Here is a 50,286-nt window from a genome sequence, read left to right on the forward strand (position 1 = left end):
TCAACTTTTACCGATCACCACCACGCCGGACATCCATCACAACCGGGCACCTTCAGCCCATACGAAACACGGCCTAGGCCATGGGTGCCTCGACCCGCAGGGCTGCGCGTTCGGGCTGGGATTTCGCCCGTTGGCCAGTCGAACAATCACCACCGCCGTCCGGGCGGTACAGGAGGCGCACGATCTGCTCCGTCGGTTCGCGACCCGTTCCGACGGCGTCCGGTGGTGTGACGGCTGGCCGCACGGGTAGGCCCGGTGGGATGAGCGACTGGCGGAAGCTCTTGGTCCCCGACACGCCGCTGTGGGAGATCGCGCTGCGGGGAAGCGTGATCTACCTGGCGATCTTCTTCCTCCTGCGCGTGCTGCTCAAGCGGGAGAGCGGCAGCACCGGCGTCACGGATCTCCTGGTGATCGTGCTGGTCACCGAGGAGGAGCTTACGGCCAACTCCGCCAGCAGGGCGTCGAGCGTCTGGACGACGTCAAGGAGGTTCGGGTTTGCACCCCCACCACCGGGGAAGGCGACGGGCGACAGTGGCGCGCGGAGCCGGCCGCGCCACCGCACCACGGGGAGGCCGACACGGGTGACCGGGAACGGCTGCACGATCTTCGCCAGCAGGCCCACGACGCGGGCATCGAGGGCAACTCCAAGATGACCGAGGAGCAGCTGCGCGAGGCGCTGCGCAAGGTCGGCAAGGGCGAGCGGCCCCAGCTGGCCAAGCGCGAGGCCAAGCGGTGATGAGCGCGAGCGGTGCCGGCATCCGCTGGGGCGCCGGCACCGCTCGCGGTTTTCAACTGATGGTGGCCAGCAGGTCCCGGCAGGCCCGCTCGCACGCGCGGCACGCGTCGGCGCAGATTCTGCGGTGCTCGTGTTTGTCGGCGTGACTGGCACACTCGTCCCCGCACGACTTGCACGCCGTGGCGCACGCCTCCAGCAGGCTACGGCTGATGTTGGCGCGTAGCCGGTGTGCCGGGACAGCACCCGTGCCGTGGTCGCGCAGATGTCGGCGCAGTCCAGGTTCGTCCGGACACACTTGGTCAGCTCGGCGACGATGTCCTCACCGAGGCAGGCGTCCGCGCACGCGGTGCAGGCCTGGGCGCAGTCGTTGCGGGCGTCGATCGCCGCCGCCAGGCAACACGCCACAACGACCTAGCAACGCCCTATCAGGGGGTTGACAGTGCGTCGTCGATGCCGGTCTGGCGCGGGCCAAGGAAGCGCGGATCGCGCCCGGTGATGATGTCGGTGACGGCCTTCATGTTTGCCGCCCGCTCTCGGATCGCGCCGCGCTGCCAGGCGAGCGCTTGCCGGCGGACGGTGTCGTCGCCGACCCCGGTCGTGTCGATCCCCGCCTCGCGGCACAGGGCGACCGCCCGTTCGATGTGGAACGACTGAGTGACCACGATCATTTGCTCGACGCCGAAGACTTTGCGCGCCCGTACGCACGAGTCGTAGGTGTCGAATCCGGCGTGGTCCTGAACAACCCTGTGGTTCGGCACGCCTCGCTCCACCAGCCAGCGGCTCATCGCGCCCGGCTCATCGTAGGCTGGCCTGGAGCCTCGGTCCCCGGAGACGAGGATCGCCCGTACGGTGCCGGTCTCGTAGAGCTGCCGCGCGAGTTCGAGGCGGGCGGCGAGGAAGCTGGACGGGGTGCCGTCCGGGCCGACCCGCGCGCCGAGGACGAGCACGACCGGCGCGTCCGGTACGTCGTCGACTCCGTAGATGTGGCCGTCGGCGCGGGCGCCCAGCCATGCCCCGCTGCCGAGGACCGCGACCGGGGCGGCCACGGCGATCGCGAGCACGGACCGCAGGAGGATTCGTCGCAACCGCTTTCGCGTTGGTCTGGGTTTCCTTGGACGCCTGGCGGTCTCGTTCCTGATCACGCCGCTTCTCCTGGTCTATCTGGCTACGGGTTCGAGGAGTTGCTGGGTTTCGTACCAGAGTTGGGCCTGCGCGTTCGGGTCGTTTCCTGGCGGCGGGGGCTGGATCTGGCGGGTTCCGCGGGCCGTGTAGTAGCCGCCAGTATGTCCGGTGAACTCGGGGTCGGTGGCGAGGGCGACGATCAGGCCGGCGCCGCGCGCGGGGTCGCCGATCCTGAGCCGGGTGAGGGCTTTTTCGAGTACGCCGGCGAAGGGGAGCTCGCGGCCGAGGCCGGTGGCGTTGAAGCCGGGGCAGAGGCAGTTCGCGGTGGTGGTGGTGTCGGCCAGACGTCGGGCGAGTTCCATCGTGAACATGATGTCGAGCAGTTTGGTCCTGCCGTAGTGCTCGGATGATCCGCGTGCGCTGAACAGGCTTGTCTCGGTGAGATCCTGGGGGATCCGGAGGGTTCCGTGCCGGCGGGAGGCTTCGGAGGCGACGTTGACGATCCTGGCGGCGGAGGCTCGCTGAAGCGCGGGCAGCAGTGTGTGGGTCAGTAGCCAGGGGGCGAGGTAGTTGACGGCGACCATTTCGGGGTAGCCGTCGGGGTAGCCGTCGGGGGTGGTGCGTGGCTGGAAGGCGTGGATGCCGGCGTTGTTGACGAGTACGTCGATGTGGTCGTAGCGGTCGGCGATCTCGTGGCCGATGCGCCGGACGTCGTCGAGCCGGGTGAAGTCGCCGAGGAATGCGTCCACGCGGTCGGTGCCGATCTCCTGGCAGGTCTGATCCGCCTTCTGCTGGCTGCGGGCGGTGATGATGATGCGGGCGCCCTGTTGGGCGAGTTTGATGGCGGCCAGGCGGCCGAGTCCGTTGGTGGCGCCGGTGATGACGATCGTGGGTTCCATGATGGTCCTGTTCAAGGGCTGTGAGGACAGGGGTTACTCGGTGACGAAGGGGTGGTCGGCTTCGCCGACGGCCTTCTGCTGGCGGGGGTGGCGGCGGACGGCCAGGGCCATCAGCGCGCCGACGGCGGCGATGACGGCGCCGACGAGCATGGTCGTGTGCATGCCGGCGAGGAACGACATGTTCGTGTAGTCGGTGAGGGTGGCGGCGAGGTGGGGTGTGGCTCCGTCGGGGATCGGCGCGACGCCGCCGGCGACGGTGGTGCTACCGAACTGCGTGAGCGGCCCGGTCAGCGCGGCGGGCAGGCCCGAGCGGTCGAGTAGATCGGTGAAGTGTGCGCTGGTGGCGGCGGCCATGACCCCGCCGAGCACGGCGACGCCGAGGGTCGCGCCGAGACGGCCGGCGGTCTGCTGGGCGCCGGCCGCAGGACCGGCGAGCTCGGCGGGTGCGTTGCCGACGGTCGCGTTGACGGTCGCGGTGACCAGGAGGCCGAGCCCGATGCCGATCATCGTGAGTCCGGCCGCGAGTTGCGGGTAGCCCCCGTCGAGCCGGGCGAACGAGCTGCTCACCAGGCCGGCCGCGACGAGTAGGCAGCCGATGACGAGTGCCCACCGGTCGCCGATGCGGGTGATGACGCGGCCGGAGAGGATCGCCCCGACGAGCATGGCCAGGCCGAGCGGGAGCAGCCGGATGCCGACCGTGGTTGCTGACAGGTGCTGGATCTGCAGCCAGAACAGGGAGACGACGAAGAGTCCGCCGTTGAGTGCGAAGAACGCGAGGACGCTCAACACCGCGCCAGCGGCGAAGGACCGGTTCCGGAACAACGAAAGCGGCACGAGAGGGTCCGCGGCGCGCCGCTCGATCAGGAGGAACGCGACGAAGGCCACTGCGGCGACCACGAACAGTGCGATCGTGGAGGTGGCCGCCCAGCCGGTGCTCGGTGCGTCGATCAGTGCGTAGACCAGCGCGGTAAGTGCGACGACCAGCGAGACGGTGCCGGTGAGGTCGAACCGTTCCGCCGTACGGAGGCGAACCTCGCCGAGCGCGGCGGCGCCGAGGATCAGGCAAAGAACCGCGACCGGGACGTTGATGAACATTGTCCAGCGCCAGCCGAGCGCCTGAACGATTACTCCTCCCAGGACCGGACCAGCGGCGATGGACAGGCCCTGCACGGAGTTGAAGATTCCGATCGCCGAGGGCAGTCGTTCTTCGGTGACGCTGACGCGGAGCAACGACAGCGCGTTGGTGGTGAGCAAGCCGCCGGACACGCCCTGCGCGACGCGGAGTGCGACGATCAGGGCGACCGGTGTCGACAGGCCGATGAGCAGGGAGGTCAGGCCGAAGCCGCCGATACCGAGAAGGAAGATCCGGCGGCGCCCGAACCGGTCGCCGAGCTTGCCGGCCAGCACCAGCGAACCGGTCAGGCCGAGCAGGTAGGCGCTGGTGATCCACTGCAGGTCGCCCAGTCCCACACCGAGGTCCGTCGCGATGGCGCCGTTCGCGACCGCCAGGATCGTCGTCGCCAGTCCTGGCATCAAGGCTCCCAGCGTCACCGCCAGCAACGGAAGACCGCTGGCTTCACGTGTCCGGGCAAGGTCCGTGGTCACGGGTATCTCCACACCAAAGTAGTTTGCATATACCCACGACCGTAGCTGCTATGGTGGGTATATGCAAACCAACTCGTCGCCTGGGGACGAGAGTCGGCACAAGATCGAGCTGGCCCTCGGCGCGCGGATCAACGCCCTCATCAGCGCAACCCGGGCGCTGAGCGAACGCAGCGCCGCGCACTTCCACCCGCAGTTGCAACCGGCCGCGTTCCACATCGCGCGCTGGCTCTACGCCTTCGGGCCAGCCCGGCCCAGCGAGGTCGCCGAGGCCGTCGGGATGGACCGCAGTTCCACCAGCACCCTGATCGGCAAGATGCGAGCACTCGGACTGCTGGACAGCTCACCGGCCCCGGACGACCGGCGCAGCATCATCATCCAGCTCAGCTCCGAAGGTCAGGAGCGGGTCGCGGCGACGCTCGAGGAGCGCGGCAAGGAGTTCTACGCCCGTACCCAGGACTGGTCGACCGAGGACCTCGCCCGGCTCGTCGAACTCCTCGGACGACTCACCTCCGATCGATCATCCGAGACGGGGGGTCAGGTCCTGAGCCCCTAGGCAGACCCAGCGGAAGGTCTCCGCATCCAGCGAGGATCCGCGGGAGTGTCGTTGGCGGGCTGTCGAGTCGGTCGGGACTGGGTCAACGGCCCGGCAATGTGACGGCGAAAGCGATCCGACGCACCGAGGTAGATCAGCTCCCAGCATCCGGCTGTGGTGATAACAGCGACGCCTCGATCACGTCCGACGACGACCTTCCAGGTCGCAGACAGGAAATGGGTGCAGCTCATGTTGGATGGCGGACGGACCCGCTGATGATCGAGGCGAGAACACTCACGAAGTGGTACGGGTCGGTAACGGCCGTCGACGGAGCGACCTTCACCGCGGCGGCTGGCCGGGTCACCGGTTTCCTTGGGCTCAACGGCTCAGGCAAGACGACGTGCCTGCGGATGCTGCTCGGCCTGATCCGCCCGACATCGGGCACGGCACTGATCAACGGCAGGCGATACCGGGACCTTCAGGACCCGCTCCGGCAGGTCGGAGCGGTCCTTGAGCAGGGCATCAGCCATCCGGGCCAGACCGGCCGGGCCCATCTGACCGGCCACGCGATCCTCGCCGGCGCGAGCCACGCCAGGGTCGAGGAGCTGATCGCGTACGTCGGCCTCGCGCGCGCCGCCGACAAGCGCACCGGTGCCTACTCGCTTGGCATGCGGCAACGGCTCGCCGTGGCGACCGCACTGCTCGGCGACCCGCAGGTACTCATCCTCGACGAGCCGGCCAACGGCCTCGACCCGGAAGGCATGGCCTGGCTGCGGGAACTCCTGCGTGAGCACGCCCGCAAGGGCGGGACCGTTCTCATCTCCAGCCACCTGCTCGCCGAGCTCGCCCAGCTCATCGACGACGTCGTCATCATCGCGAACGGCCAGATCAGGTGTGTCGCACCACTGACTGACCTGTACGGCTATGCGACCACCCGGCTACGAATCCGTGGCCGGGACCCGGGGCGTCTCTGGCAGGCGTACGAGCGGGCCGGCGGCCACGTCAGCATGGACGGGTACACCCTGGAGGTGGCCGGACTCTCCGCTGAGGACGCCGGCGAGATCGCGCTCGGCGTGCAGGTGCCCATCTACGAGCTGACCGCCGACACCCCCAACCTCGAGCAGGTCTTTCTCAGCCTGGCGGCGACCCGATGACCGCGCTCGTCCGTGGCGAGCTCTACCGGGTGGCGACGATCCGGTCCAGTTGGATCTCCACCGCCGTTCTCGGCGCTCTCACGATGATGCTCGGGTGGCTGAGCGTCGACATGTGGAAACTCCTCGTCGGAGTTGGCGCGATCGGCCTCGCCACCATGCAGACAGCCCAGCACTACCAGCACCAGACCGCCGTACTGCTCCACCTGGGCCGTCCGCACCGGGTGCTGGTACTCGTCGCTCAGCTCATCGCCAGCGTGATCGTGACCGTGGCCTTCGCCGCCCTGAGCGGTGTGACCGTGCTCGGCAAGGGCCACGTCGAGCAGTATCGGGACGTGCTGGTCGTCGTGCCGCTGATGGCCGTCTTCGCCGCTGCCGCCGCAGCGATCCTCCGCCGCCCGATGTGGCTGTTCCTCGCGTCCGGTGCCTGGTTCATCATCATCGAAGGGCTGATCAGTAGCTTGGAGAAGCCGTTGCCGTTCACCGCTTTCCTCCAGGCCAGCGCCGGCGACCGCCTCCACCTGCTGATCTTCGCTGGCTGGGCGACCCTGGCAGTCGTCGGCGCCGCCGTCGCGATCCACCGCGACCTCGTCGGCGAATAACTCCACCGTCATGCGTGGCTGACCGGGCAGATCCGTGCGGTACATCGCGCGTTCCGCAGCACGTACGGCACCCTGCCGGGTGCACGCCGAGCTTCGATTGGGCCCCGGCCTGGTCGTCTGGACCGACGGGACCGGTTCGACCGAGAACGCGCTGTTCGTCAACGGTGTTGATCGGCATGGTTGACAGCCACGGGATCATGCAGCGGTGAGCGGACACCTTGATGACAATCAGCTGCGGGCCCTCGGCGAACCTGCCCGTGTGACGGTATGGCCGGCACAGAATGCGCTCCTGTGCATGGGCGATACGGAGACCCTGCTGCAGATCGTCGAACAGGACGGCGGCTATGCCGTGCAGAAGAAGGACCGTGGCGGCGCCTGGCATCCACAGGCGGTCACCGGCACCCTCGACACGGCACGCCGCTACCTGATCTGGGAGATCAGTAACTGGGTGGCGTCCGCCCGACGACCGCCCGGGCAGGCGCTCGCCGCGGAGCCGGCGCTAGCGGGATTCACCCTCGTCGACCTCGGCAGCGGAGGTCTCGAACTGCGGTGGACCGAACCGGGCGGTCAACGATGGATCCGATTTCCGGGCAGTCGATGGCGCGGAACGGCGATCCGTTTCGCCCGCTACGCCGACGCCACCGAGGAGGCGATTGCCGGTCGCTCGGGTACTTCGCTGGAGAGCGGCCCGACAGCACAGCAGCGGCACCTCATTGCCTGGGGCACCGAGCTGTTCCGTCGGATCTCACCCGACCCGGACCTGACCCTCACCTTCCGGTTGCTGCCGGACGACGACGCAGTGCTCATCGTGCACCCGGTACGCGGCGGAGGCTCGATCTATGTGGCCGCCGACGAGACGGTGCTGTTCGCGGCCTCGGCCATCGCCCCGCACAAGGCTCTGGAGGCGTTCCGTTCCGGTACGCGCACCCCCGTCGACAGGTTCGTCGCTCGTGCGGCATCCTCGTCAGGGGCGTGATCCTCAAGGACGCCACGGTCGGGGGGAGACGGCGATGGGGCACTTTCGGAGGGGCCACCGCGTGGCCGGGAGCATCTCGCCCGAGATCATCGCGCAGTACGAGCAGCTCGTGCCGATCTCCATGGAGCAGGCCTGGCGCGACGAGGGCGCCCTGATGACGGCGGACGGCTTCGTCCGGCTCATCGATCCGGCGCTGCTGCTGCCGGTGATGGACCTGATCCTGCCGTCGCACCCGGGCGCGTTGCCGGTCTTCGCCACCGCCTGGGGCGACCTGATAGTGCAACACCAGGACCGCTTCCTGATCGTGTGGTACCGGTTCGGCTTCTACCACGAATACGCCAGCGATGTCTCGGACCTCGTCTTCGACTATCTGGAGCATCCCGGGGCCCGGACCAACGCGCTCAACCGACTGTTCTACGACGACGCGGCGGCCAACCTGGGCGTGCCGGAGATCAATGAGTGCTTCGGGTTCAAGCTGCCGCTGGCGATGGGTGGCACCGAGGATGTCGACAACGTGACCCGCCGAAAGCTCAAGGAGCACCTCGTGTTCCTGGTGCAGGCCAGCGGGCCGCCGTACGAGCTGCCGAAGCTGGCTCCGCTGCCCAGCCCCGAGTTGAGCGAACCGGTCCTGACCGAACGCGAGCAGCAGCTCGCCGAGCGGGGCAAGCAACAGCTGGCGATGATCCAGCCGGGCGACGTGTACGGGGTCAAGACGTTTCCGGAGGATCAGGCCGTCTACGTCTGGCAGATGCAAACCGGCGGCCAGATCTTCGTAGGCCACGACGATACGCTGCTGTTCGGCACCCCGACCTTCAGCACCGAACCCCTGCTCGTCACGTGGCGGTCCGGCAAGCGCTCCTCGGCGGCCGACCTTGAGGCGGAGGCCGCCCGCCGTCGACGGCGGTAGCAGCGGGCAGCGGCAGGTCCGGTGGGAACCGTCGCAGCATCGCCCGTTGGTCCAGTGACCACGCAGCGGACCGCACGGCGTGCGACCCGGCTCAGTCCCGGGTGAGTCCTGGTGGCAACGCATCCTGGTCGGGTTCGACCCGACGGGCGTTGGCCAGGGGATTGTGCTGGAGGGCGTCGATCAGCGGGTCCGGGCCGCCGATGCAGCCTTGTTGACCCACATGCTGCTATTCAACCCGCTGCGGTGATGGTGCGGGGCTGGTCGGGCTCTCGGTCGCGGCGGGACACCGGCGAGCTGTTGCGCGTGCGCTGGATCAGCACGACGCAGGCCAGAACCACCAGAGCCGCCCCGATCGAGGCAGGGGTGACGGTCTCGCCGAGCAGCAGCGCCGACCAGACCAGGGTGAGGACCGGCTGTGCGAGCTGGATCTGGCCGACCTGCGCGATGCCGCCCCGGGCCAGGCCCGCGTACCAGGCGAAGAAGCCGAGGAACATGGAGACCGCGGTGAGATAACTGAACGCCGACCAGGCGGCGGCGTCGACGTGCGGGGGATTGGCTACGGCGGCAACGACCGTGATGGGCACGGTGACGGGCAGCGAGAGCAGCAACGCCCAGCAGATCGTCCGGGCGCCGCCCAACTCGCGGGCAAGCGCGCCGCCCTCGGCGTACCCCAGGCCGCAGAGCACCACCGCCGCCAGCAGGAACAGGTCGGCGGTGGACAGCGCCCCGCGCACCGCACCGTTGGAGACCAGGAAGGCGAGCACCGCCAGCAGCCCGCCGGCGCTCGCGACCCAGAACAGTGGCGGCGGGCGCTCGCCGGCCCGCCCCACCGCGAACACGGCGGTCATGGCGGGCAGCACGGTGATGACGACCGCGCCGTGCGCGGAGGTCTGGGTGACCAGCGCCAGCGAGGTGAACAGCGGGAAGCCGACGACGACGCCGAGGGCGACGATCGACAGCCGCCGCCACTGACCGCGGGTGGGTCGCGGCGCGCCGGTGAACCGCAGGTACGCCCATGCCAGCAGCGCCGCGCCGACGGCCCGACCGAAGGCGACGAACCACGGGTCGAGCTGCTGCACGGCGACGCGGGTGGCAGGCAGCGACATGCTGAAGGCGAGCACGCCCAGCGCGCCGAGCGCGAGGCCGGCGACCCGATCCGCTGTTACCGTGATCGCGACAGTAGCGCTACTCTTGTCCTTCATGAATAACGGTAACGCAGTGACCCGCGTTATCCAAGATCTGCGCGGGCTCGCCGCCGCCGCGGACCCTGGCACGCGGCTACCCTCGGTGCGCGAGCTGACCGCCCGGCACCAGGCCTCACCGGTCACCGTCGCCGAGGCGATCCGGCAACTGGTGGCGCAGGGGCTGATCGAGACACGGCCCGGCAAGGGCACCTTCGTGGCCACCCCGCCCGACGAACGGCGCGCCCCCGACCTGTCGTGGCAGACCGTGGCGCTCGGCCCCCGCCGGCCGGGCGAGGATGAGATGCAGGCGCTACTGGCGTTACCGCCCGCAGGAGCGATCCCGCTGTCCGGCGGCTACCTCGACGCGGATCTGCAGCCGGCCGCCGCGCTCGGCGCCGCGCTCACCCGCGCCGCCCGGCAGCCCGCGTCCTGGCAGCGCGGCCCGGCCGAGGGGCGCGAGGACCTACGCGCCTGGTTCGCCCGCGAGGCCGGATCCGGGCTGCGCGCCGAGGACATGGTGATCTGCCCGGGCGGACAGGCCGCGCTGTCGTCCGCGCTGCGGGCGCTCACCGCGCCCGGCGACACCCTGCTCGTCGAGTCGCCGACCTACCTGGGCGCACTGGCCGCCGCCCGGGCAGCCGGTCTGCGGGTGGTGCCCGTGCCCGCCGACGCCGACGGTGTACGGCCCGACCAACTCGCCGCTGCGTTCGCTCGTACCGGCGCCCGACTGTTCTACTGCCAGCCGCTCTACGCCAACCCGCACGGCGCGACACTGGCAGGTCACCGCCGGACCGAGGTCGCCGAGGCCGTACGCGACGCCGGGGCGTTCCTGATCGAGGACGACTACGCCCGCGACCTCACCATCGACGGGGAGGCCCCGCCGCCACTGGCGGCTGACGACCCCGACGGGCACGTCATCTACCTGCGCTCACTGACCAAATCCGCCGCACCGGGGCTGCGCGTCGCCGCGATCGGTGCCCGCGGCCCGGCCGGTGCCCGACTACGCGCGGCCCGACTGCTCGACGACTTCTTCGTAGCCGGCCCACTGCAGCAGGCCACGCTGGAGTTCGTCACCGCCCCGGCCTGGGCGCGTCACCGTCGTGCCCTGCGCACCGCACTGCGGGCACGGCGCGAGGCACTGCTGACCGCGCTGCGCCGGCACCTGCCAGAACTCGCCCAGCAGGCAGTCCCGCGCGGCGGTCTGCATCTCTGGGCCCGCCTACCCGACGGCACCGACGATGTCGCGCTGGCCGCCGCCGCAGCCGCCGAAGGTGTCATCGTCTTCCCCGGCCGCCCCTGGTACGCCGCCGAACCCCCGGCTCCGCACCTGCGCCTCACCTACGCCGCCGCCCCACCCGACCTCATGGACGAGGCCGTCCACCGCCTCGCCCGAGCCCTCCATCACAGCCGTTGAACACGGTGATCGGCGCGGCGGCGAGCTGACGGCGAGTGTGCCCGACGACGTCACGCGGCCGAACCGCGTCGAGTGCCACACGGACCGGCAGGACCTCGGGAGCGAGCGGTCGTCTCCGGGCCGCACCGGAGCGCACCTCGTACCGGGTGCGGGTCCGTGCGTGTCCAACGCGCCGACCAGGACGTGCAGGCCCCACATCACCGCCCTCCGGTACTGCGGCACCAGCACCGGCGCCGAAGAACTCGCGGCGGCGATTGGGCCAGCCGAACCCGTCCCCACCCCGGCATGGCCGGTGGGTACTCACGGCGACTACAGCCGGTGCCGGACCCAGACGTTGGGTTCGACGTAGACAGCGTGGTCGTGCGTCACATCGCAGTGCACCGGCACCAGTGCTTCCGGCACGTGCACCGGCCCGCTGGTATCGAAAGGCAGACCCGTCCAGCGACGCCAGTCCGCCAGTGTGCCCGCGATGGTCATCGACCGCGTCGCCACCCGCTCGATACGCCCACCGGCCCGCACATGTACCCGCAGCCACGGGTCGACCGGCAGGCCGTCGGCGCGGATCTGCGCTGCGTACTGCGTCATGGGCAGGTCAGGATGACGGTGCTTGCCGCTCGGGCGCACCGGCGCGACCAGGGTGTCGAAGCCCCGCTTCGCGACGGCCTCGCGCATCGCGGCGAGCATCAGTGCGGACACCCCGCTGCCGCGCCGGTCCGGCCGGACGCAGATCTCCACCGCCGACACCAGGTTCGGGGTGGTGCCGGTGAGCCGGCCGATGGTGGCCCGCTGGATCATCCGGTCCCAGCCGCCGTCGGGAAGCTCCGCCTCCGTCCAGCGCAACGGCACGGCGTACGCCCGGGCGACGGCGTGGGTCGGCTGGGCAGGATCGACGGCGGCGAACACGAACTCGGGGTAGAGGTCGTGGGCGACGTTGTAGTAGACCGCACCCATGGGATCCCACAGCATGAACGGCGGCCACGCCCCGTCGAAGTCGTCGTCGAGCAGTGGGGCGAGGTCGGGTCGGTCCGCGAGGCTGGCGATGTCCAAGGTCACGGCAGGGAAGGTAGAGGGTCGCACCACGGACCGCACGCCAATTCTCTTAGTTGACGCGTCCCGCCGTGCAGGCGTCCCGGCTACGCGGGACGGGATGCGTGCCCTCTGTCGGCACGTACCTGCCGGAGCCCGACGGCCCCTACCGTGGTCCGGCGGCCGCCATCTCGCCTGATGTCTCCGACGGATAATGTCCTCATGCTGCAGGCGTTCTCAGCCGACCCTCCCTGCGCGATGTGTGGTCAGACCGCATCGCACGTGGAACTCGTCCCACCGCACGCGAAACCCGTCACCTGGCAGCACTGGTCGCCCCAGGAACGGCGGACCTTCGAGGCTGCACGGCAGCGGCGTGGGCCACAGCAGTGGTGGCTGCTGTACTCCGGGATCGAGCGGGGAAACGGATCGGGCGACCCGGTGGATGAGGCGCGGGCGCTGAGGATCGTCGCCGCCTTCACCGAGCCGTACTGCTACTCCGCCGTGACCACCGCAGGTTTCTACGACGACGCCGGATTCTGCGGCCAGTGTGATGCGCCGTACTGCCACAGGCACTGGAACGTTTCCAGCAGTGGCTACGGAACCTGCCCGCGCGGTCACGGCAAGAGCCTCGATCCGCACTGGTGGCCTGAGGACCTGTAGGCGGTGGTGCTCTGTCTGGTGCGGCAGAATGCTGGTGTGAGCGCGGAGGAAGACGATGAGTTCGAGGAGGTGGCGAATGTCCTGCGAGGACGGACGGTCGTTGACGCGGAACTTCGCCCGGCGCTCGATGCGCTGGAGGCTCGACTCGGTCAGCCCGTTGTTGCCCTTACCTGCGGGTCCATGAACTACGTGGCCGGCCACGGAGTCCCGGGCGTGGAGGTACCGACCATGACCGCCTGGGTGCGTGGCGCGGCGTTCGACCGTGAACGCCGGCTGCAGGCGGACGCGGTCTTTGATCAGATCGTTGCCGAGTGTGGTCCGTGGCGGTGGCGGCAGTTCACGGCACGGGCGTTGCGGGTTGGGAACCTTCCACGTTCGCGGGCCCGGCGCATCGCCGCGCTTGCCGGCATCGAGTACGTCACTGATCCGATTCTGGGCGGGCTGGGGTGCTTCGATGAGGAGGCCACGACACGCGTCATGGCAGCGGTACCGCAGGAGCGGTGGGATCAGTTCCGCGATGACTGGGGAGCCAGCGTCTGGACCGTCGCGGTGAACGCGGATCTTCACAGTGTCTCCGTGTTCGTCCACACCGCGGCTCAGGTCGCGCAACTGCGGCAGACACCGCGATGGTATGAGTGGGAACGACAACTCCGCGCCCTCATCGCCGAAGAGGACGAGTTCGGGTCAACCAGCATCATCCCGGTCAAAATCGCTCTCGAAAGCCGGGAGTCATTTGAGTCCGACTGCCAAGGAAACTGGAGCTACTACTGGTACTGAGGTTTCGCTCCGCGCTTGCGCTCGCGCCGAGAACCTGTCGGTTAACCGGCCCGCCGGGGTGACGGTCGAACGGTGGGCGGTCTCGCAGGCCGCGCCGTACCGCCGGATGCGCCTGCGCGGCGGGTAGAACCAGATCCAGCTCTGGAACGGCGGGGACGGCCGGTCCAGCGGCGCCGCTCGTCGCCGCGGTACCCGAAAGTGATCATCAGGCATTTGCCGCGGCACGGCAATCCACGGTTCAGTTCTTGCAGGAAATCATCGTAGGATTGCGGTCGTGACGAAGCGGTTGACAGAGGTGGCCCGCAAGGCGGGCGTCAGTGAGGCGACCGTGAGCCGGGTGCTCAACGGCCGTGGCGGTGTGTCTGAGGCCACCCGGGCCGCAGTGCTGACCGCGCTCGACGTCCTCGGCTACGAGCGTCCCACCAAACTGCGGGGCGAGCGGGCGCGGCTGGTCGGTCTGGTGCTGCCGGAGTTGCAGAACCCGATCTTCCCGGCGCTCGCCGAGGTGGTGACCGGGTCGCTGGCCCAGCGAGGGTTCACCCCCGCGCTGTGCGCCCGCACGATCGGGGGTGTGCCCGAGTCGGACTACGTCGAGATGCTGCTGGACCACCAGGTGTCCGGGGTCATCTTCGCCGGCGGGTCGTACGCCCTGGCGGACGCCTCGCACGAGCACTACCGGCGACTCACCGACCGGGGACTGCCGGTGGTGCTGGTCAACGCGGGCGTCGACGAACTCGGGTTCCCCCGGGTGTCCACCGACGACGCGGTCGCCGTGGAGCAGGCGTACGGGCATCTCCGCTCGCTCGGCCACGAGCGGATCGGCATGGTGCTCGGTCCGGAGGACCACGTGCCGTCACGGCGCAAGCTGGCCGCGTTGGCCCGGGTCGCCGGTCGTGCGGACCTGGGGGAGCGGGTGGAGCGGTCCAGCTTCTCCATGGAGGGTGCCCGGGTCGCCGCCACCAAGCTGGTCGATCGGGGGATCACCGGCATCATCTGCGCCAGTGACGTCCTGGCTCTGGGGGCGATCCGCGCGGTGCGGCGGCTGGGCCGCGCGGTGCCGGAGGACGTCTCGGTGATCGGCTTCGACGACTCGGTGTTCATGACCTGCACCGATCCGCCGTTGACCACGGTGCGCCAGCCCATCGAGACGATGGGTCAGGCGGCCGTCGACCTGCTGGTCACCCAGATCGACGGGGCCGGCGTGCTTGCCGACGAGCTGCTTTTCGAACCCGAACTGGTGGTGCGCGGCTCCACCGGGCCGGTCCGCAGCGCCGGCTGATCCGACCCGGTGCAGTAGCGCCGGACAAAAAGGGCGGACCCCCTGTGGGTCCGCCCTTTTTGGTGTGCGGGGCGGGTGTGATCGCTGTCTTTCATGATTGAGTTCAGTTCTTGCATAGCTGAGTGCGGCTTTGTATCGTCATCGCCACGAAACATGGCAGTGATGAGAGTGAGATCACATCACCCAGAAAGGGTGTCCGTCCATGAACAGATCCAGCCTGCGCAGCGCCCTCGGCCTGCTCCTCGTCACCGGGGTGGCGCTGTCCGGGGCCGCCTGCGGCGCCGACGACGACAAACCGGCCGACGGCAAGGTCATCATTACGGTCAACGGTCTCCCCCCGGCCACCGAGGCAGCGAACCACCAGCGGTTCCTCGACAACGTCGCCGAGTTCGAGCGCCTCAACCCGGACATCGACATCGACGCCCGCGAGGGCAAGATGGACCCGCAGACCTTCTCCGCGAAGCTGGCCGGCGGCCAGCTCGAGGACGTCTTCTACGTCTACTTCACCGACCCGGCCAACCTCATCGCCAAGCGCCAGGTCGCCGACATCTCGACGTACGCCAAGGACTTCCCGGTCGTCGACCAGCTCAAGCCCGAGGTCAAGCGGGTCTTCTCCGACGCCGACGGCAAGCTCTACGGCCTGCCCTACAAGAACTACTCGATGGGCCTGCTCTACAGTCGCCCCCTGTTCACCCAGGCCGGGCTGGATCCGAACAACCCGCCGAAGACCTGGGCCGACGTCCGCACCGCCGCCAAGAAGATCGCTGCGCTCGGCAACGGCACGGTCGGCTACGGCGAGTACAGCAAGTCCAACACCGGCGGTTGGCACTTCACCGCCGAGCTGTACTCCGTCGGCGGCGAAGTGGCCCGTAACGAGGGCGGCACCTGGAAGGCCGCGTTCAACAACGACCAGGGCCGGCAGGTGCTCCACCAGCTCAAGGAGATGCGCTGGACCGACAACAGCATGGGCAGCCGGCAGTCCCTGGAGTGGGCAGACCTGTTGCAGATGATGGGCTCCGGAAAGCTCGGCATGTACGTCGCCACCGCCGACAACATCCCCACCATCGTCAACCAGTACAAGGGGAAGTTCGAGGACTACGGCCTCGGCCCGATCCCGGACGGCAAAGGCACCCTCGGCGGTGGTGAGGGCTACATGTTCAACGCCAAGGCCACCCCGGAGAAGATCCGGGCCGGCCTGAAATGGCTGACGTTCTGGTTCACCAGCGCCGACCGGATCGAGGCGGAGAACAAGTGGTCCGCCGAGAACAAGCTGCCCGTCGGCCTCCCCGAGCCGCAGATCTTCACCGGCGACGCTGCCGCGAAGCAGGCCGCAGCGGACAAGACGTACGCCAACGTGCCGCAGGAGAACTACGCCCCGTTCGTCGCGGCCATGGGCAGCGTCCCGGTGAAGCTCGAACCACCCCACGCGCAGCAGATCTACGCCGTACTCGACGTGGCGATGCTCAAGGTCCTCACCGACCGCGACGCCAACGTCGACCAGCTACTGGCCGACGCCGAGAAGCAGGTCAACACGATCCTCGGCACGGTCCGCTGACCGTCCGGGCCCCAGCCCCGGGGAGGGGCTCCGCGGCACACCGGCACCGGAGCCCCTCCCGCTCACGAAAGGGTCACCCGATGGCGGTCGTCACGGCCGGCACACCCCACGCCTCCCGGCTGCGCCGGCGGATCAGCGACAACCTCCTGTCGTACGCGTTCCTGTCGGCCGGGCTGCTCTGCTTCGCCTTCTTCTCCTGGTACCCGTTGGTCCGGGGCGTACTGCTCAGCTTCCAGCAGGTCAACTTCGTCACCGACCCGTACTGGGTGGGCCTGGACAACTTCCGGGCGCTGTTCGCCGACCCGCTGTTCTGGACCGCCTGGAAGAACACCCTGGTCTTCACCGGACTGGCCCTGCTGCTGGGCTACCTGGTTCCGCTGGCGCTGGCCATCCTGCTCAACGAACTGCGGCACTTCTCGGCGTTCCTCCGGATCGCGGTCTACCTGCCGGTCATGCTGCCGCCCATCGTGGTGGTGCTGCTCTGGAAGTACTTCTACGACCCGGGCAGCGGCCTGTTCAACACCCTGCTCCGCGGAGCCCACCTGCCCGAGTCGCAGTGGACCCAGTCGTCGTCGACCGCGCTGCTGTCCCTGGTGCTCGTCTCGACGTGGGCGAACCTCGGCGGCGCCACCCTGATGTACCTCGCGGCGTTGCAGAGCGTCCCCGGCGAGCTGTACGAGGCGGCCGAGCTGGACGGCGCCACCCTGTGGCAACGGCTGCGCCACGTCACCCTGCCGCACCTGCGGTTCATCATGCTGGTCCTGCTGCTGCTCCAGGTCATCGCCACCATGCAGGTCTTCATCGAGCCGTACCAGCTCACCGGGACCACCAACCCGGACACCGTCACGGTGATGGTGCTGATCTACCGGTACGCGTTCACCGTCAACAACGACTTCGGCCTGGCGGCGGCGGCCAGCGTGCTGCTCTTCGTGGTCCTCGGCACATTCTCCGCCGTCTATCTCCGGCTCACCCGCCGCGCCGACTGAGGGAGCCCCGATGACACTCACCGCTCCGCCGGCCGTGCCGGCAGCCGCCGCCCCGGCGGCCCGGCCCACGTCCCGGCGTACGCCCGGCGGCCGGGACCGGGAACCGACCGTGCGGACCCTGGTCTCCGACGCCCAACTCGCCCGGGGGCGCGGCCGGGCGCTCTACCTGACGGTCCTGGGCCTCGTCACCGTCCTGTTCCTGCTGGTCTTCCTCTTCCCCGTCTACTGGATGGTCACCTCGGCGGTGAAGTCGCCGGCCGAGTACGCCCTCATCCCACCGACCTTCGTGCCGGAGTCGTTCCACCCGGAGACCTACGCCCAGGCGTGGGACCACATGGACATCCCCCGGTACTTCCTCAACACCGTCTGGTACGCCCTCGGCGGCTGGCTGATCCAGCTCATCGTCGCGGTCACCGCCGCATACGCACTGTCCAAGCTGCGGCCCCGCTTCGGCAACGTGGTACTCGCCGGCATGCTCGCCAGCCTGATGATGCCCGCCGCCGCGCTGCTGGTCCCCGCCTACCTGACCGTCAGCGACGTGCCGCTGCTGCACGTCAACCTGCTGAACACCCCCTGGGCGCTCTGGCTCCCCGCCGCCGCCAACGCCTTCAACATCTACGTACTCAAGCGCTTCTTCGACCAGATCCCCGACGACCTGCTCGACTCGGCGAGCCTCGACGGTGCCGGCCGGCTACGGGTGCTCTGGTCGATCATCCTGCCGCTGTCCCGGCCGGTGCTCGGGGTCGTCTCGATCTTCGCGATCATCGCGATCTGGAAGGACTTCCTCTGGCCGCTGCTGGTGCTCCAGGACCCGCGGACGCAGACCCTCAGCGTCGCGCTGAGCCGACTGTCCAACACCAGCCAGGTACCTCCCACCGAGATGATGGCCGGCCTGGTCATCGCCAGCATCCCGATGGTCGTCATCTTCCTGATCTTCCAACGCAGCATCATCAGCGGCCTCTCCGCTGGCGGCACGAAGGGCTGACCCGGCCCGGACGATCCAGAAAGCAGGTGCCCGTGTCCACAGCAGACGACCCGCGATGGTGGCGCAGCGCGGTGATCTACCAGATCTACCCCCGCAGCTTCGCCGACGGCAACGGCGACGGGATCGGTGACATCGCGGGCGTCCGGGCCCGCCTCGACCACCTCGCCGCGCTCGGCGTCGACGCGGTCTGGTTCAGCCCGTGGTACCCGTCGCCGATGGCCGACGCCGGCTACGACATCGCCGACCACCGGGGCATCGACCCGATCTTCGGCACCCTCGCCGAGGCCGAGGCTCTGATCACCGACGCCCACCGGCACGGCATCCGCGTCATCGTCGACGTGGTCCCCAACCACTGCTCCGACGCCCACCCCTGGTTCCAGGCCGCCCTCGCCGGCGGGCCGGGCGCACCCGAGCGGGAACTGTTCTGGTTCCGTGCGGGACGCGGGCCCGGCGGTTCCCTGCCGCCGACGGACTGGGTGTCGCCGTTCGGCGGTCCCACCTGGACCCGGACCACCGACCCGGACGGCACGCCCGGCGACTGGTACCTGCACCTGTTCGCCCCCGAACAGCCGGACTTCAACTGGGAGCACCCGAGGGTGCGGGCCGAGTTCGAGGACATCCTGCGGTTCTGGCTGGACCGGGGGGTGGACGGCATCCGGATCGACTCGGCGGCCATGCTGGCCAAGGACCCGGCGCTGCCGGACGCCGGCCCCGACCAGAGCCCGTTCGTCGACCAGGACGAGGTGCACGAGATCTACCGGAGCTGGCGACGGCTCACCGACGCCTACCCCGGCGGCCGGGCGCTGATCGGCGAGGTGTGGCTGCCGGACCAGCAGCGGTTCGCCAACTACCTGCGCCCGGACGAACTGCACGCCGCGTTCAACTTCGACTTCCTCGGCTGCGCCTGGGACGCGACGGCACTGCGCGCCTGCGTCGACGCCACCCTCGCCGCGCACGCCCCGGTCGACGCCCCCGCCACCTGGGTACTGTCCAACCACGACGTCACCCGGCACGTCACCCGCTACGGCCGGACGGACACCACCTTCAGCTTCGCCGCCAAGCGGGAGGGCATCCCGACCGACCTGGAACTCGGCACCCGACGCGCCCGCGCCGCCGCGCTGCTCAGCCTCGCGCTGCCCGGCGCGGCGTACGTCTACCAGGGCGAGGAACTGGGGCTCTGGGAGGTCGAGGACATCCCGTACGAGCTGCGCCAGGACCCGATGTGGGAACGCTCCGGGCGGATCGACCCCGGCCGGGACGGCTGCCGGGTACCCCTGCCGTGGAGCGGCGACACCCCGCCGTTCGGGTTCAGCCCGGACGGCGTGACCACCGCCCCCTGGCTGCCGCAGCCGGCGGACTGGAAGGACCGCACGGTCCGCGCCCAGACCGGCGACCCCCACTCGATGCTGGAGCTGTACCGGACGGCCATCGCGATCCGCCGGACCGACCCGGCCCTCGGCGACGGCACACTGACCTGGCTGCCGGCCCCGGACCGGGTACTCGCCGTCGGCCGGGCCCCCGGGTTCGCCTGCCTGGTCAACCTGTCCGACACCGCAGTGCCGCTGCCCGACCACGAGCGCCTGCTGCTGGCCAGCGGGCCGCTCGACGACGGGCGGCTCCCACCGGACACGGCTGTCTGGTTGCGGACCCGCTGACCCGTCCGGGCCCACCGGCCCCGCAACCGCCCACCTCACCACCGCCACCGGCCCGTCCCGGCCGCCGCGGCACCCCAGGGAAGGAGGCAGGAGCACCGCATCCGCACGGGGGACCTGGCCACATGACGAAAAGGGAGACCACCCCTCATGGCCGACCACACCGCCCCGCACCACCCGCGACGGGACCGGCTTCGCGCCGGCGTGGCCGTCCTGGCCGGCGCCGCGCTGGCCGCGACCGCCCTCACCGTCGTCGGGCTCACCACCACCGCCACCCCGGCCCGGGCCGCCGGGCTGTCCCCGTTCGACATCCCGGGCCGGGGCGCCACCGTGCCCTTCGTCGAGCACGAGGCCGAGGCCGCCGCGCACACCGGCACCCGGATCGGACCCGACCGGCACTACGGCACCCTGCCGTCGGAGGCGTCCGGCCGGGAGGCGGTCACCCTCGACGCCGTCGGCGAGTACGTCGAGTTCACCCTGACCGGGCCGGCCAACGCGGTCACCTTCCGCTACAGCCTGCCGGACAACGCCGCCGGCACCGGGCGGGACGCCACCATCGACCTGCGGGCCAACGGCGCCCTGGTCAAGGCCGTCCCGGTCACCTCCCGGTACGGCTGGTACTACGGCGGCTACCCGTTCAACAACAACCCGGGCGACACCAACCCGCACCACTTCTACGACGAGACCCGGACGATGTTCGGGACCACCTACCCGGCCGGCACGAAGGTCCGGCTCCAGGTGTCCTCGACCGCGCAGTCACCCACCTTCACCATCGACCTGGCCGACTTCGAGCTGGTCGGCGCGCCGATCGCCAAACCGACCGGTGTCCTGGACGTGGTCGCCGACTTCGGCGCCGACCCGACCGGCGCCACCGATTCCACCGCGAAGTTCCAGGCCGCCGTCGACGCCGGCCGGGCGCAGGGCAGGGCGGTGTGGATCCCCACCGGCACGTTCACCCTCTGGGACCACGTGGTGGTCGACGGGGTGACCCTGCGCGGCGCCGGCCGTGGTACTCGGTGCTCGGCGGCCGGCACCCCACCGACCGCAAACGTGCCGCCGGCATCTACGGCAAGTACGTCCCCGGCGGCGGCTACAGCGGCGAGATCCGCCCGCACGAGGCCGGCGGACCGAGCCGCAACGTCACCCTGCGCGACTTCGCCATCATCGGCGACATCCGGGAGCGGGTCGACGAGGACCAGGTCAACGCGATCGGTGGGGCCATGTCCCACTCGGTGGTGGACAACGTCTGGATGCAGCACACCAAGGTCGGCGCCTGGATGGACGGCCCGATGGACGACTTCACCATCCGCAACAGCCGGATCCTCGACCAGACCGCGGACGGGGTGAACTTCCACTGGGGCGTCACCAACTCCACGGTCACCAACACCTTCGTCCGCAACACTGGCGACGACGCGCTGGCCATGTGGGCGCAGAACGTACCGAACGTCGGCAACTCCTTCACCTTCAACACGATCGGCGTGACCATCCTCGCCAACCACCTGGTCACCTACGGCGGCCGGGACATCCGGATCACCGACAACGTCACCGCCGACTCGGTCACCAACGGCGGCGGCATCCATGTCGCCAACCGGTACCCCGGTGTGCAGGGCCCGACCGCCGTCTCCGGGACGATCACCGTCGCCCGGAACACGCTGATCCGCAACGGCAACTCCGACTACAACTGGCGCTTCGGCGTCGGCGCGATCTGGTTCTCCGCGCTCAACGAACCGATCCAGGGCGCGGCGATCACCGTCACCGACACCGACATCCTGGACAGCTCATACGCCGCGCTGCACTGGATCGAGGGCGCCACCAGCGGGATCAGCTTCACCAACGTCCGCATCGACGGTGCCGGCACGTACGCGCTCCAGGTGCAGGCGGCCAGCCAGGTCTCCTTCACCAACGTACGGGCCACCGGGATCGCCCAGTCCAACCCGATCCACAACTGCGTCGGCACCGGCTTCCAGATCACCCAGGGCGCCGGCAACTCCGGCTGGTACACCGCCACCCCGTACTGCGGGCCGTGGCCCGAGCCGCAGTGGGGCGGCGGCCCGACCAGCCCGCCGCCCACCACGCCCCCGCCGACCACCCCGCCGCCGACCGGCGGCAACCTGGCCCAGGGGCGGCCGGTGACCGCGTCCAGCTCCACCCAGAACTACGTCGCGGCCAACGCGGTCGACGGCAACACCGCCAGCTACTGGGAGAGCGCCAACAACGCGTTCCCGCAGACGCTCACCGTCGACCTGGGCGCGGCGCGCACAGTCGACCGGGTGGTACTCAAGCTGCCCACCGGCTGGGAACGGCGGACCCAGACGCTCGCGGTACTCGGCTCGACCGACGGATCGTCCTGGTCGACGCTGGCCGGGTCGGCGGGCCGCACGTTCGACCCGGCCACCGGCAACGCGGTGTCCATCGCCCTGCCGACCGGCGACCGCCGGTACGTCCGACTCACCGTCACCGGCAACACCGGCTGGCCGGCCGGACAGGTCGCGGAGTTCGAGGTGTACGGCGGCGGTGCGACCCCGCCACCCACCACCACCCCACCCACCACCCCGCCACCCACCACCCCGCCGCCGACCGGCAACCTGGCGGCCGGGCGGCCGATCACGGAGACCAGCCACGCCGACGTGTACGTCGCCGGCAACGCCGTCGACGGCAACCCGAACACCTACTGGGAGAGCGCCAACAACGCCTTCCCCCAGTCGGTGACCGTCGACCTGGGCAGCGCCCGGCCGCTGTCCCGGGTGGTGCTGAAGCTCCCGCCGTCGTCGGCCTGGCAGACCCGCACCCAGACGCTGTCGGTGCTCGGCTCGACCGACGGCTCGTCGTTCAGCACGCTGACGGGACCGGCCGGCTACACCTTCGACCCGGCCAGCGGGAACACCGTGTCGATCCCGCTGCCCGCCGGTGACCACCGGTTCGTCCGGCTGACCTTCACCGGCAACAGCGGCTGGCCCGCCGGCCAACTCGCCGAGTTCGAGGTCTACGCCACCTGACGTGTGCGGCGGGACCCCGCCCGCCGACCGGGGTCCCGCCGCACACCCACCCCAGCCCCGCACGCACCCCCGCACACGCCTCTCCACGTCCCCGGAAGAAGGTGCACCCCCACCATGTCCAGATTCCGCATCCGACTGATCGCGGTACTCGCCGCGGTTGGCCTGGCCGTCACCGCGGCCCCGGCGCCGCCCGCCGGCGCCACCGGCGGCCCGAACCTCGCCGCCGGGCGCGGCACCTCGGCCAGCAGCACCAACGGACCGTACGCCACCGCCAACCTGACCGACGGCAACCAGGGCAGCTACTGGGAGAGCAGCGGCGCACTGCCACAGTGGGCGCAGGTCGACCTCGGCTCCAGCCAGTCCATCGACCAGGTGACGCTCAAGCTGCCCGCAGCCTGGGAGGCCCGCACCCAGACGCTGTCGGTACAGGGCAGCACGGACGGCAGCGGCTTCAACACCATCGTCGCCGCCGCCGGCCGGTCGTTCAGCCCGGCCAACGGCAACACCGTGACCATCGGCTTCCCGGCCACCAGCACCCGGTTCGTCCGGATCGCGATCACCGCCAACACCGGCTGGCCCGCAGCCCAGCTCGCCGAGCTGGAGGTGTACGGCGCGGCCACCTCGTCGACCAACCTGGCGCTCGGCAAGACGATGGCGGAGAGCAGCCACGCCGACGTGTACGTCGCCGGCAACGCCAACGACGGCAACGCGGCCAGCTACTGGGAGAGCGCCAACAACGCCTTCCCACAGTGGATCCAGACCGACCTGGCGGCCACGGTGAACGTCAACCGGCTGGTGCTCAAGCTGCCCGCCGGCTGGGGTGCCCGGAGCCAGACGCTGACCGTGCAGGGCAGCACCAACGGGTCGACCTTCGATACCCTCGTCGCCTCGGCGGCGTACACCTTCAACCCGGCCACCGGCAACACGGTCACCGTCACCGTGCCCACCGCGGCCACCCGCTACGTCCGGCTGCTCATCACCGCCAACACCGGCTGGCCCGCCGGGCAACTCGCCGAGCTGGAGATCTACGGGCCGACGGCCGGGGACACCACGCCACCGTCGGCGCCCGGGAACCTGACCTTCACCGAGCCGGCGACCGACCAGATCCGGCTGACCTGGACCGCGTCCACCGACAACGTCGGCGTGACCGGCTACGACGTGTACGCCAACGGCGTGCTCCGGTCCAGCGTCGGCGGCTCCACGCTGACCTTCACCGACACCCAGCCGGCCGGGGCGACCGTCTCGTACCAGGTACGGGCCAGAGACGCCGCCGGCAACCAGTCGGCCAACAGCAACACGGTGACCCGTACCGGCAACACCGGTGACACGGTCGCGCCGACCGCTCCGGGTAACCTGTCCCACACCCAGCCGGCCAGCGGCCAGATCCGGCTGACCTGGACCGCGTCCACCGACAACGTCGGGGTCACCGGCTACGACGTCTACGCCAACGGCGCGCTGCGCGGCAGCGTGAACGGCTCGACCCTCGCCTATACCGACAGCCAGCCGGACACCGCGACGGTCTCCTACTACGTGCGGGCCCGGGACGCGGCCGGCAACGTGTCGGCGAACAGCAACACGGTCACCCGCCCCGGCAGCACCCCGGGCGGCACCAACCTCGCGGTCGGCAAGCCGATCACCGCCTCCTCGGTGGTCCACGTCTTCAACGCGGTCAACGCCAACGACAACGACGTCACCACCTACTGGGAGGGCGCGCCCGGGGCGTACCCGAGCACGCTGACCGTCGCGCTGGGCGCGAACGCGAGCATCAGTTCGCTGGTGGTCCGGCTCAACCCCGACCCGGCCTGGGGCCCCCGTACCCAGACCTTCGAGGTCCTCGGCCGCGAGCAGTCGACGTCCGGGTTCAGCACGCTGGTCGGCTCCGCCCCGTACTCGTTCAGCCCGACCGCCAGCAACACGGTGACCATCCCGGTGTCGGCGACGGCCGCCGACATCCGGCTCCGGTTCACCGCGAACTCCGGCTCCTCCAACGGGCAGGTGGCGGAACTCCAGGTCATCGGTGTCCCGGCCCCGAACCCCGACCTCACCGTCACCGGCCTCACCGCGTCACCCGCCGCGCCGGTGGAGACCGATGCGATCACCCTGTCCGCCACGGTCCGCAACGCCGGCACCGCAGCCTCCGTCGCCACCGCCGTCGGCTTCTACCTGGGTACGACGAAGGTCGGCACGGCCACCGTCGGTGCCCTGGCCGCCGGTGCGTCGACCACCGTCTCGGCGAACATCGGCCCGCGCAACGCCGGCAGCTACGAGCTGATCGGCAAGGTCGACGAGGCGAACACGGTGATCGAGCAGGACGAGGCGAACAACAGCTACACCCGGCCGACCGCGCTGACCGTCAGCCCGGTGGCCAGTTCCGACCTGGTCGCCTCGGCGGTTACCTGGTCGCCCGGCACGCCGAGCGCGGGCGCCACGGTCAGCTTCGCGGTGACCATCCGCAACCAGGGCACCGTCGCCTCGGCGAGCGGCGCGCACGGCATCACGCTGACCGTACTCAACGACTCGGGCACCGTGGTCCGCACCCTGACCGGCTCGTACAGCGGCACCATCGCCGCCGGGGCGAGCGCCGGCCCGGTCAACCTCGGCACCTGGACCGCGACCAACGGGCGGTACACCGTCCGGGTGGTACTCGCCGACGACGCCAACGAACTGCCGGTGAAGCGGCAGAACAACACCAGCGACCGGCCGCTGTTCGTCGGCCGCGGGGCGAACCTGCCGTACGACATGTACGAGGCCGAGGAGGGCTCGGTCGGCGGCGGAGCGCAGGTGGTCGGTCCGAACCGGACCATCGGCGACCTGGCCGGTGAGGCGTCCGGCCGGCGGGCGGTCACCCTCAACACGACCGGGGCGTACGTCGAGTGGACCACCAGGGCGCCCGCCAACGCCCTGGTGACCCGCTTCTCCATCCCCGACGCACCCGGCGGCGGTGGTATCGACTCGACGCTGAACATCTACGTCAACGGGGTGCTGCACAAGCCGATCAGCCTCACCTCGAAGCACATCTGGCTCTACGGTGCGGAGGCCAGCCCGAGTGATTCGCCGAGCGCGGGCCCGCCGCGGCACCTCTACGACGAGGCGAACGTACTGCTGAACTCGACCATCCCGGCGGGCAGCCGGATCCGGTTGCAGAAGGACCCGGCGAACAGCACCATGTACGCCATCGACTTCATCAACCTGGAGCAGGCCGCGCCACGGGCGAATCCGGACCCGACCCGGTACAAGGTACCGACCGGGTACAGCCACTCCGACGTGCAGAACGCCCTGGACGCGGTCCGGATGGACACCACCGGCAACCTGGTCGGGGTCTACCTGCCCGCCGGCACGTACGAGACCGCGCAGAAGTTCCAGGTCTACGGCAAGGCGGTCAAGGTGGTCGGCGCGGGCATGTGGTTCACCCGCTTCCAGACGCCGGCCTCGCAGCAGAACACCGACGCCGGCTTCCGGGTCGAGTCCTCGGCGAGCGGGTCGTCCTTCGAACATCTCGCCTTCTTCGGCAACTACACCAACCGGATCGACGGGCCGGGGAAGGTCTGGGGTGAACTGAAGGACGTCGACAACATGACGCTGGACAACGTCTGGGTGGAGCACACCGTCTGCGCCTACTGGGGGGTCAGCGTCAGCGGCCTGAAGATCACGAACAGCCGGTTCCGGAACACCTTCGCCGACGCGGTGAACATGACCAACGGCAGCACGAACAACCTGGTCGCCAACTCGGAGGGCCGGTCCAACGGAGACGACGCGTTCGCGCTGTTCTCCGCGATCGACCAGGGTGCGTCCACGTCCAACCACGGCAACGTGTTCGAGAACCTGACCGCCACGCTGACCTGGCGGGCAGCGGGTATCGCAGTGTACGGCGGCTATGACAACGTGTTCCGCAACCTCTACATCGCGGACATGCTGACCTACTCCGGCATCACGATCAGCTCGCTGGACTTCGGCTACCCGTTCATCGGCTTCGGAGCCAACCCGCCCACCCGGTTCGAGAACATCTCACTGATCCGGGCCGGTGGTCACTTCTGGGGCGCACAGACCTTCCCGGCGATCTGGGTCTTCTCGGCGTCCAAGGAGTTCCGCGGTATCCGGGTGTCCGATGTCGACATCGTCGACCCGACGTACTCCGGGATCATGTTCCAGACGAAGTACACCGGCAGCCAGCCGGAGAACCCGATCACCGACACGGTCTTCACCAACGTGTCGATCTCCGGCGCGCGCCGCAGCGGTGACGCCTTCGACGCCAAGTCCGGCTTCGGCATCTGGGTGAACGAGATGCCCGAAACCGGGCAGGGCCCGGCGGTCGGCTCCGCGACCTTCGTCAACCTTCGGCTGAGCGACAACTACCAGGACATCCGGAACACGACCAGCACGTTCACCATCAACCGCAGTTGACCTGACGCCCGGTGCCCCGGCGGCACCACCACGGGAAGTACGCCGGCTCCCGCCGGCGCCGTACGGCGCCGGCGGGAGCCGGCAGGGCGGGGGACGACCATGCGGCTGTCCGACTTACCCGAGCAGCCACTGGCCAGCCCGGCAAACCGAGGTGGCCGGCGTCGTCAGCCGTTGTCGATCAGGCTGGCGATCTCGTTGTAGATCAGGTGGGCCTTGGCACCCTGGTTCGACGGACAGCCGCCGAGGTGGTGCAGGGCGATCACCCGGTGGCTGGCGTTCAGCACCGGTGAACCCGAGTTGCCGCCGGAGGTGTCACAGCTGTAGCTGATGTTCCAGGTGTTGTAGTTCGCGTTCTTCACGGTGCATGTCGTGCCACCTTCGGTGTTCTCGTAGATCGACAGCCGCTTCGGGCTGCCGTCGCCGTGCCCCGGGATGTACATCCGCGTGCCGGTGGTGGTGGCGGTGGTCGCCAGGTACAGCGTGCCGAACCCCTGGATGGTGGTGAAGTTGTTCACCGAGTACAGGGCGTAGTCCAACTCGCCGGAGCCGCCGGCGCTCACCTTGTACAGGGTGGCGCCGCTGACCTTGGTGCCGGGGCCGGGGTTCGCCCCGCCGCAGGTGGCGCACTGGTAGTTGAACTGCATCTCGCTGCCGCTGACGGCGGACTGCGTCGAGAAGCAGTGCTTGTTGGTCAGCATGCGGTTGGTGTTGCCGACCCGCCAGGTGGTGCACAACCCGCCGCCGCTGATCAGCAGCCGCGCGACGGCGTTGCCGCGGGCGTACTCGCTCGGGTGGCTGTTCTGGTAGCAGACCACGTCGCGGCGGGCGTCAGTGCTGCAGACAGACTGCGTGGAGAAGTTGTGCTGGGTGATCTCCGCGCGGTCGTAGCCGCGCCAGAACCGGTCGATGGTCGCGGCGGTGCCACGGGAGGAACGGCTGCTGTGCAACGTCACCACCGCGGTGTCGCCGTCCACCGACATCGCCCAGAAGCCCGGCTGTCCGTCAGTGGTGTAGTCCGAGCCGGTCGCCCGACTCAGGGAGCGGTCGTACCGGTGGCTCTCCCGGCCGTCGGGGCTGGACACGGTGACGTAGTCGCCGTGGGCCAGCCGCAGGGAGCTGAAGTGCACCTTGACGTACGTCGCGCCGGGGTGCCGAATGATCTGTGTCCGGCCGTCCCCGGTGTAGGACAGCGAGCCGTCGACCGTGCGCAGTTCACCGACCGTGGTGACTCCCTCTGCGGAGAACTGTGCTGATTCGGGTGCCCGCTCGGAGTGTGGTGCAAGGGGCTGAACCGAGTACGCCTCGGCAGCGGGTACCGACAGCAGGCTCAGCCCCAGCGTGCAGGCGCCGAGTGTGACCGCCGCCGTTCGCAGGCGGCGCAGGGCATGTTTCATCGTTGCTCCTCCCCAGGAACCGGCACGTCAACGTGCTTTCAGCCTTCATACACGAAGCCGAGGAAGAAATGCAAAGTTATCGATGTATTGGCGGTGCCGGTCCGGCAGGGGTTGGTACCGGTAGGGTCCGGCGCTGGCCCGTGAACATGCGGGTGATCAGGTCAGCCACCCGGGCCAGGGTGCCCGGTGAGTCCCCACGCCGCCGGGCCAGCCTCCAGCGACGCCAAGCTTCGCCAACTGCTCATCCCGCAGCCGGCACCGGAACCGGCGGCCTGCCAGCCAGCGCATGTCATGACGCTATCCAGCACGTTTGAAGCGGTACACCGCTCCGGTCGGCGAACCGGTGGGCGTCGCCTCCAAGATGTTCCCTTTGGTCACCACGTCGAGGCTCAACGGCACGTCGACAGTGACGCACCAGGTACTCGTCGGGAACGCGATCCGGTAACTGGTCTGATCGTCGGTGGCCTCGTTCACCGTCACCGTCGCGGCTCCGCAGAGGTTCCAGGGCGAGGTCCCGAGGACGGCTTTGCCCGCTTTGTCGACGCGGATCATTGCGTTGTCGGCAAAGTGGGAGTAGCCAGCGGGCTGCGGTCCGTCGGCCGTCCACTCGCCGACGATCGGATCGAGTTCGCTGGAGCAGCCGGCGAGAAGCAGAGTCGTCGCGAACACGGCGCTGACGAGCATTCGACGCATCTTGTCCCCACAGGTGGTGATGCGACCAGCGAGTACTGGTCCGGCTCATAGATTATGGTCACAGCGACGGTGCACAATGTCGCTAAGGGTGCCAATGGTGTGCCGGCCCGCCTTGAGGCCAACGCCGCGTCCTACATGGTATTTCCGCCAGGTCGTCAGCGGCACAGGACGGCCCGCCGGCTGCTGCACCCCGACGATTGGGACACGCTGGCGCTGTCGCCGGCCGGCCCCACCGTCGACGACCTGGACGCCGCCCATCCGCCGGATCACCGTCACCCACGCCAGACTGCTCGCAGCACTGCCTCCACGTCCGCCGTGGATATGCTGCCTGGCTCGGCAAGCTCCGCGGCGTCCGCCGCTGCGAGGATCGCGCCTGTAGCTACCCGGGTGAGGCGGCGGTGCTGCGGGGACACGAGCCCGAGCGCGACCGCGTTCTCGAAGAAAGCGTTCACCCATTCGTCAAGCCCACCGCCGGTGACGGTGGCGAGGGCCGGGCGGAGCTCTGGAGCCTCGGCGAGGAGTGCGGAAAGTTGCTCCGCGCCTGCCCGGAACGCGGCCCAGAACGCCTTGGAGTCGGGCTGCGTGGTCCAGTCGCCGAGCGCCGCAGAGACCTTCCTGATGGCGGCGGCGCGAACAGCGTCGATGAGGTCGCTCTTACCGTCGAAGTAGTTGTATATCGCGGAGCGGGACAGGCCGGCTTCGTCGGCAATCTCGTTGACCGACATGCCCGCGAGGCCGCGAATCGAGAGTTGGTGGGTGGCGACAGCGAGGATGCGCGCCTGCTCGTCGAGGGGCAGCCTGTGGAAGCGGGGAAGGGGCACGGGTGGGCCTGCCTAGGCGGTGACGGCGGCGGTCAACCGGCGCCCGATGAGAGCGGTGTGGCTCCAGTGCCAGGCCCAGACGCCGAGTGCGAGCACGCCCGACGCCACGCCGACCGTTCCGGGAAGGAGCGAGGCGATCTGGAAGAGGCACCACGCCTTGCCGGCAACCGTCCATGAGCGGATGACGGAACCCGGTACGCGGCCGTCGCGGCGGAGGCTGCCGCCGAGGTCGGCGATGATGAAGAAGTCCTCGACGAAGTTGAACGGGATGGCGAACATCAACCAGACGGACCGTGGGGACCGCAAACGAGCCTCGGGAGTGACGCACTCTTGGAGCCGCTGCAGGTGCCGGCAGTAGAGGGCGACAAGGCCGAAGAACACAGCGATCGCCGCGATCCCGCCCGGGACGCCGAACGTCGCGACCTCTCCGAGGATGCCCGCGCCCCAGGAAGGCGCCCAGAGCGGCTGGGTCAGCAGGGCGACCACAGGGACCGTGAGAAGGGCGGTGAGTAGGGACATGCCACAAGCCTAGACGTGCGTGGACAGGGTGTCCACGCAAGGTGTCCACGTTGGTAGTCACGGCGGTCGTTCATCGTCATCGTCACCGTCCTCCTCAGCCGAGAGCATCGTGGCGCGTGCGCTGACCCCGGGCTTCCAGTTTCTCGGTGGCCGCCGTGTTGGTACTGGCCCTGCATCCGTCCGGTCGACGCTCAGACGTGCGGCTTGACAAGTCCCGCCATCTTCACGGCGGTGAATACGGCGGCGGCCAGGGCGACATCGGACAGCAGCATCAGACCGATGGCGTAGGACCCCTGCGATCCGTACACCCAGCCCATCACCAGCGGCGGGACGAAACCGCCGAGACCGCCGGCGGCGCCGACCAGGCCGGTGACCGCGCCCACCTGGTCGGCGGGGGCGACCTTGCCGACGAGAGCGAACACCGCGCCGCTGGAGGCCCCCAGCAGCAACGCCATCCCGAGTAGCGCGACGGTTGCGACGGGCATCAGAGGCGGCTCGAAGGCCTGGACCACCGCGAAGGCGGCCACCCCGGCGAAGCACCACACCAGCACGGGAACCGGGTGCAACCGGTCGGAGAGCCAACCGCCGACCGGCCGGGCGAGGACAGCGAGCACCACGAAACCGGCGGTGCGCAGCGCACCGTCGGCGGCGGTGAGCCCGTAGGCGGTGCGCAGGTAGGCGGGCAGGTACACGCTGAAGGCGACGAACCCGCCGAAGCCCACGGCGTACAGGAAGCACAGCTGCCAGGTGACGGTGAGCCGGCCGACCGCGGTGAGGCGCTGCCAGGCCGATCCGGTTGGGCGGGCCCGCCCGGGCGCGTCGCGCAGCAGCAGGAACGACAGGACCGCGTAGCCGGCGAGGATCACGGCCACGAGCAGGAACGGTGCCCGCGCGCCGTAGGTGTCGGCGAGCCGGACGGTGGTGAAGTTGGCGATCGCCGTGCCGCCCATGCCGATGCCGAACACCCCGATGGCGAAGCCGCGACGTGCGGGCGGGTACCAGCCGGAGACCAGGGGAACACCGACGGCGAAGGCGGTGCCGCCGATGCCGAGGAAGAATCCGGTGACGATCAGCGCGGTGTAGGAGGAGACGACACTCAGGGTCAGCACCGGGATGATCGTGGCGACCGTGACCAGCGGGAACACCACCCGCGCGCCGTAGCGGTCGGTGAGGGCGCCGACCGGGATGCGCCCGAGCGAGCCGACGATCACCGGTACGGCCACCAGCAGGGACTGCGCGGCGAAGCTGAGACCGAGCCGCTCCTTGATGCCCGGGCCGAGCGGACCCAGCAGGGCCCATGCCCAGAAGTTGACCAGGAAACCGAGCGTGGCGAGGGCGAGCTGGAGCGTCGCCGTGGATTTACCCGGGGTGGCGGTGCGAGGGTCCGCCCCCGGCGCCGGCATGGTGTCCGCAGCCTGCCTGTCACGAGAACCGGTCATCGCTGCCTTCCGTGGGTTCGTACGCCGAACAGGGGCCGGCTGGGGTGGTGGGGGTGTGGCGTCCTGTGGTTATGAGACTCGACCCGCCAAACCGGTCCGGGCAGGGCCGGAGGGCCCCGCCGCCCGGCACCGCAACGGCGGGCAGGCGCACGCTGTCCCCGGCGCCGGGGGTGCCTCACCGCACGGAGCGGGTCCGGCGACGGCGGGGGCCGGCAGGCGGGGCGGGCCGTCCCAGCCGGGCCGGGCCGGTCGCAGTCCGGGCCGCTCGTCGCGGCTGCGGTAGACCACGTACGGGCGGGTGGCGTAGCCGACGGGGGCGCTGAAGGCGTGGACGAGCCGGGTGAACGGCCAGAACGCGAACAGCGCGAAGGCCGCCAGGATGTGGATCTGGAAGCCGATGGGGACCGCGGCCATGATCTGCGGGTCGGGGCTGAGGTAGAACAGCGACCGGAACCACGGGGAGATGGTCTCCCGGTAGTCGTAGCCGTCGCCGGTGACGTTGGCCCGCACGGTGGCCAGCAGACCCAGCACGATCACCGCGGTGAGCACCACGTACATGGCCTTGTCGTTGCGGGTGGTGGCGGCGAACACCGGGCCGTTCAGCCGGCGGCGGACGATCAGGATACCCAGGCCGATGAGGGTGCACAGGCCCGCCACGGTGCCGATGAACACGGCCATCAGGTGGTAGGCGTGTTCAGTGACGCCGACGGCCTCGGTCCAGGACTTCGGTACCAGCAGGCCGCCGACGTGCCCGATGAGCACCATCAGCACCCCGAAGTGGAACAGCGGGCTGCCCCAGCGCAGGACGGTGCTCTCGTAGAGCTGGGACGATCTGGTGGTCCAGCCGAACTTGTCGTACCGGTAGCGCCAGATCAGCCCGCCGATCAGCACCGCGGTCGTCAGGTACGGGTAGACGACCCACAGCAGGGTGTTCATCGGCGTGCCTCCGAGGTGTCGACGAGTGCGAACGGTTCCAGACCGACCTGCTCCACCGGGGGGCCGGTGCGGGCCAGCCGTGCGGCGGCGGCGAGGTCCCCGGGCCGGGCGGGCGGCAGCATCTCCCGCACGGCGGTCACCGCGCACCGGTACCCGGAACCCTCTTTCTCCAGCGCCTCGACCAGCAGGTCCAGGCCGATCCGGTTGTCGCGCAACAGCCGCCATCCGCTGTCGTGGGCCGCGGCCAGGTCGAGTACGGCGGGCAGGAAGTCGGGTAGTTCACCGTCGACGACCTCCAGACCGGCCTGTTTGTACGCGCTGGCGAAACCGACCAGTGCCTCACCCCGGCGGCGGGTGTCGCCGCAGGTGTAGTAGGTCAGGTGCAGGCAGCAGCGGCGGCGGAAGTCGAACAGCTGCACGTAGCTGGCGCGCAGCTCGACGGGTGCGGTGTCCTCCCGGTGGGCGACGACGGTGCGCAGCGGGTCGGCCACCGCAGCCGGGAGGCCGTCGAGGGCGGCGCGGATCGTGGGCAGCGTGGCCAGCATCTCCTCGTCGGGGTAGCGCAGCAGCAGCGACGCGGCGCGGGCGGCGACCGCCCGCCAGATCGGCTGGTTCACCGGTCACCTCCCGCAGCGGGTCCGGGCCCGGGGCGGCGGGGTGGGAAGAGACCTCTCGGGGTGCCCTTGCCGTCCCAGTTGAGCAGGTTGACCCGGCGCGGTTCGTCGCCCGGATCGGTGAAGTCCTCGGCGGTCTGCCGGTCACGCAGCATGTGGAAGGTCTCCACCTGGACGGGTACGGGTGTGCCGGAGGATTCACCGAAGGGTCCCTGACCGTACGGGCCGCAGCCGCCCATCCCGGGGCCGCCCTCGTAGTCCAGGCTGCACTCGGTGGCGATCGTCTCCAGGCGGTGCGCGTCCTCGGCGTGCGCGGCGGGGATGACGTACCGCTGCTCGTACTTGGCGATGGCGAGCAGCCGGTACATCTCGTCCATCTGCGCGCCGGTCATGCCGACCGCCGTCGCGATGGACTCGTCACGCGCCTCACCCAGGTTGATGCGGCGCTGGTAGGCGCGCATCGCGGCCAGCCGGTTCAGCACCCCGCGCACCGGCGCCGGGTCGCCCGCGGTGAACAGTTCGGCGAGGTACTCCACCGGGATGCGCAGGGCGTCGATGGCGCCGAAGAGGTTACCGGCGTCCTCGGCGTCGTGGCCGGTGTCGCGCAGCACGTCGGCCACGGGTGACAGCGGCGGGATGTACCAGACCATCGGCATGGTCCGGTACTCCGGGTGCAGGGGCAGTGCCACCTCGTACTTCATGATCAGGTCCCAGACCGGGGAGCGTTGCGCCGCGTCGATCCAGTCGTCGGGGATCCCGGCCGCCCGGGCGCCAGCGACCACCTGCGGGTCGTGCGGGTCGAGGAACACCGAGCGCTGCGCGTCGTACAGGTCGTGCTCGTCCTTGGCCGCGGCGGCCTCGGCCACCCGGTCGACGTCGTAGAGCATCAGCCCCAGGTAGCGCAGCCGTCCCACGCAGGTTTCCGAGCAGATGGTCGGCTGGCCGATCTCGATGCGCGGGAAGCAGAAGGTGCACTTCTCGGCCTTGCCGGTGCGGTGGTTGAAGTAGACCTTCTTGTAGGGGCAGCCGGTGACGCACATCCGCCAGCCCCGGCAGCGGTCCTGGTCGACCAGGACGATGCCGTCCTCCGCCCGCTTGTAGATCGCCCCCGAAGGGCAGGAGGCGGCGCAGGACGGGTTGAGGCAGTGTTCACAGATCCGTGGCAGGAAGAACATGAACGTCTTCTCGAACTCCTGCCGGACCTGGCCGGACACCTTCGCCAGTACCGGGTCACCGGAGGCGATCTCGTTGCCACCGGCCAGCGAGTCGTCCCAGTTCGCGCTCCAGGTGATCTTCGTGTCCTGGCCGGTGAGCAGCGACTTGGGGCGGGCGACGGGGGTGTCCGCACCGGCCGGCGCGTTGATGAGGTGCTCGTAGTCGTAGGTCCACGGTTCGTAGTAGTCGCGCATGGACGGCAGTTTCGGGTTGGCGAAGATGCTGAACAGCTTCTTCACCCGACCGCCGGAGCGTGGCTTCAGCCTGCCGGAGCGGGTCCGTACCCAGCCGCCCTGCCAGCGCTGCTGATCCTCGTGGGTGCGCGGGTAACCCTGCCCGGGGCGGGTCTCGACGTTGTTGAACCAGACGTACTCGACGCCGGAACGGTTGGTCCACGCCTGTTTGCAGGTGACCGAGCAGGTGTGGCAGCCGATGCACTTGTCGAGGTTCATCACCATCGCCATCTGTGCCATGACCCGCATCAGTACTGCACCTCCTGGGAGCGGCGGCGGATCACGGTGACCTCGTCGCGCTGGTTGCCGGTGGGGCCGAGGTAGTTGAACGCGAACGACAGTTGGGCGTACCCGCCGATGAGGTGGGTGGGCTTGACCAGCAGCCGGGTCAACGAGTTGTGGATTCCGCCGCGCCGGCCGTTGACCTCGGCCTTCGGCACGTCGATGACCCGTTCCTGGGCGTGGTACATGTAGACGGTGCCCTCGGGCATCTTGTGGCTGACCACCGCCCGGCAGACCACGACGCCGTTGCGGTTGACCGCCTCGATCCACTCGTTGTCCCGTACCCCGATCTTGGCGGCGTCGGCCTCGCTCATCCACATCGTCGGGCCGCCCCGGGACAGGGTGAGCATGATGAGGTTGTCCTGGTACTCCGAGTGGATCGACCACTTCGAGTGCGGCGTGAGGTACCGGACGGTGATCTCCAGTTCCCCGTTGCGGCCGAGTCGCGGCTCACCGAAGAGCTTGTGCATGTCCAGCGGCGGCCGGAAGATCGGCAGCGACTCGCCCGCCTCGTGCATCCAGTCGTGGTCGATGAAGAAGTGCTGCCGGCCGGTCAGCGTGTGCCACGGCTTGAGCCGTTCGGTGTTGATGGTGAACGGCGAGTACCGTCGCCCGCCGTGCTCGCTGCCCGACCACTCCGGGCTGGTGATCACCGGCACCGGCCGGGACTGGGTGTCGGCGAAGGTGATCTGCTTTCCCTCGTGTTCGGCGGCCAGGTCCGCCAGGCGTACGCCGGTGCGTTTCTCCACGTCGCGGAACCCGGCGGTGGCCACCCGTCCGTTGGTGGTGCCCGACAGCGCCAGGATCGCCTCGCAGGCGTGCACGTCCCGCGCCAGCGACGGCCGCCCGTCGGCCGCCCCGCCGCGGATCTCGCCGTTGCGGCGGCGCAGGTAGTCCACCTCCGGCCGGACGTCCACCGACACGCCCTTGCCGGTGGTGCCGAGGGTGTCCATCAGCGGCCCGAGCGCGGCCAGCTTGTCGGCGACGGCGCCGTAGTCCCGCTCGACCACCACCAGCTTCGGCATCGTCCGGCCCGGCACCGGGGTCTCACCCTCGGCCGCCCAGTCCCGGACCCGGCCGTGCGGGGTCGCCATCGCATCCGGGGTGTCGTGCAACAAGGGAGCGGCGACCAGGTCCCGGCGGACGCCGAGATGGTCGGCCGCCAACGCCGAGAACGCCTTCGCGATGCCGTGGAAGGCGTCGAAGTCGGTGCGGGTCTGCCAGGGCGGGTTGATCGCCGGGGTGAACGCGTGCACGAACGGATGCATGTCGGTGCTGCTCAGGTCGTGTTTCTCGTACCAGGTGGCGGCCGGCAGCACGATGTCGGAGAACAGTGTGGTCGACGTCATCCGGAAGTCCAGACTCAGCAGCAGGTCGAGCTTGCCCTGCGGGGCCTCGTCCCGCCAGGTCACGTCCCTGGGCCGCAGTTCCTGCGGCGCCTCGTCCGCGCGCAGGTTGGCGTCGGTGCCGAGCAGATGACGCAGGAAGTACTCGTTGCCCTTGGCGGAGGAGCCGAGCAGATTGGCCCGCCAGACCGTGAGTACCCGCGGCCAGTTCTCCGGCGCATCCGGGTCGGTGCAGGCGAACCGGAGGTTGCCCTCGCCGAGCTGCTCGGCCACCCAGCCGGCCGGGTCGTCGGGACGCGCCGCGAGCGCCTCGTCGGCCAGCCGCAGCGGACTGCGGTCGAACGTCGGCATCGACGGCATCCAACCCGAGCGGGCCGACTGGGCCAGCAGGTCCATGGTGTGCCGGCCGGCGAAGGCACCCGTGCCGGTGGGGGAGGAGACCGTATCGGCGGAGTACGTGTCGTAGCGCCACTGGTCGGTGTGCACGTACCAGAAGGCGGTGCCGATCATCTGCCGTGGCGGGCGGACCCAGTCCAGGCCGAAGGCGAGCTGTGCCCAGCCGGTCGCCGGGCGGCACTTCTCCTGCCCGACGTAGTGCGCCCAGCCGCCGCCGTTGACCCCCTGGCAGCCGGTGAGTGTCACCAGCGCCAGGATGGCCCGGTAGGTGGCGTCGGAGTGGAACCAGTGGTTGGTGCCCGCGCCGAGCAGGATCATCGACCGGCCGCCCGAGCGTTCGGCGTTGTCGGCGAACTCCCGCGCCACCCGGGCCACCTGCGCCGCCGGCACGCCGGTGATGGGTTCCTGCCAGGCCGGCGTGTACGGCACCGCAGTGTCGTCGTAGCCGGTCGGCCACTGCCCGGGCAGACCGTCCCGACCGACCCCGTACTGGGCCAGCAACAGGTCGAACACGCTGGTCACGAGCGTACCGCCCACGGTGCGGGTCGGGACGCCCCGGCGCAGCACCTCAGGGGTGTCGGTGTCGAAGCGCGGCAGTTCCACCTCGACCGAGTCGCCCGCACCGAGGCAGGTCAGCGCCGGCTCCAGGTCGCCCAGGTCGAGGTTCCACTGCCCGGGCTGCTCACCCCAGCGGTGTCCCAGGCTGCCCCTCGGGACGGCGGGAGCGTCGGTGGCCGAATCCCACAGCACCGTCTTGAAGGCCGCCTCGCGCCCGGTCTCGCCCAGATCCTCGGCGGTGAGGAACTTCCCCGGCCGGTACGCCCCGTCCGCGCCCGGCTCCAGGGTCACCAGGAACGGCAGGTCGGTGAAGCGGCGCACGTAGTCGACGAACCGGGGAGTGCGCCGGTCGACGAGGAACTCCCGGAGGATCACGTGCCCCATCGCCATCGCCAGGGCGCCGTCGGTACCCGGCTGGGCCGGCATCCACTCGTCGGCGAACTTGACGTTGTCGGCGAAGTCGGGGCTGACCACCACGACCTTCTGGCCCCGGTAGCGGGCCTCGGCCATCCAGTGTGCGTCCGGCGTGCGGGTCACCGGGACGTTGGAGCCCCACATGACGAAGTAGGAGGCGTCCCACCAGTCCCCGGACTCGGGCACGTCGGTCTGGTCGCCGAACACCTGCGGGGAAGCCACCGGCAGGTCGGCGTACCAGTCGTAGAACGACAGCATCGACCCGCCGAGCAGCGACACGAACCGGGCGCCGACGGCGTGCGACACCATCGACATCGCCGGGATGGGGGAGAAACCGGCGATCCGGTCCGGGCCGTGCTCGGCGATCGTGTGCACGTGCGCGGCGGCGATCATCTCCTGCGCCTCGTCCCAGCCGATCCGCACCAGGCCACCCTTGCCGCGTGCCTTCTGGTAGCGGCGTCGCCGCTGCGGGTCCGCCTGGATGTCGGCCCAGGCGGCCACCGGGTCACCGAGCCGCCTGCGGGCCTCCCGGTACATCTCCACCAGAACACCCCGCGCATACGGGTAGCGCACCCGGGTAGGCGAGTAGGTGTACCAGGAGAAGGCGGCGCCCCGGGGGCAGCCACGCGGCTCGTACTCGGGACGGTCGGGCCCGACGCTGGGGTAGTCGGTCTGCTGCTGTTCCCAGGTGATGATGCCGTCCTTGACGTACACCTTCCACGAGCACGAGCCGGTGCAGTTGACCCCGTGCGTGGAGCGCACCACCTTGTCGTAGGACCAGCGGTCCCGGTAGAAGGTGTCGGCTTCCCGCCCGCCGATCTGGTGCAGCGTTCGGCCGTCGGCGGACACCTCGGCCCGGCGGACCAGACCACCCACCCCCAGCAGCGCCCGCCCGGCAGCATCGGTCGCTCGTGACATGTGCCTCATCCCTCCGATGGATCACCGTGATGCTCACATTCCCGGCAGATCCGCCGGAGCGCAACCGGAGCGGGGCGCCGCGGCCATCCTTTCGACGTACTACCTCGCGTCTCCGGGCCGAAGGTCCCGAGATCGTCGGCGGTTCTCCGGCTTCCCGTGCCGACTGCCGGTGGGACCCGTTCGGGTTCGGTCGGGACCCACCGTCACCGACTGTGCACGTGGTGTCGCGAGGTCGGGTCCACCGTCCGCGCCGGGGCCTCCTGGGCACGGGTTACGGGCGCCCCCGTCGGGCGTGCCGCCCAAGACCGCCCGGAAGGGCCGAACGACCCGGCACGGTGCGACGGCGCGTCCGGCGACGAGCCCGGCAGGGGTGGCCATGGGGCGCGGCAGGGGTGGCCATGTGGCGCGGCAGACAGACCGCGACCCTGGTTGTGAGGATGAATGACGTTATAACGTTCCCCGCGTGGAAACCTCGCGAACAGGGCCGATCGGCACGACGATAGATCCCCGCAGCCACCGGGCCCTCGGCACCGCCAGCCGGGCCTCGATCCTGGAACTGGTACGCGCCGCCGGCACCGGGATGACCACCGCCGAGGTCGGGCAGCGGACCGGCCTGCACCTGTCCACCGCCCGAACCCACCTCGACCGCCTGGTCGACGCCGGGCTGCTGGTCAAGGCACGCGCGAGCGGCGGCCAACCCGGCCGACCCGCCTGGCGCTACCGGGTTGCCCTGACGGAGGCCCCCGCCCCGGCGCCCTACCGGGCGCTCGCCGCCGCGCTCCTCGACCACCTGTCCCGCCGGCACCACGGCGACGCGCGAACCGAGGCCACCCATGCCGGCCTCGACTGGGGGCGCCACCTCGCCGCCGCCACCGTCGCAGGCGGGGACCCGGTTGACACGCTGCTCGACGTCCTACGGGCACTGGGCTTCAGCCCACGCAGGCACGAGACAGGCGACGGAACCGTCGAGGTCCACCTGCACACCTGTCCGTTCCTCGAACTGGTCAACCGGAACCCCGACGCGATCTGCGCCCTGCACGTCGGTGTCATCCGTGGTGCGCTGGAACGCGCCGGCGCCCCACCGGCCAGCGCCGTGCTCGAACCCTTCGGCGCCTCCGACGCCTGTGTGGTACGACTGACCCTGCCGCGGTAAGGCACGGGCAGTACCCGGAGCACCACCGCGTCAGCGGGGAGCCGTCACTGGGGTACGGCCTCGACGGTCTCGGCGACGTTGCCGCTGTAGCAGGTGGTGGTGGCGGTGTTGGGGGCGTAGACCGCCTGGGTGCCGTAGACGACGTATCCCACGCCGGTCTGGGCGTTGCGGCACTGGATCTTTACCTTGTAGCGGCCCGTGGAGCACCTGACGTTGCCGCGGCCGTAGTAGTAGTTGCTGCCTTCGGCGACCCACTCGATCCAGGTGGTGCAACCGGTAGGTGTGGTCTGGGTGGCCAGCGTGGACTGGGCAACGGGGGCAGGCCGGGTCACCGGGGCCGCCTGTGCAGGAGTTGCCAGTACGGACAGACCGAGAAGGGCCGCTGCGAGCGTTGGGAGTGTTCGCCTGAACATGACAGTCTCCTGATGGCCGTGGGATCGGGGGATCCGTAGCGAAGGGGCCATGCTAAGAGACATCTCGATGCTGGTCGAGATGTCGTCTCCTGGTCGGTGCCCGTTGGGGCGTCGACCAGGTGCCCGGCCCGACGTCGACGCGCGTCAGGGGCGCAGCGCGCGCAGGAACGCCACCGCCATCGTGCGACGTGTCGGCGTCCCGGCCGCTGCCAGGGTGGTCATGTACGCGTCGAGGCGCTCGCGCTCCTCGTCTGTCAGCGCGGCGGCGATCGCTTCGCCGTACGTCGGGACCAGCGGGTTGGGGGCCACCCGCTTGAGTACCTCCCAGTCGCCGATCGGTTCGGGTGGCTGTTCTGGTAGCAGACCACGTCGCGGCGGGCGTCGGTGCTGCAGACAGACTGGGTGGAGAAGTTGTGCTGGGTGATCTCCGCGCGGTCGTAGCCGCGCCAGAACCGGTCGATGGTCGCGGCGGTGCCACGGGAGGAACGGCTGCTGTGCAACGTCACCACCGCGGTGTCGCCCTCGACCGACATCGCCCAGAAGCCCGGCTGCCCGTCGGTGGCGGCGGCGAGGCCCATGAACAGCAGGTTTCTCCGAGTAGCCATCTTGTTTCTCTTCCGTTTCGAAGGGGGCCGGCGGCAAGATGATGACCCCCGGACGAACTCCACGTCTGCCTTCTGTCAACAGCGGAAATTGAGGTCTTTGTGGTCGCGGTCACCCCCCGCCGTACGTTGGCCGGGCAGTTGCTCGTACTCCAGCTCGCGATCATCGTGGTCGTGCTGGTGGCGGTGGCCGCCGTCTCCCTGGCCCAGTCCGCGGCCACCTTCAACCGCGTCGAAGGGCGGCGGGTGGCCGCCCTCGGCGAGCAGCTCGCCGGCAACCCGCTACTGCGCGAGCGGCTCAACCAGCCAGCGCCAGCGGAACTCGTCGCTCCGCTGGTGCAGAACGCGCTGACCCAGTCCGGGGTGACCTCGGTGACCGTGGCCGACGCCCGCGGGCGGGTGGTCGGGTCCACCGACCCGACCCTGGTGGGAAGCCCGCTCGTGCTCGGCGACCCCGGGGTGGCACGGGGGCGGAGCTGGTTCGGCGAGCTGGCGGTCGGTGACTCGCGGGAACTGGTCGCCCAGGTCCCGGTGCTCGGTGACCGCAAGGACAACCTCGGACGACACCTCGGCGTGGTGATGATCGGCGAGGCGTGGCCCAGCTGGTCACAGCGGCTGGTGGGTGCCTCGTCGTACCTCTTCACCTACCTGGGTATCGCCAGTCTGCTCGGGATCGCCGGCTCCTGGCTGCTGGCCCGCCGGATCAAGCGGCAGACCCTGGGCCTGGAGCCCCGGGAGATCGCCGGCCTGGCCGAGCACCGGGAGGCGCTGCTGCACGGCATTGCCGAGGGGGTGGTCGCGCTGGATCCGCAGCAGCGGATCACCCTGGTCAACGCGGTCGGCCGGCGGCTACTCGACCTGCCCGAGCACTGCCTCGGCCGTACCCTCGCCGAACTGAGGATCTCCGGCCGGCTGCGGGACGTACTGGCCGGCGCCGACAATGATCCGCAGGCCCGGGACGAGGTGGTGGTACGAGCCGGCCGGGTGCTGGTGATGAACCGGATGACCGTCAGCAAGGACGGCCGCCGGCTCGGCTCGGTCACCACGCTGCGGGACCGCACCGAGCTGGCCCGCCTGGAACAGGAGATCGGTTCCTTCCGTAGTACCACCGAACTGCTGCGCGCCCAGACCCACGAGTTCGCCAACCAGCTGCACACCATCTCCGGGCTCATTCAGATCGGCGAGCACGACGAAGTGGTCCGGTACGTCGAAGCGCTGAGCCGGCACCGGGCCTCCCTGGACCTCACCGTCAGCAGCCGGATCCATGACACCGCGGTGGCGGCCCTGCTGATGGCGAAGTCGGCGCTGGCCGCCGAGCGCCGGGTGGAGCTACGGATCTCCGAGCGGACCAGCCTGGACCGGTTGGAACCAGCGGTCGCTGCGGACGTCGCGACGGTACTGGGCAACCTGGTCGACAACGCCGTCGAGGCGGTGGCCGGCGGCCGGGAGAACCGGACTGCGCCGCCGTCCGGCGACTCGGGCAGCGTCGGACCGGACGGTGGCGACATTCCGGACGGGCCGGCCTGGGTGGAGGTCGAGCTACGCCAGGACGCCTCCTCGGTGGAGATCGTGGTCCGCGACTCCGGGCCGGGGGTCGCTCCGCAACTGGCCCAGGAGGTCTTCACGCACGGCTTCACCACCAAGGCGGCGCGTGGCGGCGAACGGGGGATCGGACTGGCGCTGACCCGCCTGGTCTGCCATCGTCGCGGTGGCGAGGTCGCGGCGACGAACACCGAGGAGGGTGCGATGTTCACGGCCCGGATGTCGGTGACCCGGGCGCCGGAGGCGAACCGGTGACCGACGTACTGGTGGTCGACGACGACTTCATGGTGGCCCGGATCCACCGGGGCTTCGTCGAGCGGCTCGACGGCTTCCGGGTGGTGGGCGCGGCCAGTACCGGCGAAGAGGCGATCGCCTGTGTCGACCGGCACCGCCCCGACCTGGTGCTGCTCGACCTCTACCTACCGGACATGTTCGGACTGGACGTGGTGACCCGGCTGCGAGCCGCCCGGTACGACTGCGACGTGCTGGTGATCAGCGCGGCCCGGGAGGTCGAGACGGTGCGCCGGGCCGTCCGCTACGGCGCGGTCAACTATCTGCTCAAGCCGTTCGGCTTCGACGAGCTGCGGACCCGGCTGGAGCAGTACGCTGCCCGACGCAACTCGCTGCGCGCCACCGTGGTCAGCGACCAGGCCGACGTGGACCGGGTCCTGTCCCGCAGCGGGTCGCACAGCGCCACCCCGACGCTACCCCGGGGGCTCAGCGCGGAGACCGCCGAGCTGGTGGAACGCGCCCTGCGGCAGCACTCCGCGACACTCTCCGCCGCTGAGTGCGCCAACGCGGTGGGTATCTCCCGGGTCAGCGCGCGGCGCTATCTCGAACACTTCGCCGACACCGGACGAGCGGCGGTGAGCCTCCGGTACGGTTCCGCCGGTCGCCCGGAGCGTCGTTACAGTTGGGCTTCCTGACAGCCCGTAGCCGGCCTCGTACTCCACCCTGAGACTCTCGGCGGGCCTCCGGTGGGCGGCGCGGATCCTGGCGGAGGCAGCCGTGTCGACGGTGTTCCTCCGCCAGGATCCCGTGGCGATCGGTCAGTCCACGATGTTGACGTAGAAGCTGTCCTGGTCCTCGTAGAGGATCCGGTCCCAGAACAGGTACCAGCGCAGGTAACTACCGGCGCGGCTGTTGTGCTCCGCGTTGACGCCCTGCACGGAGAAGTCCCAGATCGGGCTCGCCGCGCCCTCCATCGTGGCCGCGAACGGGTACTCGTCGCACTGCTCCTCCTCGACCGGCGGCACGAACTGGGCGCACGTCGACCGAACGACCGCCCGGTTCGGTCCCTCGTCCGCCGCCGGGATGCGGTGCAGGCCGTTGTCGGTCGGTGCGCCGTTGCGGTACGCCCCCGGAATCAACTTCGGATCCTGCGAGGGTGGGAAGGTGGTGTCCGGGAAGTACTGCGCCTGCCGGATGTGCAGGGCCACGTCCCGCACACTGACCGCGTTCGGCGCGTTGACCTGGTACGTGAGGTACGGGATCACGTCGTCGTTGATGCACGCCCTGGGCCGGTTGGCGAAGTACGTCGCCGAGTCGCACCGGATGAGGTGGTACGCGGTCTTCCCCGCGTCACTCCAGATGGGCTGCTCGTCGCTGATGATCTCGGCCGTCAGGCGCCACCGGTGCCGTGAGACCAGGTCGGGTTTGGTGCTCTTCGTCTCGTCCGAGGTGATCAGCCAGGTGTTCCAGGTGTCGTCGCCGGTCCACTCGGTGAGCGACTGGTCGACCGGGTCACCGTTGATCCGGCACCCGTCGTCGTGGCCGACGTCGGCGCACTCGGGTACGAGCGAGAAGCGGGTGTCGTCCGGGTCACCGTAGACGCCCCAGTGCGAGCCGACCGAGGTCCGTTTGAGTTCGATCAGGATCGTCCGACCGTAGTAGTCACCCCAGGCCACGGCGACGTACTGGAGGCTGGCCTCGCCTATCAGTTGACCGGAGGTGTCCCACGCCTGTGCGGTGAAGCCGTGCTCCTGGCACCAGATCAGGCGGTGGAACACATGCCCCTGGGATCCGTCCGCCCGTGGGTCGTTCTGACACCGTTCGATGATCGCGTCGGCCGGGTCCGACGCGGGCCGGACCGCACCGGACTGGCCCACCGAGGCCCGTCTGAGTCCGGCCCGGTCGAGCCGGGTCGGATCGCCGATCTGTGCCATGTTGCTGTAGGAGTGGCTGCCCACTGCGGCGGCCGTGGCCCGGCCTGTTGCGAACGTGGCCACTGCCCGGTTGGCCGACGGTGCGCCGGGCTCGATCCCGGCTGCCGATGCTGCGCCGGGCCGCACCATCGCGGTGCCCAGAAGGCCGATGGTGACCAGCGCGGCGATGCCCGCGCGTCGCCGGGCTCGTCGTGTGCTCAAGGTGTCCATCCCCTTTCCTTCGTCGTCGCGATCGACGACCTGCGTGGAGCCGTGGTTTGCCGTCGGTCTGGCCGCCGAGGATTGTTCGGGGTCAGAGGCTGAGAACTGAACAACAACAACCACCAATCACAACGACCGGATACCGGTCGTGGTGTCGTCAGATATCCGTCGATAGCCGTCATGCGCGACAGTCGGTGTTCGTTGATTCAGTCCGTTCGGGGGAGCGGGTCTGGATTCGAAGGTGACGGTGTCGACTGGTGGTACCGACCGGCGGTGCCGGAACCGGTGCCGAACGGCCGATTTCCGGCGCTCGTCCGTACACAGAGGAGGATCGGCCCCCTACTGTGTCTTCCGGCACGCAGCGGATGGATGCTGCCGGGGTCGACCCGGCAGCGCGATCCAGGCGTTTACAGGGGGTTGTCTCGATGCATGTTCGGAGCCGCGTCGTCGCGGGTCTGGTCGCCGGAGTGGTCGTGTTGATCGGCCAACCGGCGGCTGCGGGCACGACGGCGGGCGAGCCCGCGAGGACCAGCGCTCGACCCGTCGTGACAACGGTCGGCGGCGCGGGGGTCCGTACGGTCGCGTTGGCGGCCCAAGCGGTGCCGGGGCACACCCGGCTGGTGCCGAGCACGCCGCGTAACGACGTACCGAGGATCACCGACGGCGAGATCACCGACATCGAGGTGATCGGGAACCGGGTCTTCGTCGCCGGGTCATTCACGTCGATCGCCAACGTCGGCGCGACGCCGGTCGCGCAGCGGTCGCTGGCCTCGTACGACATCGACACGGGCCGGATCGACACCGGCTTCACGCCGACGTTCGACGGATCCGTCGAGGCCATCGAGGCGTCGCCGGACGGATCATCGCTCTACGTCGCGGGGTCGTTCAACACCGTCGGTGGGGTCACCAAGCGCAAGATCGCACGGCTCGACCCGGTCACCGGCGCTCCGGTGGTCGCGTTCACCGCAGCCGGGAACGGACGCGCGACCGCGCTGGCCGTGAGCGGCACCGCCGTGTACGTGGGTGGCCAGTTCACGAAGATCAACGGCGTGACCCGCAGCGGGCTCGCCGCGCTCAACCCCGTCACGGGGGCGGTGGACAGCGGGTTCGACCTGCCCCTGTCCGGCGGTATCGGCGTCGGCGGCATGCTCACCGTGCAGCAGCTCAAGTTGACGCACGACGGCAGCAGGCTGCTGGTGGTCCACACGGGCCGCCAGATCGCGGGCCAGGACCGCTACGGCGTGGGTCTGATCGACGTGACCGCCAAGGCGCTGCTGCCCTGGCGTACCCGCCTGTGGGAGGACTACCTCTCCTTCGTCGGTGGCATCCAGCGGGTCTTCGCCGGTGACATCGCCCCAGACGACTCCTACTTCGTGGTGACCAGCGGCTCGGGCGGCGACCGCCCGCCGATCAACGACACCGCGATCGCGTTCCCGGTGACCGGCAACGACAACGTCGAGCCGATCTGGGTGTCACGTCATTTCGACAGCATCTACTCCGTCGCCATCACCGAAACGGCGGTCTACGTCGGCGGCCACTTCAGCTGGCAGGAGTCGCCGACGTCGCCGGTTCCCTGGCCCGGCCTGGACAACGTCGGGTACGGCACCGGTCAGGGCCTGAGCGGTTACGGTCTCGGTGACCAGGTGGTCCGCCGCGACCACCTGGGCGCGCTCGACCCGGCCACCGGCACAGCGCTCGAATGGAACCCCGGTTCCAGCTCGTACGAGGGGGAGAAGGCGCTCCTGGCCACCCCGCGGGGTCTCTTCGTCGGTGGCGACGGCAACACCAAGGGTGGCCTGCCGGTGGGGCGGGTCGGCTTCTTCGACCTCAGCCGGGTGCCAGCGCCCTCGCCGGTCGACACGACGATCGCCACCCCCATCGAGGGGTCGGTCAAACCCGCCAACGCACCGTTCGTGATCGACGGTGCGGCTTCCGCTCCCTCCGGCATCGCCAAGGTTCAGATCGAGATCCAGAACCGGGACTCCAAGCAGTACCTCCAGGACGACCTCGCGACGTGGGGCGCCTTCAACGGCATCAACGCCACCCTCGCCGCGCCGAACACCCCCTCGACCTCGTGGTCCCTTTCGGTGTCACTGCCCTCCGGTGAGTACCAGGTCCTGGCGAAGACGTTCGGTGTCAACGGCGAGAGCGACACCACGAAGGCCATCAAGAAGATCGAGACCTTCAGCTTCGACGACCTGCCACCCACGACGAATATCACCGCACCGGCCGGCGGGCTGCTGCCCACCCGGAGTTTCGTCGCCACCGGCACCGCCACCGACGACAAGGGTGTCAGCGCGCTGACGTACTCGTTCCGCGACGCGGACAACCGGTACCTCCAGGACGACGGGACGGTCGCCCCGGTCTACAACACCTTCCGCGGTGAGCCGGACGTGATCGGTGCGCTGTCGACCACCTGGCAGGTCGAGGTGGCCCTGCCCGCCGAGGGCGAATGGCGGATGACCGCCACCGCGATCGACACCGCCGGTCAGAGTGACCTGCGGGGTGACACCCGCGACTGGATCGTCTCGGCGACGGGTGTCGCGCCGACGGTGGCCATCAGCACGCCCACGCCGATGGTCCCGCCCACCGCCGCCGCGCCGCTGACCGTCGCGCCGGGCGGCGCGATCACCTTCTCCGGTACCGCCAGCGACGACGGCACCCTGAAGTCGGTCGAGATCTACCTGCGCAACAACACCACCCGGGAATCGCTGGCCGCCGACGGCACCTGGAGCGTCGACTCGGTCACGGCCTACCACCGAGTCTCGCCGACCAACCTCGACGCCGCGTCGTACAACTGGTCCTACACCACGGTGCCCCTCACCCCGGGCGTGTACGACTTCCGGGTGCGGGCCACGGACAACCTGGGCCTGACCACGGCCTCCACCCACCTGGGCCGGCTCACCGTCACCGCCCAGGTGCCCGGGGACGCCTTCCCGAACGGTCTGCTGAGCTTCACCGGTGTCGACCAGAACGTCGAGCAGTTGCACCTCGACCTGGCCGGTACGGCGACCGACGACAAGGGTGTGCAGAGTGTGCGGGTGGCGCTGCGCGACCTGGACACCGGCCGGTACGTGCAGCCGAACGGCACGATGGCGGCGAGCTTCGCCACGGTGAACGCCACGCTCGCCTCGCCGGGCGCGACGAGCACCACGTTCACCCTGCCGATCGACCTGCCGACCCGGGGTGAGTACAGCGTCGAGGCGTGGGCCGTCGACACGGCGGGCCAGCAGGACGGTTCGACCTCGGGCGCCACCGCCCGGTACCTCGTGTATCCGGGTGACCTCGATCCGCGGCTGGAACCGAGCCTCAGCCCGCAGAACGGCGAGGTCTACCCCGATTCGAGGATCGTGGTCACCGGACGTGCCGTGGACGACGTCGGGATGCTTCGGGTGGAGGTCCAGATGATCAACAGCGCGGGCCGGGGAATGAACTCCTCCGGCGTCTTCGTGACGGGCAGCGCTCCCTGGATCTCGACCTTCCTCACCAGCCCGGGGTCCCCGGGGTCGAACTTCGCGTACACGTCGCCGGTGGTTCCGGCGGGTACGTACACCGTCGTGGTCAGGGCGGTCGACAACTACGGGCAGTTGCAGCAGCCGCCGACGACCGTCTCGGTGACCGTGAGCTGAATTGATCGGCGCGGACCGGTCCGCCCCGGGGACGGAGTGCCGGCCCCGACAGCAGACCGGTCCGCGCCGCCGTCAGCTCCCGCCGTCAGTTCCCGTCGGTCGTCTCCCAGGCGGCGGTGACCAGGGCCGGGAGGACCTGTGCGGCGGTACCGCGTAGATTGATGGTGGCGACCGGGTCGAGCGGGGTCGGCTCCGGGTTGACCTGGATCACGGCGGCGCCCGCGCGCGCCGCGATCCGGGGGATCTCGGCGGCCGGGTGCACGACGCCCGAGGTGCCGACCGTCAGCAGCACGTCGCAGTCGGCGGCGGCCTGGACCGCTGCGGTCAACGCCGCCTCGGGCAGGGCCTCACCGAACCACACCACTCCCGGGCGGACGAGCGCGGCGCAGGACGCGCACCGGGGCGGTGGGATCCGGCGGCCTTCGGGTAGTTCGGCGACCTCGCCGTCCGGCGGGTTCGGGAACGTCGCCGGGTGAGCGGCGGCGACGCACCGGGGCGCGAAGAGGCTGCCGTGCAGGTGGATCGCGGCCTGGGTACCGGCTCGTTCGTGCAGGTCGTCGACGTTCTGGGTGATGACGGTGCTGTCGGGGGCCTGGGTGGCGATGGTGGTGATCGCCAGGTGCCCAGGGTTGGGCTCGGCCCGGCGTACCCGCGCGCGGCGCCATTCGTACCAGCCCCAGACCAGGTCCGGATCGGCGTGGAACGCCTCCGGGGTGGCGAGCTGCTCGGCGTCGAACCGGGCCCAGAGGCCGGTGAGGTCGTCCCGGAAGGTGGGGACACCGCTCTCGGCGGAGATTCCCGCACCGGTGAAGACGACGACCCGGTGGGCGTCGCCGAGGATCTGAGCGGCCCGGTGCGACAGAACGCTATCCATACCCAAGATCCTGCGTGACTGGTCAGGTGCTCGTCGGCGGGTCGGCTTGACCTGGGTCGTTCGGGTTGGATCATGGTTGGGTGTCCGGAACGCCGTCCATCGTGGAGCTGCTTGAGCGGCTTGCCCGGTTGGAGGCCCGGGTTCTTGAGTTGGAGCGGGACAACGCCGGGTTGCGGCGGGAAAACGCCGGGTTGCGGCGGGAAAACGCCGGGTTGCGGCGGGAAAACGCCGGGTTGCGGCGGGAAAACGCCGGGTTGCGGCGGGAAAACGCCGGGTTGCGGCGGGAAAACGCCGGGTTGCGGCGGGAAAACGCGGTGTTGCGGGCGGAGAACGCGGATCTGCGGGCTCGGCTCGGGCAGGACTCGTCGAACTCGTCGCGGCCGCCGTCGTCGGATGGGCTGGCCAAGCCGGCGCCGAGGTCGTTGCGGGCGCGTTCGGGTCGGCGGCCGGGTGGGCAGCCTGGTCATGAGGGTCGCACGTTGCG

Annotated in this window: 37 protein-coding genes and 3 pseudogenes; 22 read left to right on the forward strand and 18 right to left on the reverse strand. The window is 70.0% G+C overall.

Features of this window, described 5'->3' with window-relative positions:
* Nucleotides 1-260: 260 nt before the first annotated feature.
* A pseudogene (locus V6U90_RS24460) lies at nucleotides 261-428 on the forward strand (DUF421 domain-containing protein); the annotation flags it as partial.
* A 733-nt stretch (nucleotides 429-1,161) separates the two neighbouring features.
* Here V6U90_RS24460 and V6U90_RS24465 read toward each other — a convergent pair.
* The 3 genes from V6U90_RS24465 to V6U90_RS24475 all read right to left on the reverse strand — a co-directional run bounded on the left by V6U90_RS24465 (nucleotide 1,162) and on the right by V6U90_RS24475 (nucleotide 4,374).
* A complete protein-coding gene (locus tag V6U90_RS24465; RefSeq protein ID WP_334441099.1) occupies nucleotides 1,162-1,797 on the reverse strand; it encodes a SanA/YdcF family protein in 636 nt (211 codons plus the stop codon).
* A gap of 96 nt (nucleotides 1,798-1,893) precedes the next feature.
* Nucleotides 1,894-2,757 (reverse strand): SDR family NAD(P)-dependent oxidoreductase, encoded by an 864-nt coding sequence (locus tag V6U90_RS24470; protein WP_334441101.1) that lies wholly within the window; start codon nucleotides 2,755-2,757, stop codon nucleotides 1,894-1,896.
* 33 nt (nucleotides 2,758-2,790) lie between these two features.
* The gene (locus tag V6U90_RS24475; RefSeq protein WP_334441103.1) at nucleotides 2,791-4,374 is read right to left on the reverse strand and encodes an MFS transporter; all 1,584 of its coding nucleotides are present in this window, start codon (nucleotides 4,372-4,374) and stop codon (nucleotides 2,791-2,793) included.
* A gap of 49 nt (nucleotides 4,375-4,423) precedes the next feature.
* On the opposite strand from V6U90_RS24475, the gene V6U90_RS24480 reads away from it, so the two are divergent.
* From V6U90_RS24480 to V6U90_RS24500, 5 genes are all read left to right on the forward strand, one after another.
* Nucleotides 4,424-4,915 carry a MarR family winged helix-turn-helix transcriptional regulator gene (locus V6U90_RS24480; protein ID WP_334441106.1) on the forward strand — a complete coding sequence of 164 codons (492 nt, stop codon included), beginning with the start codon at nucleotides 4,424-4,426 and terminating at the stop codon, nucleotides 4,913-4,915.
* Nucleotides 4,916-5,169: 254 nt separating this feature from the next.
* Entirely contained in the window at nucleotides 5,170-6,048 is an 879-nt protein-coding gene (locus V6U90_RS24485) for an ABC transporter ATP-binding protein (protein WP_334441109.1), read from the forward strand.
* Nucleotides 6,045-6,647 (forward strand): hypothetical protein, encoded by a 603-nt coding sequence (locus tag V6U90_RS24490; RefSeq protein ID WP_334441111.1) that lies wholly within the window; start codon nucleotides 6,045-6,047, stop codon nucleotides 6,645-6,647. The genes V6U90_RS24485 and V6U90_RS24490 overlap by 4 nt, the downstream gene beginning before the upstream one ends.
* 295 nt (nucleotides 6,648-6,942) lie before the next feature.
* Nucleotides 6,943-7,623: a hypothetical protein gene (locus tag V6U90_RS24495; RefSeq protein ID WP_334441113.1), complete on the forward strand. Its 681-nt coding sequence runs from the start codon at nucleotides 6,943-6,945 to the stop codon at nucleotides 7,621-7,623.
* 61 nt (nucleotides 7,624-7,684) lie between these two features.
* Nucleotides 7,685-8,530, forward strand: coding sequence for a T6SS immunity protein Tdi1 domain-containing protein (locus tag V6U90_RS24500; RefSeq protein WP_334441116.1), 846 nt, complete (start codon nucleotides 7,685-7,687; stop codon nucleotides 8,528-8,530).
* 230 nt (nucleotides 8,531-8,760) lie between these two features.
* Here V6U90_RS24500 and V6U90_RS24505 read toward each other — a convergent pair whose 3' ends face one another.
* Nucleotides 8,761-9,732 (reverse strand): DMT family transporter, encoded by a 972-nt coding sequence (locus V6U90_RS24505; RefSeq protein ID WP_334441120.1) that lies wholly within the window; start codon nucleotides 9,730-9,732, stop codon nucleotides 8,761-8,763.
* Here V6U90_RS24505 and V6U90_RS24510 point away from each other — a divergent pair.
* Nucleotides 9,731-11,128 (forward strand): aminotransferase-like domain-containing protein, encoded by a 1,398-nt coding sequence (locus V6U90_RS24510; RefSeq protein ID WP_334441123.1) that lies wholly within the window; start codon nucleotides 9,731-9,733, stop codon nucleotides 11,126-11,128. The genes V6U90_RS24505 and V6U90_RS24510 overlap by 2 nt on opposite strands.
* Before the next feature lie 309 nt (nucleotides 11,129-11,437).
* On the opposite strand, the gene V6U90_RS24515 is transcribed toward V6U90_RS24510, so the two are convergent.
* A complete protein-coding gene (locus tag V6U90_RS24515; protein ID WP_334441125.1) occupies nucleotides 11,438-12,181 on the reverse strand; it encodes an N-acetyltransferase in 744 nt (247 codons plus the stop codon).
* Between the two features lie 195 nt (nucleotides 12,182-12,376).
* On the opposite strand from V6U90_RS24515, the gene V6U90_RS24520 reads away from it, so the two are divergent.
* The 10 genes and pseudogenes from V6U90_RS24520 (at nucleotide 12,377) to V6U90_RS24560 (ending at nucleotide 27,445) form a co-directional block, all read left to right on the forward strand.
* The gene (locus V6U90_RS24520) at nucleotides 12,377-12,814 is read left to right on the forward strand and encodes a hypothetical protein (RefSeq protein WP_334441127.1); all 438 of its coding nucleotides are present in this window, start codon (nucleotides 12,377-12,379) and stop codon (nucleotides 12,812-12,814) included.
* A gap of 36 nt (nucleotides 12,815-12,850) precedes the next feature.
* Complete coding sequence (locus V6U90_RS24525) at nucleotides 12,851-13,591, forward strand: hypothetical protein (protein WP_334441129.1); 741 nt, start codon at nucleotides 12,851-12,853, stop codon at nucleotides 13,589-13,591.
* A 274-nt stretch (nucleotides 13,592-13,865) separates the two neighbouring features.
* The gene (locus V6U90_RS24530; RefSeq protein WP_334441131.1) at nucleotides 13,866-14,870 is read left to right on the forward strand and encodes a LacI family DNA-binding transcriptional regulator; all 1,005 of its coding nucleotides are present in this window, start codon (nucleotides 13,866-13,868) and stop codon (nucleotides 14,868-14,870) included.
* A gap of 202 nt (nucleotides 14,871-15,072) precedes the next feature.
* Nucleotides 15,073-16,425 carry an ABC transporter substrate-binding protein gene (locus V6U90_RS24535; RefSeq protein ID WP_334441133.1) on the forward strand — a complete coding sequence of 451 codons (1,353 nt, stop codon included), beginning with the start codon at nucleotides 15,073-15,075 and terminating at the stop codon, nucleotides 16,423-16,425.
* A gap of 80 nt (nucleotides 16,426-16,505) precedes the next feature.
* A complete protein-coding gene (locus V6U90_RS24540; RefSeq protein ID WP_334441136.1) occupies nucleotides 16,506-17,411 on the forward strand; it encodes a carbohydrate ABC transporter permease in 906 nt (301 codons plus the stop codon).
* 10 nt (nucleotides 17,412-17,421) lie between these two features.
* Nucleotides 17,422-18,396 (forward strand): carbohydrate ABC transporter permease, encoded by a 975-nt coding sequence (locus tag V6U90_RS24545; protein WP_334441138.1) that lies wholly within the window; start codon nucleotides 17,422-17,424, stop codon nucleotides 18,394-18,396.
* A 32-nt stretch (nucleotides 18,397-18,428) separates the two neighbouring features.
* Entirely contained in the window at nucleotides 18,429-20,051 is a 1,623-nt protein-coding gene (locus tag V6U90_RS24550; protein WP_334441140.1) for a glycoside hydrolase family 13 protein, read from the forward strand.
* Nucleotides 20,052-20,198: 147 nt separating this feature from the next.
* A pseudogene (locus tag V6U90_RS33995) lies at nucleotides 20,199-21,017 on the forward strand (glycosyl hydrolase family 28-related protein); the annotation flags it as partial.
* A 47-nt stretch (nucleotides 21,018-21,064) separates the two neighbouring features.
* Nucleotides 21,065-23,044 (forward strand): discoidin domain-containing protein, encoded by a 1,980-nt coding sequence (locus tag V6U90_RS24555; protein ID WP_442933667.1) that lies wholly within the window; start codon nucleotides 21,065-21,067, stop codon nucleotides 23,042-23,044.
* A gap of 114 nt (nucleotides 23,045-23,158) precedes the next feature.
* Complete coding sequence (locus V6U90_RS24560) at nucleotides 23,159-27,445, forward strand: discoidin domain-containing protein (RefSeq protein ID WP_334441143.1); 4,287 nt, start codon at nucleotides 23,159-23,161, stop codon at nucleotides 27,443-27,445.
* Between the two features lie 164 nt (nucleotides 27,446-27,609).
* Here V6U90_RS24560 and V6U90_RS24565 read toward each other — a convergent pair whose 3' ends face one another.
* From V6U90_RS24565 to V6U90_RS24605, 9 genes and pseudogenes are all read right to left on the reverse strand, one after another.
* A complete protein-coding gene (locus tag V6U90_RS24565) occupies nucleotides 27,610-28,839 on the reverse strand; it encodes a trypsin-like serine peptidase (protein ID WP_334441146.1) in 1,230 nt (409 codons plus the stop codon).
* A gap of 297 nt (nucleotides 28,840-29,136) precedes the next feature.
* Entirely contained in the window at nucleotides 29,137-29,523 is a 387-nt protein-coding gene (locus tag V6U90_RS24570; protein ID WP_334441149.1) for a hypothetical protein, read from the reverse strand.
* A gap of 281 nt (nucleotides 29,524-29,804) precedes the next feature.
* Nucleotides 29,805-30,353, reverse strand: a complete 549-nt coding sequence (locus V6U90_RS24575) for a TetR/AcrR family transcriptional regulator (RefSeq protein ID WP_334441151.1) — start codon at nucleotides 30,351-30,353, stop codon at nucleotides 29,805-29,807.
* A gap of 12 nt (nucleotides 30,354-30,365) precedes the next feature.
* Nucleotides 30,366-30,872: a hypothetical protein gene (locus V6U90_RS24580; RefSeq protein WP_334441153.1), complete on the reverse strand. Its 507-nt coding sequence runs from the start codon at nucleotides 30,870-30,872 to the stop codon at nucleotides 30,366-30,368.
* A gap of 191 nt (nucleotides 30,873-31,063) precedes the next feature.
* Nucleotides 31,064-32,275 carry an MFS transporter gene (locus V6U90_RS24585; protein ID WP_442933668.1) on the reverse strand — a complete coding sequence of 404 codons (1,212 nt, stop codon included), beginning with the start codon at nucleotides 32,273-32,275 and terminating at the stop codon, nucleotides 31,064-31,066.
* A 211-nt stretch (nucleotides 32,276-32,486) separates the two neighbouring features.
* Nucleotides 32,487-33,247: pseudogene (gene narI / locus V6U90_RS24590) on the reverse strand (respiratory nitrate reductase subunit gamma).
* Nucleotides 33,244-33,864: a nitrate reductase molybdenum cofactor assembly chaperone gene (gene narJ / locus V6U90_RS24595; protein ID WP_334441159.1), complete on the reverse strand. Its 621-nt coding sequence runs from the start codon at nucleotides 33,862-33,864 to the stop codon at nucleotides 33,244-33,246. Before narJ ends, narI begins: the two are co-directional and overlap by 4 nt.
* Entirely contained in the window at nucleotides 33,861-35,558 is a 1,698-nt protein-coding gene (narH, locus tag V6U90_RS24600; RefSeq protein WP_334441162.1) for a nitrate reductase subunit beta, read from the reverse strand. Before narH ends, narJ begins: the two co-directional genes overlap by 4 nt.
* A complete protein-coding gene (locus V6U90_RS24605) occupies nucleotides 35,558-39,223 on the reverse strand; it encodes a nitrate reductase subunit alpha (protein ID WP_334441165.1) in 3,666 nt (1,221 codons plus the stop codon). Before V6U90_RS24605 ends, narH begins: the two co-directional genes overlap by 1 nt.
* A 463-nt stretch (nucleotides 39,224-39,686) precedes the next feature.
* Between V6U90_RS24605 and V6U90_RS24610 the strand changes: the two genes are divergently transcribed.
* Nucleotides 39,687-40,376: a helix-turn-helix transcriptional regulator gene (locus V6U90_RS24610; RefSeq protein ID WP_334441168.1), complete on the forward strand. Its 690-nt coding sequence runs from the start codon at nucleotides 39,687-39,689 to the stop codon at nucleotides 40,374-40,376.
* Between the two features lie 44 nt (nucleotides 40,377-40,420).
* On the opposite strand, the gene V6U90_RS24615 is transcribed toward V6U90_RS24610, so the two are convergent.
* Complete coding sequence (locus tag V6U90_RS24615) at nucleotides 40,421-40,708, reverse strand: hypothetical protein (protein WP_334441171.1); 288 nt, start codon at nucleotides 40,706-40,708, stop codon at nucleotides 40,421-40,423.
* A 335-nt stretch (nucleotides 40,709-41,043) separates the two neighbouring features.
* Complete coding sequence (locus tag V6U90_RS24620) at nucleotides 41,044-41,394, reverse strand: hypothetical protein (RefSeq protein WP_334441173.1); 351 nt, start codon at nucleotides 41,392-41,394, stop codon at nucleotides 41,044-41,046.
* Nucleotides 41,395-41,493: 99 nt separating this feature from the next.
* Here V6U90_RS24620 and V6U90_RS24625 point away from each other — a divergent pair, with 99 nt between their 5' ends.
* A complete protein-coding gene (locus V6U90_RS24625; protein ID WP_334441174.1) occupies nucleotides 41,494-43,188 on the forward strand; it encodes a sensor histidine kinase in 1,695 nt (564 codons plus the stop codon).
* Nucleotides 43,185-43,859: a response regulator gene (locus V6U90_RS24630; protein ID WP_334441176.1), complete on the forward strand. Its 675-nt coding sequence runs from the start codon at nucleotides 43,185-43,187 to the stop codon at nucleotides 43,857-43,859. Before V6U90_RS24625 ends, V6U90_RS24630 begins: the two co-directional genes overlap by 4 nt.
* A 123-nt stretch (nucleotides 43,860-43,982) precedes the next feature.
* Here the strand turns inward: V6U90_RS24630 and V6U90_RS24635 are convergent, their stop codons facing one another.
* On the reverse strand, nucleotides 43,983-45,299 hold the full coding sequence (locus V6U90_RS24635; RefSeq protein ID WP_334441179.1) for a NucA/NucB deoxyribonuclease domain-containing protein: 1,317 nt from the start codon (nucleotides 45,297-45,299) through the stop codon (nucleotides 43,983-43,985).
* 545 nt (nucleotides 45,300-45,844) lie between these two features.
* Here V6U90_RS24635 and V6U90_RS24640 point away from each other — a divergent pair.
* Nucleotides 45,845-48,928 (forward strand): hypothetical protein, encoded by a 3,084-nt coding sequence (locus tag V6U90_RS24640; protein WP_334441181.1) that lies wholly within the window; start codon nucleotides 45,845-45,847, stop codon nucleotides 48,926-48,928.
* 85 nt (nucleotides 48,929-49,013) lie between these two features.
* Here the strand turns inward: V6U90_RS24640 and V6U90_RS24645 are convergent, their stop codons facing one another.
* Entirely contained in the window at nucleotides 49,014-49,802 is a 789-nt protein-coding gene (locus tag V6U90_RS24645) for an SIR2 family NAD-dependent protein deacylase (protein ID WP_334441183.1), read from the reverse strand.
* A gap of 212 nt (nucleotides 49,803-50,014) precedes the next feature.
* On the opposite strand from V6U90_RS24645, the gene V6U90_RS24650 reads away from it, so the two are divergent.
* Nucleotides 50,015-50,286, forward strand: a 272-nt coding sequence (locus V6U90_RS24650; RefSeq protein ID WP_334441186.1) for a DUF6444 domain-containing protein, incomplete at its 3' end; no start/stop codon positions are given.

Source organism: Micromonospora sp. CPCC 206060, assembly GCF_036906895.1.
Lineage (GTDB): Bacteria > Actinomycetota > Actinomycetes > Mycobacteriales > Micromonosporaceae > Micromonospora.

Excerpts from the sequence above, each read along its gene's own strand:
- V6U90_RS24470 (WP_334441101.1), bottom strand. The coding sequence starts at position 2,757 with ATGGAACCCACGATCGTCATCACCGGCGCCACCAACGGACTCGGCCGC.
- V6U90_RS24480 (WP_334441106.1), top strand. The coding sequence starts at position 4,424 with ATGCAAACCAACTCGTCGCCTGGGGACGAGAGTCGGCACAAGATCGAG.
- V6U90_RS24485 (WP_334441109.1), top strand. The coding sequence starts at position 5,170 with ATGATCGAGGCGAGAACACTCACGAAGTGGTACGGGTCGGTAACGGCC.
- V6U90_RS24490 (WP_334441111.1), top strand. The coding sequence starts at position 6,045 with ATGACCGCGCTCGTCCGTGGCGAGCTCTACCGGGTGGCGACGATCCGG.
- V6U90_RS24495 (WP_334441113.1), top strand. The coding sequence starts at position 6,943 with ATGGGCGATACGGAGACCCTGCTGCAGATCGTCGAACAGGACGGCGGC.
- V6U90_RS24510 (WP_334441123.1), top strand. The coding sequence starts at position 9,731 with ATGAATAACGGTAACGCAGTGACCCGCGTTATCCAAGATCTGCGCGGG.
- V6U90_RS24505 (WP_334441120.1), bottom strand. The coding sequence starts at position 9,732 with ATGAAGGACAAGAGTAGCGCTACTGTCGCGATCACGGTAACAGCGGAT.
- V6U90_RS24520 (WP_334441127.1), top strand. The coding sequence starts at position 12,377 with ATGCTGCAGGCGTTCTCAGCCGACCCTCCCTGCGCGATGTGTGGTCAG.
- V6U90_RS24535 (WP_334441133.1), top strand. The coding sequence starts at position 15,073 with ATGAACAGATCCAGCCTGCGCAGCGCCCTCGGCCTGCTCCTCGTCACC.
- V6U90_RS24540 (WP_334441136.1), top strand. The coding sequence starts at position 16,506 with ATGGCGGTCGTCACGGCCGGCACACCCCACGCCTCCCGGCTGCGCCGG.
- V6U90_RS24545 (WP_334441138.1), top strand. The coding sequence starts at position 17,422 with ATGACACTCACCGCTCCGCCGGCCGTGCCGGCAGCCGCCGCCCCGGCG.
- V6U90_RS24560 (WP_334441143.1), top strand. The coding sequence starts at position 23,159 with ATGTCCAGATTCCGCATCCGACTGATCGCGGTACTCGCCGCGGTTGGC.
- V6U90_RS24565 (WP_334441146.1), bottom strand. The coding sequence starts at position 28,839 with ATGAAACATGCCCTGCGCCGCCTGCGAACGGCGGCGGTCACACTCGGC.
- V6U90_RS24570 (WP_334441149.1), bottom strand. The coding sequence starts at position 29,523 with ATGCTCGTCAGCGCCGTGTTCGCGACGACTCTGCTTCTCGCCGGCTGC.
- V6U90_RS24580 (WP_334441153.1), bottom strand. The coding sequence starts at position 30,872 with ATGTCCCTACTCACCGCCCTTCTCACGGTCCCTGTGGTCGCCCTGCTG.
- V6U90_RS24585 (WP_442933668.1), bottom strand. The coding sequence starts at position 32,275 with ATGCCGGCGCCGGGGGCGGACCCTCGCACCGCCACCCCGGGTAAATCC.
- narH (WP_334441162.1), bottom strand. The coding sequence starts at position 35,558 with ATGCGGGTCATGGCACAGATGGCGATGGTGATGAACCTCGACAAGTGC.
- V6U90_RS24605 (WP_334441165.1), bottom strand. The coding sequence starts at position 39,223 with ATGTCACGAGCGACCGATGCTGCCGGGCGGGCGCTGCTGGGGGTGGGT.
- V6U90_RS24620 (WP_334441173.1), bottom strand. The coding sequence starts at position 41,394 with ATGGCTACTCGGAGAAACCTGCTGTTCATGGGCCTCGCCGCCGCCACC.
- V6U90_RS24645 (WP_334441183.1), bottom strand. The coding sequence starts at position 49,802 with ATGGATAGCGTTCTGTCGCACCGGGCCGCTCAGATCCTCGGCGACGCC.